General features: G+C 46.1%; 52 protein-coding genes, 1 pseudogene and 1 other annotated feature (2 of these 54 cut by a window edge). Of the genes and pseudogenes, 43 read left to right on the top strand and 10 right to left on the bottom strand.

Annotation, left to right across the window (positions count from 1 at the left end; translation table 11 throughout):
* The 10 genes and pseudogenes from AC0YNZ_RS20485 to AC0YNZ_RS20440 all read left to right on the top strand — a co-directional run.
* Positions 1-579: the end of an ATP-binding protein gene (locus tag AC0YNZ_RS20485; protein ID WP_475828355.1), read on the top strand. 1014 nt of this gene lie to the left of the window's left edge; only the last 579 of its 1593 coding nucleotides appear in the window; its start codon lies beyond the left edge, outside the window; the stop codon is at positions 577-579.
* Complete coding sequence (locus tag AC0YNZ_RS20480) at positions 576-1274, top strand: response regulator (protein WP_475828354.1); 699 nt, start codon at positions 576-578, stop codon at positions 1272-1274. The genes AC0YNZ_RS20485 and AC0YNZ_RS20480 overlap by 4 nt, the downstream gene beginning before the upstream one ends.
* 211 nt (positions 1275-1485) lie before the next feature.
* Positions 1486-2079, top strand: a complete 594-nt coding sequence (locus AC0YNZ_RS20475; protein ID WP_475828353.1) for a TerD family protein — start codon at positions 1486-1488, stop codon at positions 2077-2079.
* Between the two features lie 27 nt (positions 2080-2106).
* Positions 2107-2688 (top strand): TerD family protein, encoded by a 582-nt coding sequence (locus AC0YNZ_RS20470; protein WP_110772839.1) that lies wholly within the window; start codon positions 2107-2109, stop codon positions 2686-2688.
* A 99-nt stretch (positions 2689-2787) separates the two neighbouring features.
* Positions 2788-3366 (top strand): TerD family protein, encoded by a 579-nt coding sequence (locus AC0YNZ_RS20465; RefSeq protein ID WP_475828352.1) that lies wholly within the window; start codon positions 2788-2790, stop codon positions 3364-3366.
* 277 nt (positions 3367-3643) lie between these two features.
* Positions 3644-4849 (top strand): HpcH/HpaI aldolase/citrate lyase family protein, encoded by a 1206-nt coding sequence (locus AC0YNZ_RS20460; protein WP_475828351.1) that lies wholly within the window; start codon positions 3644-3646, stop codon positions 4847-4849.
* A pseudogene (locus AC0YNZ_RS20455) lies at positions 4791-6095 on the top strand (phosphoribosyltransferase family protein); the annotation flags it as partial. The gene AC0YNZ_RS20460 and the pseudogene AC0YNZ_RS20455, both read left to right, overlap by 59 nt.
* Before the next feature lie 24 nt (positions 6096-6119).
* On the top strand, positions 6120-7274 hold the full coding sequence (locus AC0YNZ_RS20450; protein ID WP_475828396.1) for a cysteine protease StiP family protein: 1155 nt from the start codon (positions 6120-6122) through the stop codon (positions 7272-7274).
* On the top strand, positions 7271-8068 hold the full coding sequence (locus AC0YNZ_RS20445; protein ID WP_475828350.1) for an HAD family hydrolase: 798 nt from the start codon (positions 7271-7273) through the stop codon (positions 8066-8068). Before AC0YNZ_RS20450 ends, AC0YNZ_RS20445 begins: the two co-directional genes overlap by 4 nt.
* A gap of 48 nt (positions 8069-8116) precedes the next feature.
* Positions 8117-9130 carry an ATP-grasp domain-containing protein gene (locus tag AC0YNZ_RS20440; protein WP_475828349.1) on the top strand — a complete coding sequence of 338 codons (1014 nt, stop codon included), beginning with the start codon at positions 8117-8119 and terminating at the stop codon, positions 9128-9130.
* A 95-nt stretch (positions 9131-9225) separates the two neighbouring features.
* On the opposite strand, the gene AC0YNZ_RS20435 is transcribed toward AC0YNZ_RS20440, so the two are convergent.
* A complete protein-coding gene (locus AC0YNZ_RS20435) occupies positions 9226-9450 on the bottom strand; it encodes a hypothetical protein (RefSeq protein ID WP_181426288.1) in 225 nt (74 codons plus the stop codon).
* A 190-nt stretch (positions 9451-9640) separates the two neighbouring features.
* On the opposite strand from AC0YNZ_RS20435, the gene AC0YNZ_RS20430 reads away from it, so the two are divergent.
* The 17 genes from AC0YNZ_RS20430 to AC0YNZ_RS20350 all read left to right on the top strand — a co-directional run bounded on the left by AC0YNZ_RS20430 (position 9641) and on the right by AC0YNZ_RS20350 (position 30001).
* On the top strand, positions 9641-10333 hold the full coding sequence (locus AC0YNZ_RS20430; RefSeq protein ID WP_475828348.1) for a hypothetical protein: 693 nt from the start codon (positions 9641-9643) through the stop codon (positions 10331-10333).
* Positions 10334-10350: 17 nt separating this feature from the next.
* Entirely contained in the window at positions 10351-11433 is a 1083-nt protein-coding gene (locus AC0YNZ_RS20425) for a toxic anion resistance protein (protein WP_475828347.1), read from the top strand.
* A gap of 26 nt (positions 11434-11459) precedes the next feature.
* Positions 11460-12050: a thymidine kinase gene (locus AC0YNZ_RS20420; RefSeq protein ID WP_475828346.1), complete on the top strand. Its 591-nt coding sequence runs from the start codon at positions 11460-11462 to the stop codon at positions 12048-12050.
* A 246-nt stretch (positions 12051-12296) separates the two neighbouring features.
* Positions 12297-13016: a glycosyltransferase family 2 protein gene (locus AC0YNZ_RS20415; protein WP_475828345.1), complete on the top strand. Its 720-nt coding sequence runs from the start codon at positions 12297-12299 to the stop codon at positions 13014-13016.
* A gap of 258 nt (positions 13017-13274) precedes the next feature.
* The gene (gene htpG / locus AC0YNZ_RS20410) at positions 13275-15155 is read left to right on the top strand and encodes a molecular chaperone HtpG (RefSeq protein WP_475828344.1); all 1881 of its coding nucleotides are present in this window, start codon (positions 13275-13277) and stop codon (positions 15153-15155) included.
* A 187-nt stretch (positions 15156-15342) separates the two neighbouring features.
* Positions 15343-15765: a disulfide oxidoreductase gene (locus AC0YNZ_RS20405; protein ID WP_475828343.1), complete on the top strand. Its 423-nt coding sequence runs from the start codon at positions 15343-15345 to the stop codon at positions 15763-15765.
* A 168-nt stretch (positions 15766-15933) separates the two neighbouring features.
* Positions 15934-16782, top strand: coding sequence for a DUF72 domain-containing protein (locus tag AC0YNZ_RS20400; RefSeq protein WP_475828342.1), 849 nt, complete (start codon positions 15934-15936; stop codon positions 16780-16782).
* Between the two features lie 88 nt (positions 16783-16870).
* Positions 16871-18712, top strand: coding sequence for a PrpR N-terminal domain-containing protein (locus AC0YNZ_RS20395; protein ID WP_475828341.1), 1842 nt, complete (start codon positions 16871-16873; stop codon positions 18710-18712).
* Between the two features lie 126 nt (positions 18713-18838).
* The gene (locus tag AC0YNZ_RS20390) at positions 18839-19798 is read left to right on the top strand and encodes a 2-keto-3-deoxygluconate permease (protein WP_110772852.1); all 960 of its coding nucleotides are present in this window, start codon (positions 18839-18841) and stop codon (positions 19796-19798) included.
* 18 nt (positions 19799-19816) lie between these two features.
* The gene (locus AC0YNZ_RS20385; RefSeq protein ID WP_475828340.1) at positions 19817-21133 is read left to right on the top strand and encodes a four-carbon acid sugar kinase family protein; all 1317 of its coding nucleotides are present in this window, start codon (positions 19817-19819) and stop codon (positions 21131-21133) included.
* Positions 21126-22121: a 4-hydroxythreonine-4-phosphate dehydrogenase PdxA gene (gene pdxA / locus AC0YNZ_RS20380; protein ID WP_475828339.1), complete on the top strand. Its 996-nt coding sequence runs from the start codon at positions 21126-21128 to the stop codon at positions 22119-22121. Before AC0YNZ_RS20385 ends, pdxA begins: the two co-directional genes overlap by 8 nt.
* A 264-nt stretch (positions 22122-22385) precedes the next feature.
* Positions 22386-23195: a DeoR/GlpR family DNA-binding transcription regulator gene (locus AC0YNZ_RS20375; RefSeq protein ID WP_475828338.1), complete on the top strand. Its 810-nt coding sequence runs from the start codon at positions 22386-22388 to the stop codon at positions 23193-23195.
* A 276-nt stretch (positions 23196-23471) separates the two neighbouring features.
* Positions 23472-24959 carry a sugar ABC transporter ATP-binding protein gene (locus AC0YNZ_RS20370; protein WP_475828337.1) on the top strand — a complete coding sequence of 496 codons (1488 nt, stop codon included), beginning with the start codon at positions 23472-23474 and terminating at the stop codon, positions 24957-24959.
* Positions 24960-24971: 12 nt separating this feature from the next.
* Positions 24972-25955 (top strand): ABC transporter permease, encoded by a 984-nt coding sequence (locus AC0YNZ_RS20365; protein WP_475828336.1) that lies wholly within the window; start codon positions 24972-24974, stop codon positions 25953-25955.
* 30 nt (positions 25956-25985) lie between these two features.
* Positions 25986-26759, top strand: a complete 774-nt coding sequence (locus tag AC0YNZ_RS20360) for an SDR family NAD(P)-dependent oxidoreductase (protein WP_475828335.1) — start codon at positions 25986-25988, stop codon at positions 26757-26759.
* 31 nt (positions 26760-26790) lie between these two features.
* On the top strand, positions 26791-27792 hold the full coding sequence (locus tag AC0YNZ_RS20355; protein ID WP_475828334.1) for a substrate-binding domain-containing protein: 1002 nt from the start codon (positions 26791-26793) through the stop codon (positions 27790-27792).
* A 139-nt stretch (positions 27793-27931) separates the two neighbouring features.
* Positions 27932-30001 carry a methyl-accepting chemotaxis protein gene (locus tag AC0YNZ_RS20350; RefSeq protein WP_475828333.1) on the top strand — a complete coding sequence of 690 codons (2070 nt, stop codon included), beginning with the start codon at positions 27932-27934 and terminating at the stop codon, positions 29999-30001.
* A gap of 165 nt (positions 30002-30166) precedes the next feature.
* Here the strand turns inward: AC0YNZ_RS20350 and AC0YNZ_RS20345 are convergent, their stop codons facing one another.
* Positions 30167-30454, bottom strand: a complete 288-nt coding sequence (locus AC0YNZ_RS20345; protein ID WP_475828332.1) for a hypothetical protein — start codon at positions 30452-30454, stop codon at positions 30167-30169.
* A 444-nt stretch (positions 30455-30898) separates the two neighbouring features.
* Here AC0YNZ_RS20345 and AC0YNZ_RS20340 point away from each other — a divergent pair, with 444 nt between their 5' ends.
* The 9 genes from AC0YNZ_RS20340 (at position 30899) to AC0YNZ_RS20300 (ending at position 38014) form a co-directional block, all read left to right on the top strand.
* Entirely contained in the window at positions 30899-32155 is a 1257-nt protein-coding gene (locus AC0YNZ_RS20340; RefSeq protein WP_475828395.1) for an MFS transporter, read from the top strand.
* Positions 32156-32279: 124 nt separating this feature from the next.
* Complete coding sequence (gene rpiB / locus AC0YNZ_RS20335) at positions 32280-32750, top strand: ribose 5-phosphate isomerase B (protein ID WP_475828331.1); 471 nt, start codon at positions 32280-32282, stop codon at positions 32748-32750.
* On the top strand, positions 32747-33751 hold the full coding sequence (locus AC0YNZ_RS20330; RefSeq protein WP_475828330.1) for a dihydroxyacetone kinase subunit DhaK: 1005 nt from the start codon (positions 32747-32749) through the stop codon (positions 33749-33751). The genes rpiB and AC0YNZ_RS20330 overlap by 4 nt, the downstream gene beginning before the upstream one ends.
* A 17-nt stretch (positions 33752-33768) precedes the next feature.
* Positions 33769-34419, top strand: coding sequence for a dihydroxyacetone kinase subunit DhaL (dhaL, locus tag AC0YNZ_RS20325; protein ID WP_475828394.1), 651 nt, complete (start codon positions 33769-33771; stop codon positions 34417-34419).
* A gap of 69 nt (positions 34420-34488) precedes the next feature.
* The gene (gene glpX, locus AC0YNZ_RS20320) at positions 34489-35466 is read left to right on the top strand and encodes a class II fructose-bisphosphatase (RefSeq protein ID WP_475828329.1); all 978 of its coding nucleotides are present in this window, start codon (positions 34489-34491) and stop codon (positions 35464-35466) included.
* A 196-nt stretch (positions 35467-35662) separates the two neighbouring features.
* Positions 35663-36622 (top strand): ATP-dependent 6-phosphofructokinase, encoded by a 960-nt coding sequence (locus AC0YNZ_RS20315; RefSeq protein WP_475828328.1) that lies wholly within the window; start codon positions 35663-35665, stop codon positions 36620-36622.
* Between the two features lie 127 nt (positions 36623-36749).
* Positions 36750-36977 carry a hypothetical protein gene (locus tag AC0YNZ_RS20310; protein ID WP_475828327.1) on the top strand — a complete coding sequence of 76 codons (228 nt, stop codon included), beginning with the start codon at positions 36750-36752 and terminating at the stop codon, positions 36975-36977.
* 143 nt (positions 36978-37120) lie between these two features.
* A complete protein-coding gene (locus AC0YNZ_RS20305) occupies positions 37121-37720 on the top strand; it encodes a YitT family protein (protein ID WP_475828326.1) in 600 nt (199 codons plus the stop codon).
* A gap of 99 nt (positions 37721-37819) precedes the next feature.
* Positions 37820-38014, top strand: coding sequence for a hypothetical protein (locus AC0YNZ_RS20300; RefSeq protein ID WP_475828325.1), 195 nt, complete (start codon positions 37820-37822; stop codon positions 38012-38014).
* 58 nt (positions 38015-38072) lie between these two features.
* On the opposite strand, the gene AC0YNZ_RS20295 is transcribed toward AC0YNZ_RS20300, so the two are convergent.
* Positions 38073-40586, bottom strand: coding sequence for an EAL domain-containing protein (locus tag AC0YNZ_RS20295; RefSeq protein ID WP_475828324.1), 2514 nt, complete (start codon positions 40584-40586; stop codon positions 38073-38075).
* Between the two features lie 302 nt (positions 40587-40888).
* Between AC0YNZ_RS20295 and AC0YNZ_RS20290 the strand changes: the two genes are divergently transcribed.
* Together AC0YNZ_RS20290 and AC0YNZ_RS20285 are read left to right on the top strand one after the other, a co-directional pair.
* Positions 40889-42049: a hypothetical protein gene (locus tag AC0YNZ_RS20290; RefSeq protein WP_475828323.1), complete on the top strand. Its 1161-nt coding sequence runs from the start codon at positions 40889-40891 to the stop codon at positions 42047-42049.
* Positions 42050-42266: 217 nt separating this feature from the next.
* Positions 42267-42995 carry a YheC/YheD family protein gene (locus tag AC0YNZ_RS20285; protein WP_475828322.1) on the top strand — a complete coding sequence of 243 codons (729 nt, stop codon included), beginning with the start codon at positions 42267-42269 and terminating at the stop codon, positions 42993-42995.
* Positions 42996-43071: 76 nt separating this feature from the next.
* On the opposite strand, the gene AC0YNZ_RS20280 is transcribed toward AC0YNZ_RS20285, so the two are convergent.
* On the bottom strand, positions 43072-44403 hold the full coding sequence (locus AC0YNZ_RS20280) for a DUF3895 domain-containing protein (protein WP_475828321.1): 1332 nt from the start codon (positions 44401-44403) through the stop codon (positions 43072-43074).
* 226 nt (positions 44404-44629) lie between these two features.
* Here AC0YNZ_RS20280 and AC0YNZ_RS20275 point away from each other — a divergent pair, with 226 nt between their 5' ends.
* The 3 genes from AC0YNZ_RS20275 (at position 44630) to AC0YNZ_RS20265 (ending at position 49309) form a co-directional block, all read left to right on the top strand.
* Positions 44630-45286 carry a pentapeptide repeat-containing protein gene (locus tag AC0YNZ_RS20275; RefSeq protein ID WP_475828320.1) on the top strand — a complete coding sequence of 219 codons (657 nt, stop codon included), beginning with the start codon at positions 44630-44632 and terminating at the stop codon, positions 45284-45286.
* Between the two features lie 252 nt (positions 45287-45538).
* Positions 45539-46936, top strand: coding sequence for a threonine synthase (thrC, locus tag AC0YNZ_RS20270; protein ID WP_475828319.1), 1398 nt, complete (start codon positions 45539-45541; stop codon positions 46934-46936).
* Between the two features lie 353 nt (positions 46937-47289).
* Positions 47290-47543: a binding site (T-box leader), on the top strand.
* Between the two features lie 89 nt (positions 47544-47632).
* Positions 47633-49309, top strand: a complete 1677-nt coding sequence (locus AC0YNZ_RS20265; RefSeq protein WP_475828318.1) for a glutamine--tRNA ligase/YqeY domain fusion protein — start codon at positions 47633-47635, stop codon at positions 49307-49309.
* Positions 49310-49392: 83 nt separating this feature from the next.
* Here the strand turns inward: AC0YNZ_RS20265 and AC0YNZ_RS20260 are convergent, their stop codons facing one another.
* From AC0YNZ_RS20260 to AC0YNZ_RS20240, 5 genes are read right to left on the bottom strand one after another with little or no spacing between them, the layout of a single operon-like run.
* Entirely contained in the window at positions 49393-49674 is a 282-nt protein-coding gene (locus AC0YNZ_RS20260; protein WP_475828317.1) for a hypothetical protein, read from the bottom strand.
* Positions 49675-49691: 17 nt separating this feature from the next.
* Positions 49692-50915, bottom strand: coding sequence for a hypothetical protein (locus tag AC0YNZ_RS20255; protein ID WP_475828316.1), 1224 nt, complete (start codon positions 50913-50915; stop codon positions 49692-49694).
* Positions 50916-50926: 11 nt separating this feature from the next.
* The gene (locus AC0YNZ_RS20250; protein WP_475828315.1) at positions 50927-51760 is read right to left on the bottom strand and encodes a hypothetical protein; all 834 of its coding nucleotides are present in this window, start codon (positions 51758-51760) and stop codon (positions 50927-50929) included.
* The gene (locus AC0YNZ_RS20245; RefSeq protein ID WP_475828314.1) at positions 51757-52446 is read right to left on the bottom strand and encodes an ATP-binding cassette domain-containing protein; all 690 of its coding nucleotides are present in this window, start codon (positions 52444-52446) and stop codon (positions 51757-51759) included. The genes AC0YNZ_RS20250 and AC0YNZ_RS20245 overlap by 4 nt, the downstream gene beginning before the upstream one ends.
* Positions 52439-52840: a GntR family transcriptional regulator gene (locus tag AC0YNZ_RS20240; RefSeq protein ID WP_475828313.1), complete on the bottom strand. Its 402-nt coding sequence runs from the start codon at positions 52838-52840 to the stop codon at positions 52439-52441. Before AC0YNZ_RS20240 ends, AC0YNZ_RS20245 begins: the two co-directional genes overlap by 8 nt.
* 307 nt (positions 52841-53147) lie before the next feature.
* Between AC0YNZ_RS20240 and AC0YNZ_RS20235 the strand changes: the two genes are divergently transcribed.
* The gene (locus AC0YNZ_RS20235; RefSeq protein WP_475828312.1) at positions 53148-54617 is read left to right on the top strand and encodes a sensor histidine kinase; all 1470 of its coding nucleotides are present in this window, start codon (positions 53148-53150) and stop codon (positions 54615-54617) included.
* On the opposite strand, the gene AC0YNZ_RS20230 is transcribed toward AC0YNZ_RS20235, so the two are convergent.
* Positions 54614-55201 (bottom strand): response regulator transcription factor, encoded by a 588-nt coding sequence (locus tag AC0YNZ_RS20230; protein WP_475828311.1) that lies wholly within the window; start codon positions 55199-55201, stop codon positions 54614-54616. The genes AC0YNZ_RS20235 and AC0YNZ_RS20230 overlap by 4 nt on opposite strands.
* A 249-nt stretch (positions 55202-55450) precedes the next feature.
* Here AC0YNZ_RS20230 and AC0YNZ_RS20225 point away from each other — a divergent pair, with 249 nt between their 5' ends.
* On the top strand, positions 55451-57671 hold the 5' portion of the coding sequence (locus AC0YNZ_RS20225; protein ID WP_475828310.1) for an Ig-like domain-containing protein. 437 nt of this gene lie beyond the right edge of the window; the window shows 2221 of its 2658 coding nt (coding positions 1-2221); the start codon lies at positions 55451-55453; its stop codon lies beyond the right edge, outside the window.

The following is a 57671-nucleotide window of genomic DNA, read 5'->3' as shown; positions in this document are numbered from 1 at the left end:
AAGCTGTATACGATATACGGCCTTATCCAGCTGGAATCGTATCAGGAAGCGATGGATATCATTACGCATGAAACGGATGTTCATCAAAACCTTATCCACTTTCTATTAAGGGAAATTCCAGATCCTATTATCGGCGGCATACTAATCGGTAAGTTTAACCGTGCTAACGAACTTAAGGTAAGCTTAGAAATTGATACGAAAAGTATGTTTAAAGATATTCCGGGCGCTATAAGCCGCAATCATCTCGTAACCATCATCGGTAATTTAATTGATAATGCTTTGGAGGCCGTGCTTGCCACAAGCAATGACAATAAAACAGTAAAGGTCTATTTGACCGACGCAGGCAAAGCTTTAATGATCGTGATTGAAGACAACGGGACCGGCATTGAGAAGGACGCTGAAGAACGACTGTTTGAGACGGGTTTCTCCACGAAAAATGAGGTCAACCGGGGTTACGGTCTTGCTATTGTTAAACAGGCTGTACAGCAGCTGCGGGGAAAAATCAGCTTCCATCCCCGTTCAGAGGGAGGCGTCATATTTACCGTTGTCATTCCAAAAGAAAAAGGGAGAGAGCTATGATACGAGTGGTCATTATTGAGGATGATCTTCGAATTGCCCAGATTAACCGCCGGTTTGTGGAAAAGGTGGAAGGATTCGAAGTGGTTGGCATTGCGACAGACTTGCAGCTGGCACACGAACATTTGGACATTTTAGCTCCGGACCTCGTGCTGCTCGATTTATATTTTCCCGATATGAACGGGCTTGACCTTCTTCCCTATATTCAGAAAAACAACCCGTTCACGGATGTCATCATCATTACGGCGGCAAAGGAATTTGATACGGTACGGGAAGCCATTCGCGGCGGCGTGTATGATTTTATGATCAAACCGGTTGTATTTGAACGATTTCAGGAGAAGCTGAGGTCCTATCAAAAGTATCATCATCAAATGGCGCTGCTTGGAGGAGCGAATAAGCAAGTGGATCAAGAGGGGATCGATCAGCTGCTGTGGGGAACGAGCGATAGGGCGGACAAGGATACCTACCTTCCTAAAGGCATTGATAAAATAACGAGCGAGAAGATCCTCGCCTTCATTCATGGTGGTCCAGAGGTGCTCACTGCGGAGGAGCTTGGGAAGAAGGCCGGATTCAGCCGTACGACAGCTAGGCGGTATTTGGAATATTTCGTGGCTAAGGGTGAATTGGTCGCGGATATTTCTTATGGCACCGTAGGAAGGCCGGAGAGAGTATATAAGAGAATCTCGGTTTCTAACTGATTTTTCCATTTTTTATAAAAAGCTTAGCGGATTGGCTCCTCGCCTGTGAAGAAGAGGAGCTATTCTTTTTTTGTTGAATATTGTAGTGAACCTACTTTTTTTTGGAACTTACATGTCGAATAAGCGTATTGTTGGGTAGATCGTAAGGAACAATACCTTCAATCAGTCGTTTATCTAGCAATAAGCCTCATGGAAAGGGGGTGCAAATACTATGGCAATCTCTCTTGTTAAAGGTCAAAAGGTTGATCTGACCAAAGGAAACGCTGGTCTCAGCAAAGTGATCGTCGGTCTCGGCTGGGATCCTGCTGAAGTGAAAGGCGGCTTCTTCGGAATGAAGAAAGCGGCCAACGTGGACTGCGATGCGTCTGCTTTATTGCTTGATGCTAACGGCAAGCTTAGCGGCGAGAAAAATCTCGTGTGCTTTTATAATAAGCAGAGCGGCTGCAGCTCAGTCATTCATTCTGGCGACAACCTTACAGGCGCCGGCGATGGCGACGATGAGCAAATCATCGTGCAGTTGGACCGTGTTCCAGCCAATATTCACAAAATTCTTTGCGTGGTCAACATTTATGAATGTGAATCCAGACGTCAAGATTTTGGTATGATCAAGTCCGCTTTTATTCGCATCGTCAACCCAGCCAACAATGAAGAGCTTATTCGTTTCAGTCTAACGGATAACTATTCCGGTAAAACGGCATTGATCGTTGGCGAGCTTTACAGACATAATGGTGAATGGAAATTCAACGCAATCGGCGAAGGCGCTCACGCTGCTCATGTCGATATTCTTGCTCGTCAATACCAATAATTTTACCCAGAAAAGAGGACATTCCAAATGGCGATTAGCTTATCCAAAGGCCAAAAAATCGATCTCACGAAAACAAACCCGGGTCTTACAAAAATAACGGTAGGTCTAGGCTGGGATACTAATAAATATGATGGCGGAAAAGATTTTGACCTTGATGCTTCTGTTTTTTGCTTGAACGGTCAAGGTAAAGTAATCTCCGAGTCTGATTTCATTTTCTACAACAACCCGAAAAACGGCAATGGCTCCGTCGCCCACACTGGCGATAACCGTACGGGCGCAGGCGATGGCGATGACGAGAAAGTAGCTGTTGATCTTAATGCTGTACCTGCAGCAACGGAAAAAATCGCATTCTGCATCACCATCTATGACGGACAAGAACGCAGCCAAAACTTTGGACAAGTTTCCAACGCTTTCGTTCGGATCGTTGACGATCAAAGCGGCACGGAGCTCATCCGCTACGATCTTGGAGAAGACTTCTCCATTGAAACGGCGGTTATCGTTGGCGAGCTCTACCGCCATTCCGGCGAGTGGAAATTCAGCGCAGTCGGAAGCGGCTTCCAAGACGGCCTAGGCGGTCTTGCACGCAACTTCGGACTAGCTACTAACTAATCGTACCCATATACCCGTGAAGGGTCGCCTGCGGCGGCCCTTTTTTTAAAACCAAAATGAAGTGTGATTGCTTCGTATATTCCACGAGGAGGCATTTTCATGCCAGTTAATTTATCTAAGGGGCAGAAGGTCGATCTGACTAAATCGAACCCGGGGTTGACCAAAATAGCAGTGGGCCTCGGCTGGGATGTTAATAAGTATGATGGCGGAAATCAGTTTGATTTGGATGCGACGGCATTTTGTCTGAATGCATCCGGCAAAGTGAGCAGCGAGAAGGAATTTATTTTTTACAATAACAGATCGAACACGAACGGCTCCATCGTCTCCTCCGGCGATAATCGAAGCGGAGAAGGCGCTGGCGATGATGAAAGCATAAAAATCAACTTGTCCGCTGTACCTGCGGATACACAGAAGGTTGCCTTCTGTATTACGATTCATGATGCTAAGCAAAGAAACCAAAATTTCGGTCAAGTGGCTAACGCGTACGTTCGAGTCGTAAACGAGGAAACAGGCGAGGAGCTGATCCGCTACGATTTGGGCGAGGATTTCTCTATCGAAACAGCGGTCGTAGTTGGTGAACTCTACCGTTACAGCAGCGAATGGAAGTTTAGCGCAGTAGGCAGCGGCTACCAAAGCGGTCTAGAGGGACTTTGCAATGACTTCGGCGTTCAAACCTAGCATTAGCAGTCTTCGCGCAATAGAAGAGTTGTGTAGAACATAACGATTAGGGTGACGGGGATAGATCGCAACGGTCACCCTATTTTATTACTAAGACGAATGGCGTGGAATTGATTTCGGAAAACATTTCTCTATGATACTGCAATTGTCGTAGGAGATTTATATAGATTAGAAAGCCGTCTAGACTAGCAAATACATTCGAAATATCCCTCCATGGACCGCGAGGGATATTTTTTAACTCTCTGCTTGCTTCACAACACTTTTAGGAGGGATGACTTTGAGGTACTTTAACTATCTTACCAATGAAGAAGAGCAAAATTTCTTTTACTCCCTTCCGACTCAGTTCAATAATGATGCTGACAAAGAAATGATTGCTCATGCGATTGGCGCTGCGCTTTACATGCCGGCAACCAAGAATAACATAGCAGACGATTTGGTAGCCGTAAAACACGAAGGACTCGTGTCAATGGTGATAGACCTTGAAGACGCGGTGGGCGATAATCAGCTCGAGTACGCGGAAGAGATGCTGAAAGCAACGCTGATTACGATCGGCCGTTATATTGCAATAGGCTTATTGCGTGCCGACGATATTCCTCTCATTTTTATAAGGGTACGCTCTGTCGATCAGCTGAAACGGCTGCTCTCGTTTTTCGGGGAAGAGATCGAATACGTTACGGGAATTGTATTTCCGAAATTCAACGTAGAGACCGGCGGCGAGTACTTAAGAATTTTGGCTGAATATAACAAGCGCAAAATGCAATCAAGCAGAGTGCTGTACGGCATGCCGATTTTGGAGAGCGCAGCGGTTATTTACCGCGAGAAGAGAGTCGAAACGCTGCTGGGCATTTCGTCGCTGCTGAATGAGTATAAGGAATATGTGCTGAATGTTCGGATCGGCGCAACGGATTTTTCGAGTCTCTTCGGACTTCGGAGAAGCCCGGACCATACGATTTATGATATTGGCGTCATTCGGGATTGCATAGCGGATATCGTAAACATATTTGGCAGAATGGATAATCATTTTGTCATCTCGGGTCCCGTATGGGAGTATTTCAAGAGCGACCGCGTGTTTAAGCCGCAGCTGAGGCAGACGCCGTTTGAGGAGAGCATGGGACGAAACGGACGGATTTTGCGCATGGATTATATTAACCGGTATGTGGACGGGCTTATTCGGGAAGTTGCGATGGACAAGGAAAATGGCATTATCGGAAAAACGATTATTCATCCTACCCATATTAAGCCGGTACAATCGATGTTAGTTGTTACGCATGAGGAGTATATGGACGCCCTGCACATCATAGAAAACGGCCAAGGAGATTTAGGCGTCATGAAAAGCCGTTATTCGAACAAAATGAATGAGTTTAAACCGCATATGACTTGGGCCAAACGAATTATGATCAGATCGAACATATATGGGGTGCTAAATGAAAACCAAAACTTCACCTGCTTACTCGCAGAAGAACGGGAATCAGCAATCGTTTAATATTATCGGAGATTTAGAGATTACGATTAAGGTGACGGGCAACGCCTTTCGAATTCCGCTGGAGCATCTGTTTCAGATGGCGGCCCGCATAAATACAAAACGCAGCTTTTTATTCGTAAGCAAGGTTCTTGGCAAGCATATTCCGGTACGGCCGCATGTTTCTTTGCTATCGGGAGCGGCGCTCGGTCTGTTGTATCAGCAGTTCAGGGGAGAGCCGCTTCCGATTCGGATCGAGCAGCTGCTGCATGCGTTCGAGGCGCCTGAGTCAGCCGGCGAAATCTATGACCTTATGAAGAACAGCAAGATGAAGGCGGATGAGAAAACGCTGTTCATCGGGTTCGCGGAAACCGCAACGGCGCTCGGGCACAGCATGTTCGATATGTTCGATGGCCATGCTTCCTTCCTGCATACAACAAGGGAGAGCATTGCTTCCATGACCTCCTGTATCGATTTTGAGGAAGAGCACTCACATGCGACAACGCATCGCTGCTACGCGAGCGATCCAGCCTTATTCGAGCAGGCCGATACGATTATTCTGGTCGATGACGAGATGACGACCGGCAAAACTGCGATCAACATTATTCATGACCTGCACGCTAGATACGGGAACAAAAAATATATCGTAGCCAGTTTACTGGATTGGCGCTCAGACGAGGATATTGCGCGCTTCAGCGAGCTTGAGCAGCAGCTAGGCGTTAGCGTCAATTGCCTGTCGCTGATATCGGGACAAATTGAGGTTCACGGTGCGCCCATTGAAAGTACCGGGCATTTGGAGGAGCAGCTTGAGCACGAGGCAGAGCCGGTCATCGATTTCCTTTATGTGAATAACCGTTTTACAAGCCTTCCTGCATCAACAGACGATATTGCCTACCTGAAGCATACGGGCCGCTTCGGACTAACGGCGGATGAGAGCCTTGCGCTGGACAATGAAGTCGAGCAGGCTGCAGCTTTCCTACGGGAACATAGAGCAGGCGGCAGGACGCTTTGCATGGGAACCGGAGAGTTTATGTACATTCCGATGCGGGTGGCTGCAGAACTGGGTGCGGATATCTGGTATCAATCCAGTACCCGCAGTCCGATTCATCCTTATTCAAGCCCGCAGTATGCGGTTCGATCCGCTTACCGCTTCGCATCCCCCGAGCATGCCGGCGTCGCGAACTTTATGTACAATATCCCGCGCGGTCATTATGATGAAATGTTTCTGTTTATGGAGCGCGAGGCAGCTGCTGCGCAAATGGAGGAGCTTAGGCAGGTTCTTCTTTCCCTTGGGATGCCAAAGATTCATATCGTATACTTCAGCCGCAGAAAGCTGGCTGATCCAGCGCCGATAGGCAGCTATAAGCAAGAGGACGTAACCTTTCTCCTCAAGGATCTCAGCGATCTTTCTTTAGAGCGGCGAACGGAGGAGCGGGAAGCCGCTATGCAGACGGGCGGGCATTACTCGGAGAGCCTGCCTATTGAATATCAGCCTACCGCCGAATACATTCAATTGTTTCATGACACGCTTAGCGATTCCGCTATCCGGATTGCCAGAGCGGTCGGAACCGTCTCGGAAATGATTATCCAAAAGAACGGTTTTGACGTTGTGCTTGCCTCTTTGGCAAGAGGCGGAACCCCGGTCGGTATATTAATCAAACGGTATATCAAGCATGTTTATGATGTTGATCTTCCCCACTACAGCCTTTCGATTATTAGGGGCAAAGGAATAGACGAGAACGCTTTGCTTTACATGAATCAGAAACATCCGGATAAACGCGTGCAATTTGTGGACGGCTGGACGGGAAAGGGCGCTATTAGGAAGGTGCTCATTGCCGCATGCAGCCTCATGAAGCGAATGTATGGCCTTGAGCTTAATGACGAGCTTGCCGTGCTTGCGGATCCGGGCTATTGTGCGGGAACGTTCGGAACAAGAGAAGATTTCCTCATCCCGAGCGCTTGTCTCAATTCAACCGTTTCCGGTCTTATAAGCCGTACCGTACTGCGTAACGATCTGATCGGACCGGATGATTTTCACGGCGCAAAATATTATAAGGATTGGAAAGAGTCAGATTTATCGTACGTTTTCGTGGACACGATTTCGGCTCATTTCAAGCACACGGCAGCCAGCTCGAAAGCAGAAGCGCTTCATATGAAAGCGAATCCCGCGCTAAATGAAATCACTTGGCAGGGCATGCAGGATATTGCCCGTATCCAGAACGATTTTGGCATAACCGACATTAATTTCATTAAGCCCGGCGTAGGCGAGACGACCCGCGTTCTCTTGCGGAGAGTGCCCTGGAAAATCCTTGTCGACCGGCTCGATAACCCCAGCCTGAAGCATATTCTCCTGTTAGCGAAGGACCGCGGCGTGCCGGTTCAGGAGTACCCGAATATGGCTTATTCCTGCTGCGGCATCATTAAAGCGTTGAAGGGGGATACGGAATGATCTTTGCAAGCGATTTGGACCAAACGTTAATTTATTCGGTGAGGTCGAAGGGTGAGACGGCAATCGAAGAGATGGTTCCCGTCGAGCTGCATGAGGGCAGACATATTTCATATATGACTAAGCCCGCTATGGAGAAGCTGGAGCAGCTGTCGCGCATTGCGCGATTCGTTCCCGTAACGACGCGCATACCGGAGCAGTTCAACCGTATTTTTGGAATCAGGGAGACATTCGGCCCTGAATATGTGATCGTGAGCAACGGCGGCACTATTCTCGTGAACGGGCAGGTCGATCAGGAATGGCACAGCTTCGTGCGCGATGCTGTGAAGCAGCATTGTGCCGAGCATACGGAAATTGCCGGCTTGTTCGCCCAAATTGCCTCTTCGCATTGGGTGAAATCAAATGATCTATGCGACGGGTTGTTTTATTCGATCGTTGTCGAGCGGGACCGTCTGCCGCATGAATCGCTCGAGGAGCTGAGGCTGCAGCTTGCCCCGCTCGGCTGGAGCTATTCGCTCCAAGGCCGTAAAATTTATTTGGTTCCCGAGAAAGTCAGCAAGGGAGCGGCCATCCAATATGTAAAGGAAAGGCTTGCCGCTTCCTTCGTATATGCGGCGGGTGACAGCCTGTTGGATGAAAGCCTGCTTCTTGCGGCCGATTATGCGATTTCGCCTGTACATGGCGAGTTAGGCCGGTTTTATAACGCGCATCCCCATATTCAATTTACGGAAGCGAGGGGGGCGCTTGCTTCCGAGGAGCTGCTGGACGCAATCTTAGAGCATGCCCGCAAAAGATAAACAAAGCAGCCTTATTATTTTTAATCATACGGAAGAAGGTATACAGACATGACACGCGTTTATATGAATCGTTGGTTTTCGGTAGCTTATCATTATATTAATATGATTCGGAATAATCCGGATGGCGAGCCGTTTGAGTTTTATGGCACGCATCCTGACATCAACCATATGTCTTTACTTGCGTCTGACCATATCGGAACGGAGCCTGCAGTTTTTGGCCTGGAGTATGTGGAATTTTGTGTAGATTTCTGCCGAAGAAATCAAATCGATATCTTCATTCCCCGCCTCCATATGGAGGAAATTTCGCGATATGCCCATTTGTTTGACGAGATAGGCACCAAAGTCATGGTTTGCCGTGATATTGAGCTGCTGGATTCGATGATCGAGAAGGATAAATTTTATGAAGCGCTGCAGGGAAAAGACCTTGTAGCCATTCCCGACTATCGCGTCGTGAATACGGCTGAGCAGTTTAAGCTGGCCTATGAGGAGCTTACGGCAGCCGGTCATAAGGTATGCTTCAAGCCGACGAAGTCAGAGGGGGGAATGGGCTTTCGGATCATCGATAATGAGCGTGATCCGCTCCGTGACTTATATGGCTATGTCACTTTGTCGACAACGTTTCAACAAGCTTATGAAACATTGTCTTTGTCGGACCGCTTCGATACGTTGATGGTGATGGAGCTGCTGGACGGTACGGAATACAGCATCGATTGCGTGGCTACCGCCGAGGGAGATTTAATTACGGCTATCCCGCGCCGCAAATCGACAGGAAGAACATATCTACTGGAGGAAAAGCCGGAGCTGCTGGCGATTGCAAGCCGCATTGCGGAAGCTTTGCGTATCCCCTATGCCTTTAATATTCAAGTGCGCTATAATAACGGCATTCCCAAATTGCTTGAGATCAATCCGCGCATGTCCGGCGGCCTTTACATTACTTGTCTCTCAGGCGTGAATATGCCTTATTTGGCGGTTCAAGCGCTTCAGGGCAAAACGATTGAACGCCCCGTTCCGCAGTTCAACATACAGGCCGGCTACGTGGAGCAGCCGTTAATTATGAAGTAAACAGGCGAGAATATGGAAGGTTCAAAGAACCGTTCATTTCCGGAATGATTTGCCAGTAAATCAAAGGGCTGCCAGCTAAGGCAGTCCCTTTGTTCTTAATTCAATGTCTTCAGTTCATCCATCAGCTGCCTGGAGCGTTTGGCATTCCCTTCCGCAAAGTTTTGCAGACGGGTCTTGAGTTCTTCGTTATGATGGATCTGTTCCGAAGTCGTTGTATAGGTGCGAAGCAGTTCTGTCTCTTGATCGAGCGATTGCTGTAAAATGCGTTTTAAGCTATGTTGATCGATTTCGCATTGCTGATTCGGTTGATCGCAATCCACGGTTTTCACCTCCGCATCTCATTTTAATTTTTCCTTTTTGCGTGCAGCATCAATGGATAATTTACCCGGATTCATCACTTTCCATGCCGTCTAAAAGTATTTTAAAATTGACTTACATGCACCAAAAACGAGATAATTGATTGGACAAGCACAATCATAAGCATAAGCAAGCTAAATTGGAGGTGCAGCAATGAGTGCAATGAAAAAATTTTTAGGCATCGCTATTGGAAGTTATGCAGTCGCGATAGTTGTATACTGGATCTCCTCTCCTTATATAGCAATTGCTATACCCGCGATCAGTTTGCTAGCCGCGCTTGCGTTGCGGCAGCGTGACAGGAAAGAAATCAATGAGCCGCCGCGCGAGACCGGGCTGCAGCAGAGGCCGCAAAACCCGCCCATACAGCAGCCCGTTGCAGCCTCTACAGCAAGCGTCTCACCGGCTGCACAGTCTGTTCCATCAGCAGCTGCTCCGCCGCCGGTTCTAGATCCCGAGCTTGCCTCTGCATTAGAATACATCGGAATCATCGAAGATATGATTTTACTCGAAGGCGAGAAAAATAATTTGGACGATGAAATTGTACAGAAAACACTTGCATTGCTGTCGCGTCTAAACCGGTTAATTCCGGACTTAGTCGCTTTGGGAGACTCCAGCATCAACCACAACATTGTACGGTTGGTAAGAAAGGATTTAAACTCGACCATTAATCCGTTTCTGCGGCTTAGCGGCGAAGCGAAGCGCCAAAACAGGCGGTTACTGCTTGACGGCATAAAGGATGTCGATTCCAAACTCACATTTTATACGAAAACGATTGAACAGAAGGATCTCATGGAGCTGCGTACAAAGGCTGAGTTAATTCAGCAGCGTTACCGTCTTACTGACTAATGAAGGGGGAATAAGAAATGGCACAACAGCTCGTACAATTAAAGAACGAAGACCTCCAGAAGCTGGAGCAAGAAGTGCAAAGCACGATGCAGAAGGTAGCGACGACGGATGCGATGCATCTCGATACGCTAATGGATGAGATTACGAAAAAAGGCCAAAAGACGCTGGAGAGGTCCGGTCAGACGCTTACGATGCTGGAGAGGCCGCTATCCGATCTTATGTCAGGCAAGAGGTCAGAGGTTGCCACTAATATGCTCAAGCTCCGCAGCGAGGTTGAGGATTTGAGCAGGAGCAAGCAGCTTACCCTCGTTCAGAAGCTGCTGCGGAAAGCGCCGATGAAGGCTTATATTTATAAATATCAATCTGCTAAATCGAATGTGCAGGTCATCGTCAAATCATTGCGCGACGGCCGTGACAATCTTGAAGAGAACGTCGTACACATGAGAAATTTGAAGCGCAGCAGCTTGGACAATGTTTATGACCTGCAGCTGCTTGTCGAATACGGCAACCGTCTCAAAAAAATGTTCGAAGATGAAATCGCGAAGCCGGAGAACGAGCTTCGGAAAACGTATTTGGAGCGCGGGCTTCGGAAGGTAGTAACGAAGCTTCAAACGTATACGGAAATGATCATGCTCTATCAGCAGGCTATTGCAGCAACGGATATTATTAATGACACGAATGATAAGCTGATGGACGCGCTCGACAGCTCGATTGATAAAACGCAGCATCTGATGTCGGTATCGGTCTTAATTGCCAGCGCGATTGATGACCAGATGAAAGCGATTGAAGCGGTCAATTCGACGAACGAGATGCTGGGCAATCAATTTGCCGAGAATGCCCGCCTCTTGAACGAAACGAGCGAAAAAGCGAATCAGGCGTTGACCAAACCGGCCATGAGCATGGAGCTGGTGGAGCGGGCGATGTCTGATCTCTTCTCGGCGATGGACAAATACGAGAATTCAAACCGGCAAATCATCCAAACCGTTTCGCAGCAAACGGAGAAGATGACGCAAATCAATCAAAAGGTCGGACAACGTTTAGGCATTGGGGCCAGTCAGACTGAGCTTCCGGCAGCAGCTGTCAAAGGCTTTTTAGATTAATCCATCTGTTTCTGGAGGAGATTGGATTGGCGCAGCTTTATTACAAATACGGAACGATGAACAGCGGCAAATCGTTCGAAATTATTAAGGTCGCCCACAATTACGAGGAGCAAGGCAAGCAGGTGCTCATATACTCTCCGTCGGTCAGCGCTAGAGGGAGCGTGGACCGCGTAGGCTCCCGGGTTGGCTTCGAGCGGGAGGCGATTCCGGTTCATGAGAATACGAATCTGTATGAGAGCGTGAGGGCTTGCGTAGCTTCAGTGATGCCGTCAAAAATCTATTGCGTGCTTATTGACGAAGCGCAGTTTTTGAAGAAGCATCATATTTTGGAGCTTACTGAGGTTGTGGACGAGCTTAACATACCGGTTATGGCCTTTGGCCTAAAAAACGATTTTCAAAATCAGCTGTTCGAGGGCAGCTATAATTTGCTCGTGCAAGCGGATAAAATCGAAGAAATTAAGACGATCTGCTGGTTCTGCGACCGGAAGGCGACTATGGTCATTCGCTATAATGACGGTCAGCCGATGAGCGCAGGCGAGCAAATTCAGATCGGCGGCAACGAGGATTATAAGCCGGTTTGCAGACGCTGCTACAATGAGGCGTTACGCAAGGCTTAAGGCTTTACACAAGCAAATATAAGTACAAACGCGGAGTGCTCCCGGCCTTGTTAACAGGTCAGGAGCTTTTTTTGTTATTGGCGGAAGGACGAAGCCGGCTGTTTGCGCGTGAATCTATGAAAATTTTTGCAAAATAGCCTTTTGCCGTTCACTCTCGCAATCTCTCGAATACGATGTGTCTATACATGAACAAGCTATCGGGGAACCGTTTGAACCAATGCATGCTATTCACAGGAGAAAGGGGACTTGGGAAGAGAAATGATGGAGCGGGAGCCTGGAAAAGTGAGTATCGTCATATCAAACTATAATCGCGGGGCGTATTTGATCGAGTGTCTGGACAGCTTGCAGCGGCAGACGTATTTGAATAAGGAAATTATTATCGTTGACGATGCCTCGACCGACAGGTCGGTGGATATCGTGCAAGCATGGTGCGAGGGGAACGGAGTAGGCGGCACGGATTCTGTTGTCCTCGTTCGGCTGCCAAGAAATGTCGGATTTGCCGGGGCGATCACGATGGGCTTCTTTCTCTCACGCGGGGAGTATATCGCCGTTCAGGCTGCCGATGGTTTCTCCCATCCGTTACGCTTGGAGAAGCAAGCAGTTTTTTTGCAAAGCCAACCGGATATCGCATTAGTCGGAACGAACTACGCCGCCTTTGAAGAAGAAGCGGAGAAAGAGAAGCGGCAATACGTTCCGGTGAAATGGCTCCGATACGGCGAGGAGATCAGCAGCGTTTATCAAAACGGCGGTCATTGCGTCTGCTTTGGAACGATCATGTTCCGAGGGGACTTATTCGATCGTATCGGAGGACTTAGCCGCCGGATAGCCGGAGCAGGGGAGTATGAATTTATCGTCAAGTTTTTGCATCATAAGGCCGGCGTTGCTAATATCCCTGAAATTCTCTACTACTATCGTTTGCATGCGAATCAACGTTCACTAGCTTATTATGTAAGAAAGAGTCCGTAATCGATATACTACCGTAAGCAGCGAAAAGATTGCCCGCTCAGGTCGATGACCATGGGCGGCTTTTCTTTTTTGCGGGAATTTTTCCGGGAGCAGGTTGACATTGAAAAATAGAATATGATATATAGAAATAAGGATTAGCACTCTAGGGAAATGAGTGCTAATTCCGGAGATGGCGCTTTTACCGCGAAACGGATTTTTATCGCCACACGATGGTGCTGGCCGTTTACGCTTTTTTATGAATGGAAAGGGGAACTATCGATGACCAAACAACAGTTCAAAGCAGAATCGAAACGATTGCTGGAAATGATGATTAACTCCATTTATACGCAGCGGGAAATTTTTCTGAGAGAGCTCGTTTCTAACGCGAGCGATGCGATCGACAAACTATATTACAAAGCATTGACGGACGATCAATTGGTGTTTAACAAAGAGGATTATTACATCAAAGTGACCGCAGACAAGGCAAGCAGAAAGTTAACCATTACTGATACGGGGATTGGGATGACGAAGGAGGAGCTTGAGAATAACCTTGGGGTTATCGCTAAGAGCGGCTCATTTGCATTCAAGAAGGAAAATGAGCTGAAGGATGGCCACAATATCATCGGCCAATTCGGCGTTGGGTTCTATTCCGCATTTATGGTTGCGGATGAGGTAACGGTAGTGACGAAGGCGCTCGGCAGCGACGAGGCTTTCAAATGGGAATCAACGGGTACGGATGGATATTCCATCGAGCCGTGCGAGAAGGATTCGGTAGGTACTGAGATTATTTTGACCATTAAACAGAACACCGAAGACGACCAGTATGATGAATACTTGGAAGAGTACCGCTTAAAGTCGATTATTAAAAAATACTCCGATTTTATCCGGTACCCGATCAAGATGGATGTAAAAGGACAACGTCCTAAAGCGGACAGCGAAAACGAGTTCGAGGAATATCAGGAAGAGCAAACCGTCAACAGCATGGTTCCGATTTGGCGGAAAAATAAAAACGAGCTTACGCAGGAAGATTACGATCAGTTTTATTTCGAAAAACGCTACGGCTTCGATAAGCCGATTAAGCATCTCCATATTAGTGCCGATGGCGCTGTCGTTTATAATGCGATTTTATTTATCCCCGAAAATACGCCTTTCGACTATTACACGAAGGAATATGAGAAGGGACTGGAGCTTTATTCGAATGGCGTGCTCATTATGGATAAGTGCTCGGATCTGCTTCCTGACTATTTCAGCTTCGTGAAAGGGATGGTTGATTCTGAGGATCTGTCGCTTAACATTTCGAGAGAAATGCTGCAGCATGACCGTCAGCTGAAGCTGATCGCCAAAAACATCAACAGCAAAATCAAGAGCGCTCTGTTAAGCATTTTAAAGGATGAACGGGACAAGTACGAGTCATTCTATAAAGCGTTTGGCAGACAGCTGAAATTCGGGGTTTATAACGATTACGGCGTAAACAAAGATGTGCTGCAGGACCTGCTGCTGTTCTACTCCTCCAAGGAGAAGAAGCTCGTTACGCTGGATGAGTACGTATCGAGAATGGGCGAGGATCAGAAGTACATTTATTATGCTTCAGGAGAGTCGATTGAGCGGATCGAGAGACTGCCGCAAACGGAGCTCGTATCCGACAAAGGCTATGAGATTCTATACTTTACGGATGATATTGATGAGTTTGCGATCAAGATGGTCTCGAAATATAAGGATAAAGAGTTCAAATCGGTATCGAGCGGCGACCTAGGCATTGAACCGGACGCTGCGGATAACGAATCTGCTGCAGAAGAGGCTCAGCATAAGGATCTCTTTGAGCAAATGAAAACGATACTTAACAATAAAGTGAAGGGCGTCAAAGCGTCAAAACGGCTTAAAACGCATCCGGTATGCTTGTCTACTGAAGGCGAAGTTACGATAGAAATGGAAAAAATATTGAAGGCGATGCCGGGCAGCCAAGATGTTAAAGCGGACAAGGTGCTCGAAATAAACGTTAACCATGAAATATTCCAATCCTTGAAGGCTGCCTACGAACAAGATAAAGAGAAGCTGGGCCTCTATACGAGCCTGTTATACAATCAAGCGCTTCTCATTGAAGGTCTGCCGCTGCAGGATCCCGTGGAATTCACGAACGATATTTGCAAAATAATGGTTTAACTTAGCGAAAAGAATAGCCCGTACTGGATGAGGCCAGTGCGGGCTATTTTTCGTATAAGCCGGCTGCAAGATCACCTGATCCTTTAAACTGTCGTTATCCGCACGCGATAGCCCTTTCGGGTCATGCTAAACTTCTTGTTTTTAAGCGAAAATATATATAAAGCTTAAGGAAGGCGAGGAGAAGCATTTGGAAGATTGGGATAAGAAACGATCGTTTTGGTTATTTCTTGCTTGGGCGGCTGCTGTCATGGCGACGGCGGGAAGCTTGTATTTGAGCGAAGTGATGCATTTTGAACCATGCAGTCTTTGCTGGTTCCAGCGCATATTTATGTATCCGTTAGCGATTCTGCTCGGTATAGCGTATTCGAAGAGCGACACGGGCATCATTATGTATGTTATGCCTATGGTCGTGATCGGCGGAGGATTCTCGCTCTATCATACGGTGCTGCAGAAGCTTCCGCATGACTCGCCGCTTGCGGCTTGCGGGCCGGTCTCCTGCCAGGGCGACTATTTGAATTGGTTTGGTTTCATTACGATTCCGATGCTGGCGCTTGCGGCGTTTTTGATTATTTTGACGGCGCTGCTCCGCCTTCGTGCTTGGGCCGCTTAATAACCGCGTATATCGCGGTTATTTTATTTTTAATATAACGGGATATATTTAAGAGGAATAGAGCAGAATTTAGATATAATTTAGAAAGCTATAAATGGATAGATTTTGATATGTGAAATCGTAAAATATTATTTCATAATTCAATCTTAATTAAAAGCGGTGAAAAAAATGATTTCAATCGGCCTTGCAGGATGGGGTGATCACGACCTGATATATAGTAAGGGAGTTAAGCCTCAACAAAGACTAAGGGAATATAACAAATATTTTTCTGTAGTTGAAGTGGATAGTTCATATTACGCTATCCATAAAACTGAACTTTATGAGCGATGGATATCAGACACAACAACAAATTTCACCTTTCTAATTAAGGCGTATCAAGGTTTGACAGGACATACGCGCCAGAAATATTCCGATGCAGAAATGGATATAATGTTTCAATCTTTTAGGGAATCAATAACTCCTGTTATTGAAGCCGGAAAATTAAAAGCAGTCCTATTTCAATATCCCCCGTGGTTTGAATGTAATCGTGATCATGTAGACTTATTGCGTTTGACTAAGGACCGAATGAAGAATATTCCGTTAGCGCTTGAATTTCGTCATCAGAGCTGGTTTAGACCTGAAATGCGAGAGAAAACTTTACATTTTATGCGAAAAGAAGGGTGGATTCATAGTATTTGTGATGAGCCTCAGGTTTTCCCGGGTTCGGTTCCAACTATTTTAGAAGCATCCAATGAAGACTTAACAATATTACGGTTTCATGGCAGAAATACTAAGGGTTGGATCTCAGGCGGGGCGTCTAATTGGCGAGAAGTAAGGTATCTCTATCGTTACAGCAATGAAGAATTGCTTGAATGGAGGGATAATCTTGCGTATCTTCAAAAAAAAACGAAGGAAGTTTGTGTAATTTTTAATAATAATTCTGGTGGAGACGCTGCATCAAATGCATTTCAACTGATGGAACTCTTGGGTCAGAAGACAAAGGATCTTCCGCCACAGCAAATTGACTTATTTGAGTGAACGGTACTTTCCTTTCATTTTGTGTATAATCAATTAGAGTTGTTTTATTTTGCAACAGTCCATATTGATTATAAAGCGAGGATACAAAATGAAAATCAAAGTGTTGGCGATTGCCCCATATCTCGGTTTGAAGGGTTTGCTGGAAAGTATATCGCAAGAAGAGCCGCGGATCGAGATGGACATTGAAGTAGCCGATCTCCAAAATGCGGTTCCAATCATTACCGGAGCTAAAGGACGTCCCTATGACATCATCATCAGCCGCGGGGGAACCGCCTCCGTGATTAGAGAACATATTTCCACTCCGGTTGTGGACATTCCCGTCTCAGGATACGATATTTTACGCGTGCTTACCTTAGTCAAAGACTCCAGCACCAAGGTGGCCATCATCGGCTTTCCCAATATATGCTGCGGGGCAGCGGCCGTTTCGAGCTTGCTCGATTTTGAAATTCCGATCTATTCTATCGAGCATGCAACCGAAGTTCATTCCGCGCTGCAAACGGCTTTCAATCATGGCGCAAAAATCGTTCTTGGAGACGCGATTACGGTACGTACGGCAGAGGAGATGGGATATAACGGCATCCTTATTACTTCAGGCCGCGAATCCGTGCTCGAGGCACTGTCGGAAGTCAAACGCATCTATGACGCTCTATTGAAGGCCCGGGAAAACGAACGTTTTTTTGAGCATATGCTAGAGCATCACCGTACGGGCGTACTTGCGTTAGATAACCGTGGCGTTATCCGTTATGCCAATCATGCATCCTCGTTATTATTAGGTTACGACAGTTCGGTTATGCGCGGTATGAATCTTAGAGGCATCGATCCGATTTGGGGCCATTATTTGGAGGAAGCAGCCAAAAGCGATGTTGTCTCTGAGAATCAGCAAAAAACAAAATGGTTTTATAAACGTCAAATGAAGGTTGAAATTGTTGTGCCTGCCATAGCAAAGGAACAAACCTATTTAGTCTATATGTATCCGCTGGATAACCACGTTAAAAGCCCTCTTTCAGGCACCTTTGAAGTAACCGGCCGAATAGCTGCTTTTGCTCAGGTAATCGGTTCTAGCTTAACGATTCAACAAACGGTCAAACGCGCGAAATCGCTGGCCCAAACGGACAAGCCTATCTGGATTGTAGGGGAAGCCGGAAGCGGGAAAGCGTTATTTTCTCAAGCGATCCATTCCGCCAGCGGGCAAAGCGGCGATGCATTATACGTCATTCCATGCAACACGTTAACGGAATCCGAACAAGAGTCTATTTTATTTGGCACGGAAACAGCGCCGGGGCTGCTCTACATGGAATCGGTCGGCACGGTTTGCCTCCAGCAGGTCCAGCATACCAGTCAGCATTTGCAGCAAAGGCTGCTGGCCGCCATACAAGGCGGAGCCCATCCGCGCCTTATCGTCAGTTCCCTGCTTCCGGTAAAAGCCTTGTTGAAAAAAGAAGAACTGGCCGCCGATTTTGTCCAACAATTCGCTAATACCAGCTTGCAAGTACCTCCGCTTCGTGAGCGTCTGGAGGATATCGGTGAAATAGCACGCGTCTTAATCGCCAATTACAATTCCCGTCACGGCAAGCAAATTGTCGGTATACGGCAGTCTGTATTAGAAGACGATCTCATGCAGAAGCTATGGCCGGGCAATATACAGCAATTGAAGCTGGTCTTAGAGTGCATGCTAGCGGTTACGAATGGAAATTATATTGGCAGCAAGGAAGCAGCTGAAGGATGGCTAAAAGTAAGGGAGTCCATACAAACGGAAGCTGCCAGCCACAATGTGCTTTTAAACCTGTCGGGCACCTGGGAGGAAATCGAAAAGAGAGTTTTATGGGAAATCCTGCAACACGAAGGCATGAATCAATCCAAAACGGCTAACCGTTTAGGCATCAACCGCTCTACTCTTTGGCGAAAACTAAAGAATATGTTGCAATATTAAACACAAATGATATTGAACTGCAACAAATCACTCCTTATAATAAAAGTATAAAGCGCATTCAACTAAACGTGTTGCAAATTGCAACAATTTAATATAATGTGCTAAACACAATTGGAGGGGTTCAGCATGAAGATAAAAGCAACAATCGAACGAATTCCTGGCGGTATGATGATTGTTCCGCTAGTATTCGGGGCGATAGTCACCACTTTATTCCCCACTATGGGCACCACTTTCGGCTCATTTACAGGCGCTCTTATGACAGGAGCGTTACCGCTTCTGGCAGCGTTTTACGTATGTATGGGAGCAACCATTAATTTCAAGTCAACCCCATATATTCTGAAAAAAGGGGGAACCTTGCTAGCCACTAAAATCGCTACTGCTATGGCAGTCGGATTCATCGCTGCGCAGTTTCTGGGAAACGGGATGGTTAGCGGCGGTTTTTTTGCAGGGCTTTCCGTTCTGGCCATTGTCGCATCTATGAATGATACGAATGGCGGATTGTACATGGCATTGATGGGGCAATTCGGCAAAAAAGAAGATGTCGGCGCGTATTCCGTCATGTCCCTTGAATCCGGACCGTTCTTTACAATGCTTACATTAGGCATCGCAGGATTGGCCGCCTTCCCTTGGCAAACCTTTGTTGGTGCGATTTTACCGCTTATTATCGGAATGATTCTAGGAAACTTGGATAAAGAAATGCGTGAGTTTCTGGCCAAAGCCGTACCTGTTCTGGTTCCCTTCTTCTCCTTTGCGCTTGGCGCGGGCCTTAATCTTCATACGGTCTGGAAAGCAGGCTTCTTAGGCGTAGTACTCGGCCTCACCGTCGTTCTAATTACGGGTGTAACCTTGGTATTTACGGACCGTTTAATCGGCGGAAACGGAATTGCCGGATTGTCCGCATCTTCAACAGCCGGTAATGCAGCCGGGGTTCCCGCCGCGGTGGCTGCAGCCAATGCGGCTTATGCTCCACTTGTTCCATCGGCAACTGCCCTAGTCGCTTCCTGCGTTATCGTAACCGCCATCGTTACGCCGCTTGTAACCGCTTGGTACGCCAAAAAAATCGGAGCCAATAAACAAACCGTATAGCAAGGAGATACCATATTCATGAGGCAAATCGCAATTATTGCAGATGATTTAACCGGAGCGTCCGATTCGGGCGTTCAGTTCGCTAGAAAAGGCTTTGAGACCCAGGTCATTTTTAATACAGATCATTTTTCTACGGGCCTGGAGGAAATTGAAGTCATCGTTCTCGATACGGATAGCCGGTCGGTTTCCGGGAAAGCGGCCTATCAGAAGGCAGCGGCTGCTGCGGTTCAAGTCAATCAACTAGGCTTTAAGCATGTATATAAAAAAATGGATTCTACGCTGAGAGGCAACTTAGGCGCAGAAATAGACGCCGTCGCAGACACCATTCCAGTGGATTTTACGGTTGTTGCGCCCGCATTCCCGAAAATCGGCAGAACAACAAGAAACGGCGTCCATTATCTGAATGAAGTACCGATCGATCAGACTGAAATTGCACGGGATCCCAAGTGTCCCGTCACGGAATCAAACTTAGTAAAGCTGTTCGCTTCCCAATCGAAACGGAAAACGGGATTAATCCCGTTAGAAACCCTTCGTGCAGGAAAGGAAGCCGTTTTGTCCAGCATAAAAGTTTTGCTTCAGGAACAAATTGAAATGATTGTGTTTGATTCCGTTTCGGAAGAGGATATGCAGCAAATCGCTGAAATCATGGCGGCAAGCGAATATCGGATTCTATGGGTAGGATCGGCAGGTCTAGCAGACTACCTTCCAAAGGCGCTGGCTTTGTCGAACAGCAGCAATAAAGTCTTAAATCCGGTTATACCCGTCACCAATAAGCCCGTACTTTTAGTTGCCGGCAGCATATCTAAGGTAACCCGTAGCCAGGTTGCCGCGTTTAATCTAAGTTCGCAGGTGACAGCCGTGGAATTTAACACGGTTCCGGCCATTACGTCCGACGTGGGCTGTTCACAGGAAATCGAGCGATGCCGGACGGAGCTCCTGACGGCCATAGCTGCAGGCTCGGATGTGTCCCTTTATGCAAGCTCCTCACCCGAGCAGGTCCAATTATCCAAAGCGGCAGGCGCCGAAAGAGGTTTTGATTCTACGGAGGTTTCCAACCGGATCGCAGCTATTTTGGGCAGGATCGCTTCCGGTATTATTGGAGAGATTGAACTGCAAGGCGTTATTCTGACCGGCGGGGATACGGCTAAGGCCGTATGCAAGCATCTGAACGTATCCGGCATTCAGCTCGCCAGTGAGATTGAACCGGGGATTCCGCTGGGGCAACTCGTTGGGAACACGCCGTTGTGGGTAGTCACGAAAGCCGGCGCTTTCGGCAATGAAAATAGTTTGGTGCATGCCAAAGAAGCTCTGAAGGGAGAACAATCAAATGAATAGACCAATTATCGGAATTACTATGGGGGACGCTGCAGGCGTCGGCCCTGAAATCATTATGAAATCCTTGCATGATCCCCTTGTATATGAATCTTGCAGACCTTTCGTCATCGGCGATTCGAAAATCATGGAAAGAGCCGAAGGCATCGTCCAAACAGGACTGAAAATCCGTAACATTCATACCGTCTCGGAGGCGCAATTTCAATTCGGCACGGTAGACTGTCTGGATTTGGATTTAGTTCCGGCCGATCTTCTCATCGGACAAGTGTCTGCCGAGGCTGGACATGCTTCCTTCAGCTTTTTGAAGAAAGCGATCGAGCTTGCCAATGCCGGCGAGATCGATGCAATCTGCACAGCGCCATTGAACAAAGAAGCCCTTCACAAAGGAGGACATATTTATCCGGGTCATACCGAAATTTTGGCCGACTTGACCGGTACAAAGGATTTTTCGATGATGCTGTCCGCTCCAAAGCTGAAGGTTATTCACGTCACGACTCACGTTGGCATTATCGATGCCGTTAAGATGATCAATCCGGAACGCGTTTATAAGGTCATTCGCATGGCGCATGAAACGCTGCAAAAGGCAGGCTATGCCTCACCGAAAATCGCTGTCTGCGGCATTAATCCGCATGCCGGAGAAAATGGGCTGTTTGGTTATGGCGAAGAAGAAGAAAAAATCATTCCCGGCGTTAAACAGGCCCAAGAAGAGGGCATTCAAGCGGTTGGGCCCCTTCCGGCCGATACCTTGTTCTTCCGTGCGACGCGCGGCGATTTCGATATCGTCGTAGCGATGTACCACGATCAGGGACATGGCCCTATTAAAGTGCTTGGACTCGAGGCAGGCGTTAACATTACCGTCGGTCTGCCTATCATTCGGACCAGCGTAGACCACGGCACCGCGTTTGACATCGCCGGCAAAGGAATCGCTGACGAGCAGAGCATGAAGGAAGCTATCCGCCAAGCGATTGAGTTAGCTCCTAAACGCGTATAATTACTGATAAATTTCATATTATAAATAGGCAGGTTGAGGGGATTTCCCTTGATCTGCCGTTTTTTTATTAGAGAAATTTCTGAAAGCTCCGAACTTGTGATTAGCAGTAGAAATTCGCCTGAAATCATTTTAGTTCCTTATTCCTTAGCGAAAGCAACTCGCCCGCGTTAATATTTTCGTTTTAGTATCGATTTTTATTGTTTTTATATAATTTCTTGTTATAATAAATGTAATAATGTACGGTTTCTGATAAAGGGTGATCAAATGAAAATGTTCATTGAAGAACGAAGGAGCTCCATATTGGAGTATATCACGAAGAATACACGAGCAACCGTCAAGGAACTTGCCGAATATTTGAACGTATCAGAAGCTACGCTCAGAACCGACTTGAAAGAGATGGAAATGGACGGGCAGTTGACGAGAACCCATGGCGGCGCTACGCTGCCGGAGCAGCACAAACCTACTATGTTCGAATCCGGTTCGAGCTTTTCCGTTCGAGAGAAAAAAAACCATGAAGAAAAAATGCAGATCTGCAAACGTGCGGCGGAATATATTCAATCCGGCCAGTGCATACTTCTTGATGCGAGCTCTACTTCTCTTGAGCTAGCGCGCATTTTGAAGAAGCTGCCATTGCGTCTCACTGTTTTGACGAATGGCATGTATACCGCTATGGAACTGCAGGAAAACCCCAATTTCACGGTTATCATAGTTGGAGGTGTTCTTAGGCTTGGGGCTGTCGGCACGGAAGGCAACCTGGGCAGTGCGGTATTTAATCAGATTAATGTGGATACGATGTTTACATCGGCCAGCGGCTTTACGCTGGAGGATGGCTTAACGGATTTCAACGTATATGAAGTCGAACTGAAAAAGTCGATGGTCAAGGCTTCATCCAAGCTGATCTCCCTTCTTGACTACTCCAAATTGGGCAAATCCTCAATCGCATCATTCGCTCAGTTGGATCAGATTGATGTCATCATCACCAACGACAATGCAAATCCGGTTATTGTTGAAGAATTGAAAAAGAAAGGCGTGGACATCGTTTTGGTGCCTTCCGGTACTGAAAAGTCCGTCTGAACTGAGATTTCCGTTAATACTTCCAATACTCCCTTAGGGGAGTATTTTTTTTTGTCCAGCATGAGAGTCATCTTAAAACGAAAGGCAAGCTGAAAGCATTTTGGATAAAGACATCATTCAAAAAAAGAAAAGATTATAACAAGAGACGAATAGACAATGTCTATTAATTAATAAAATAAAATAGTAAAAAAAATAAAAAGAAAGAAATCAATTGACAAAGTGATAAAAAAGAATAAAATAAAGCTATAACAAAAAGAAGGAAGTGGGGGGGATTAGGTGACAACGTTATTGGAATTAAAACGGATAACGAAACAATTCTCCGGTGTGAAAGCGCTTAAGGGAGTGTCGTTATCATTAAAAAAAGGCACGGTACATGCATTGATGGGGGAAAATGGAGCAGGAAAGTCGACATTAATGAAAATTATTTCCGGTATATATTCGCCAGATGAAGGAGAGATCCACATTCGTGGAGAGAAGGTGGTGATATCATCTCCTGTAAAAGCACTTGAGTATGGTATAACGATGATCCATCAAGAGCTTACACCTGTTCCGGAGATGACGGTTGCGGAAAATATTTTTTTAGGGCGTGAACCATCACGGTTTGGCTTAGTAGATTTCAAAGAGATGCATAATAGAGCTTTGGAGTTGTTTAAAAGCATTGGCATTCAAGTCGATCCTAAAACGAAGATGAAGGATCTTAAAGTATCGGATATCCAATTAGTCGAAATCGCGAAAGCGTTATCATTTGATGCTGACGTTATTATTATGGACGAGCCTACATCTGCAATTACCGATCGCGAAGTTGAACAACTTTTCAAAGTTATCGCTGATTTGAAGGAAAAAGGGAAGGGAATTATATATATTTCTCATAAAATGAACGAAATATTTAAAATTTCCGATGAAATAACGGTTATGCGTGACGGGGAATATATATCAACAAAAGCCGCAAAGGATACAAGCAATAAGGAGCTCATCTCCATGATGGTGGGCCGGGAGCTGACCGATATTTTTCCGAAACTAAATCTCGAGCCTGGGGAAGTCATATTGGAAGTCTCGAATTTAGCTAAAGAAGGTGAATTTCACGACATCAATTTTCAAATCAAACGAGGCGAAATTATTGGTGTTGCCGGATTGATGGGCTCTGGTCGGACCGAAGTGATGCAAACAATTTTTGGTATGACAAAGCCTGATTCAGGTGAAATTAAATTTGACGGTCAAAAGGTGAATATTCAAAATCCTATGCATGCTATCCGACTTGGAATCGCGTTCGTTACGGAGGATAGAAAAAAGCAAGGTTTAAATTTACCTTCTTCAATCAGTCATAATATTACCATTTCATCCCTGGATGAGGTTTCAACTTCTGGTTTTATAAATGCTAATAAGGAAAAGCAGATCGTTGATGAGTATATCGAAAAACTGCGAATCAAAACCAGCAATCGTGATAAATGGGTTCAGTTCTTAAGTGGAGGTAATCAACAGAAGGTAGTCCTTGCTAAATGGCTCATGACAAAGCCGAAAATTCTTATTTTGGATGAGCCAACCCGTGGCATTGATGTGGGAGCGAAATTTGAAATCTATAAGTTGATGCATCAATTAGCGACTGACGGCTATACGATTATTATGGTCTCATCCGAATTGCCTGAAATACTCGGCATGAGCCACCGCATTCTAGTATTCCATGAACGGAAATTGGCCGGAGAATTAATGGGCAAGGAAGCTACGCAAGAATTAATTATGGAATTGGCTACGGGCCAAAGAACTTAAGGAGGGGAAAGTATGTCATCTGTTTCGGATCAAGCGGAACTAAACTTAAAGAAAAATCCAAGAAAATTTTCAGGGAAAGAAATCCTTTCAGAATATGGGGTATTGCTGGCTTTAGCGGTTATTTTTATTGGGTTATCTGTGATTAGTCCGGTCTTTCTAAGCGTTGATAATATTCTAAATGTACTGCGACAAACTTCGATTAATGGATTACTGGCTATTGGAGTCACTTTTGTCATTCTTACGAAAGGGATTGATCTCTCTGTTGGATCGATCGTTGCTTTTTCCGGTGTTATAGCTGCTTCCGTAGCTCAGACAGATACCTATCCATTAGCGTTAGTTATACTCATTGGACTCCTCTCCGGTATTTTCCTCGGTCTGATTAATGGATTTGTCGTTGCCCGTTGGAAGGTTGCGCCTTTTATTGTCACTTTAGGAATGATGAGCGTGGCGAGAGGATTAACCTTTGTATATAGCAATGGACGTCCCATTCCAGGGCTTTCGGAGCAATTTCAGTTTATCGGAAATGGTGCAATATTAGGGATTCCTGTTCCTGTTATCATTTTGATCTTGGTATTTATCTGTTGTTCGATTGTATTAAATAAGACCAAAATCGGAAGATATGTATATGCAGTGGGCGGAAACGAGGAATCGGCCGTTATCTCAGGCGTCAATGTAAAAAGAGTGAAGGTTTTCGTTTATACCATTAGCGGTTTGTTAGCTGGCTTAGCTGGAGTAATATTGACCTCCAGGGTTACATCCGGCCTTCCTCAAGCAGGCCAATCTTATGAATTAGATGCAATCGCTGCTGTTGTAATCGGGGGTACAAGTTTAGCCGGCGGCAAAGGAAGACTGTGGGGGACGTTGGTAGGAGCACTCTTCATGGGGGTTCTGAATAACGGTCTTGACCTTCTCAATGTGTCTTCCTACTATCAATTGATCATTAAGGGATTAATTATCGTAATTGCTGTTATGGCTGATACGAAATCCAATAAATAATAGACTATACATTCTGGAGGGTATAAACTGATGGATTACAAAAAATTATTCGATTTATCCGGTAAAGTTTCAATTGTTACAGGCGCAGCAACAGGGTTGGGACAATCAATGGCTGAGGCATTGGCATCGTTTGGATCTGATATCGTTATTGTAGACATGAATTTGGATTTGGCGAAAGAAACTGCCCAAAAAATCGCCTCCGTCTATCAAGTGAAGACACTAGCTATTCAAGTAGATGTCTCCAATGAAGAACAGGTGCAGAATATGGTCAGCGAGACTGTCGCACAGTTAGGCAGTGTGAATGTATTAATCAACAATGCGGGTATTTGTCAAAAAATTAAAGTGGAAGAACAGACGCTATCGCAATGGAAAAAAACGATGGATGTCAATGTGAACGGCGTCTATCTTTGCGCCAAATATGTCGGTTTACAAATGATGAAACAAGGCGGAGGTTCCATCATTAATATCGCATCCATTTCCAGTTACATTGCGAATACAGAGGCGCAATGCGCTTACAATGCTTCGAAAGCGGCTGTCGAGATGATTACCAAATGCTTGGCATCGGAGTGGGTAAAGCATAACATTCGTGTCAATGCAATTGCTCCCGGTTATATGAAGACGGCAATGACGAAACCGATATTTGCTGAAGGAGGTGAACTTGCACATGTCCTTGAGTATGTCCCGATGAAACGTTTGGGAAATCCGGAAGAATTAGGTGGGGTTGCGGTTTTGCTTGCGTCTGATGCTTCGAGCTTTACAACAGGATCAACATATTTGGTAGACGGTGGGTACACGATTCATTAGACATATGATTAATAAAAATGGGGGATTGTCTATGAAAAAATTTTTAGTAATCAAGAGTGTAGTGTTTACGATGATGGCTCTTTTGCTTGTCCTGTCAGGATGCAGTACTGGAAGCGGCGGAAATGGCTCGGAAGAGAAAAACGAACCTGCTAGTTCAACAACAACGGACAATACAAATAAAAGGTTAAAAATCGGTGTTACTCACTATGGTTTGAAAAATGAATTTACAGTATTGATCAGTGATGCCCAAAAAGAAAAGGCGAAAGAACTTGGCGTAGATATTGAGGTTTTCGACGGCAACTATGATGTTAACACGCAAATGAGCCAGTTCGAGAATATGATTACCCAAAAATATGATGCCATTATTTTCTCTCCAGTAGATGTTGATGCTATGGCTGTTGCTGTAGATAAAGCGGTAAAAGCGGGGATTCCGGTTTTCGGCGTAAACACAAAAGTGAACAGCGATAAGTTGACATCCTATATCGGTTCTAATGATGTCACTGCAGGCGAGATTGAAATGAATTGGATGGCAGAGAAGCTTGGCGGAAAAGGAAATATCGTCATTTTGGAGGGTCCGATCGGAAGTTCCGCTCAGGTTCAAAGAAAAGAAGGCATTCATAATGTTCTAGCAAAATATCCGGATATTAAAGTGTTGGCTGAAAAGACAGCTAACTGGTCCCGTTCGGAGGGTCTTACTTTGACGGAAAACTGGTTGCAGGCTTTTAACGGTAAAATTGACGGTGTAGTTGGTCAAAATGATGAGATGGCTCTTGGAGCGACTCAAGCACTTGAAGGTAAAGGGCTTAATGATCGGAACAAGCTCCCTGTAGTAGGTGTGGATGCGATTTCTGACGCACTGAAAGCAGTCAAAGATGGACGTCAAAATGCTACAGTGTTTCAAGATGGAAAAGGTCAAGGCGCACAATCTGTAGAGGTTGCCGTAAAGTATCTCAAAGGGGAAAAAGTTGAGAAAGAATATATGATTCCTTTCCAGCTTGTTACTCCGGACAATTTAAGTGAATTTGTGAAGTAATTAACGGATCTATTTTCGAATATGAAATCATTATTGAAGGAGCAGATGAATATTTATTCATGCTGCTTCTTCAATTTTTTTATGCGTCTAGACCGGTAGACCAATAAGTCAAAAACATTAAAAAGTGTGGTGTTATCAGTTGAAACAAACTAAACGCGGAATCATTTTTTTTCAGTCAGTCGGTACAAAATTGTTTTTTATTATTTTTTGCAGCATCTTAGTTTGCGTACTCTCACAAGGGATATTTTCGTATTACAAATCAGAAGAAATGATTGAAAAGAAAGTTTCTGCTGTGGGCTCACAGACTATTGAACAGACGGCTGCTAAACTGGATTTACTATTCCAAAATTATTTAAATATAACCACACAAATTTCTTACGACGAAGAAATCCAGGGCATATTCTCTAAACTCGAGCAAAAAACATTACCTGAATCTGATGAATTCGAATTAACACAACTTTTGAATATGAAGTTTCGAAGTACTTTCATGAAAAACACACTTGTTAAAGGAGCGGCCTTGATCCCAGTTAAAGAAGGATTACCGAGCTTATTCGGAGGGTTAACTCATATTGATGAAAAGGCTGTAATGTCGGCTTCTTGGTTTCAAAAAACGCGGGAGCTGGATGGACAGGTTCTTTGGATTCCTACGCAGATTAGAGGGTTTAACAGTACAGATAGCAAAATAGCACCTAGTTTCGCTATTGCAAAGTTGTTAAAAAGCAGCACTTTACATGAAAATTTATATGTTTTGTTTGTAGAAATTGATGCTGAAATTTTGAGACAGCAACTTAAAAGTATAGATCTAGGAAAAGATAGTGAGATAAAAATTATAGATAATAAAAATACGATTATTTATTCCGATAGTTGGGACGAGATAGGGAAGTCTGCGAAGGCTGTTCCTGCAATAGAGGGTGAAGATGCTGTATCCAGCGCTTTCCGGGCTTACAATGACGATGGTGATGCTATCCTTAACATTTACCAGAAATTTAATTTGGTGGATTGGCGACTCGTAGGTATGGTTCCTGTAGTTTCGTTGACAGAGGATGCCAAACAAATTCGTAATTTGGCATGGATCACGGCTGTAATCGGAGGGTTAATTGCGATTTGTATCGGTTTTCTGGTGATTCGGATGATTGCTGCTCCGCTTAGTCAACTTAGCTACTTAATGAACCAAGGAGAAAAAGGGAATCTCAATGTACGTTCAAATATAAAAAAGCAGGATGAGATTGGTCAATTGGCGAACAGCTTTAACCAAATGATGACCCAGATAAATGGTTTGGTGAATCAAACGAACTATTCGGCTCAAGAGGTTTTAAAAACGGCAGGTTATTTGACGAATGATTCAAGGAGGACGATGTTTTCAGCCAAAGAAATTGCTGTTTCTACAGAGGAAATCGCTAGCGGTGCGAAGAAACTTGCCATGGAGGTAGAGAGTGGCAGCGGTTTGGCAAGGGATGTGGGTGTTCGTATGGAGAGTATGAAGAATGCCAGTATACAAATCGGGATTTCAGCATCAGAAGTAGAAAAAGCAAGCAAGACGGGGATTAATCATATGGCAATTCTCATACAAAAGACCGAATTGACAGAAGAAACAGCTGGCAATATGGTAAAGAAAATAGATCGTTTAAAGGACAGCACACGATCCGTACATAAAATCCTTACAGTACTAAACAATCTTACCAAGCAGACTAAAATATTGTCACTTAATGCCTCAATCGAAGCGTCTAGAGCTGGAGCAACAGGAAAAGGATTTATTGTTATTGCCGAGGAAATACGAAAGTTATCGGATCAGTCGCGTGAATCCATTGATATTGTCGCCCAAATTACAAATTCGATTCAGGAGGAAATCGAAGAAACGGTTGGTCTTTTGTCCAAAACGTATCCTATCATTCAAGAGCAAATTGAATCAGTGAAAGATGCCAATCAAATGTTTTTAACTGTTCAAGGCCAAATGGATGGTTTTATCAAGCATTTGTACGCTGTTACCGATTGCGTTGGCCATCTGGATCAGGCGTATGTAAATTTATCAGAAGTTATGATCAATGTCAGCGCAGTAGCTGAAGAAGCCTCCGTCAATTCCGAAGAAGTTGCTTTACTAAGTAATCAGCAATTAAGCGTTAGTGATCATTTGGTAGAGATCTCTGTTAATTTAGAGATGCTGTCGAATCTATTAAAAGAATCATTGTCCCGCTTTCAAATTCAAAGCTAAATAAAGCAGGGTCCCTTTGTGCAGACAGTGAGAAGTAAGCTTCTTACTGTCTACACAAAGGGATTTTTTTATGTTTCTGAGCTTGCTCAGGTATCATCAAGCGGGGTTACAACAAATGGCTTCGCCGGCCACGTACATTGTACGCGGCGGCAAAGCCACAATGCCTTAATTAAATTCAAATAAGGATGCCATGCAATCAACAAACATTTTGTTGTATTCATTCCGTGTTAAGTTCTTATTACAGTGGATATCTCTTCCTAAATATTGATACCAGCTAATTTCTGTTTGATCTTTTTTATAAATAAAGAGTTCGTTTTTGATTAAAAATTTATCATTTTCATAAAAAGGAACGTTTTCAAAATCCACTACTACATTTTTGTGTTCAGCAATTAATTTTGTCAAAATGAGGAGCATCTTAAATGGATCTTCAAATAATTCATATTGTTCATTCAATTTCCTTCACCTCTTTTATAAATTTGAGGATATGATATCACAAACAAAAAGAATTTTGAAGATATATTTTATAAAATGATAAAAAAGATTAAAAAATGAAAAGTAAATGTGAAGTAATTGAAAATCAATTTCGATGAACATTATTTGATGGCAACAACATTTTTTGCAGAACACGAAATTTTCGGAATTTCTTAGGCATCCAATGAACAAAATAAAACAAAAACTTTGCAACTTGCAAAAATGAAAACAATTGAAAGTAAAATTGACAAAATGATAATAAATAAATATAATTCAATAATAAATAATAGATTTTGAGAGTTCTTTGCACGTAGGAAATATCATTGTGCTATCTGTAAGCGATAACATTATGAGATGGAGGCTGTCTGATTTTTTGCAAGAAATGAAGGAGGAATTAAGGTGAACAATTTGTTAGGTAAACTCGGAATGGACTCTAAAATGGCGCTTGGGTATGTGGGCGTAATGTTTTTTATGATGGGAGACGGTCTTGAATTAGGATGGCTATCCTCTTATTTGACGGATCATGGTTTGAGCATGCAGCAATCCGCTCTTCTATTCAGCGTGTATGGTTTCGCCGTTGCAATCGCAGCATGGCTTTCTGGTGTTCTGGCTGAAATTCTCGGGCCAAGAAAAGCGATGAGTCTTGGCGTCGGTATGTTCGTGGCTGGAACCTTGGTTTTTCTTACTGTAGGGATTCCAACCATGAATCTGGCCGTAATGATTCCTACGTATTCTCTCCGCGGTTTGGGGTATCCGCTATTTGCCTACTCTTTCCTCGTGTGGATTACGTATTACGCTCCGAAAGAAAAATTGGGAACGGCTGTCGGCTGGTTCTGGGTTGCTTTTGCAGGCGGACTGAATGTCCTTGGAGCTTACTATTCCAGCTTTGCGCTTCCACTGCTGGGAGAGTTGAATACTTTGTGGAGCGCTTTAGTCTTCGTTGGTTTAGGCAGCGCGGTTGCAATTCTGTTAAATAAGAAAGAAACCGCAACACGGAAATTTAAAACCCGTGCCGACGCGTGGCGTTATATCTCAAAAGGAATAACGATTGCATTTGAAAAACCGAAGGTCGGCTTGGGCGGCATCGTAAGGACAATCAATACAGCGGGTGCTTATGGATTTGTCGTATTTCTGCCTGCTTTCATGATGGATATCGGATTTTCGAGAACGGAGTGGCTGCAAATTTATGGAGCGCTGTGGTCCAGCAACGTTATTTTTAATCTCATTTGGGGAATCGTCGGAGATAAGGTCGGATGGCGGAATACAGTCATGTGGTTCGGGGGCGTAGGGTGCGCAGTATTTACCCTTTGTCTTTATTATGTTCCGTTAGCAGTGGGCGATAATTATTTTGCCGTGATGCTGGCGGCAGCAGGTTTTGGTGCTTGTTTGGCGGCTTACGTTCCATTGTCTGCGTTGATTCCTTCCCTTGCTCCGGATAATAGAGGGGCCGCGATGTCAATTCTGAATCTCGGGGCCGGCTTAAGCACATTTGTGGGACCGGCAATCGTCGGCCTATTTATCGGTAGTGTAGGAACGGTTGGTATCATTTGGATTTATACTTCCTTGTACGTAACTAGTGCGTTTCTGATGAAGTTCATTACCCTTGAGCAGTCGAAAACAAAAAAGCAGGAAAATGTTGAGACGAAAAAACAGATGAAGTTGGCAGCAGAATTGAAAAGATAAAAAACGATAAGAAACAATAATAAAAAAATAAAAAAGTTCGACAAAAAAGATTATAAGTGATAAAATAAAATCATAAATAAAAGCAACAAAACAAAAAGTCTTTTCAGAAAGGAAGATGGGCATAATGAAAATTGGGGTAGGATCAGACCACAATGCATTCGAGATGAAAGAGGAGATTAGTCGGCTCATTCAAAATATGGGTCATGAAGTCGTTGATTATGGCTGTCAGGATTCATGCAATGAAATCGATTATCCCGAGGTTGCTTTTCAGGTTGCCGGCGACATTATAGATAACAAGCTGGACCGTGGCATTCTGGTATGCGGCACGGGCATCGGAATGGCGATTGCGGCCGGCAAAGTGCCCGGTATCCGCGCAGCAACTTGCCACGATACGTATTCGGCCGAAAGAGCGCAAAAAAGCAATAATGCCCAGGTTATAACGATGGGAGCAAAAGTAATTGGCGTAGAATTGGCCAAACAAATTGTAACTGCATATTTGGAATCGGAGTTTACCGGCGGCAATTCGGAAAGAAAGGTTAGGCAGATTATGGATAAAGAGAAGGCGTTTTTGGGAGGGGAAAGTGCTATCTCATGAAAAAACTTATCAATGATCCGAATCATGTAGTAGATGAAATGATCGAAGGGTATGTAAAAGCTTTTTCCCGCTATGTCAAACAGCTGCCGGAAAACAAGCGTTCCCTGGTTACGGCCAAGCAGACTCGCGAAGGGAAAGTCGGCATACTGATCGGGGGAGGCTCGGGACATGAGCCAGCCTTCATGGGTTATGTAGGCGAAGGGATGGCGGACGGCGTCGCGGTCGGAAATATATTTGCATCACCTCCACCGGATCCGATATTGGAAGCGACAAAAGCGATCGATAAAGAAGCGGGCGTCCTTTACATTTACGGCAATTATGCGGGGGATGTCATGAATTTCGGAATGGCGGCGGAGCTTGCCGATCTCGAGAGCGGAATTCAAATTGGAACCGTATTGGTAACGGATGATGTAGCTTCAGCTCCTAAAGAAGAAAAAGAAAAAAGAAGAGGCATTGCCGGCGAATTTTTTGTAACAAAGGTAGCAGGAGCTTCCGCCGATAAAGGCTATAATCTGGACGAGGTTGTTCGTGTGGCTGCCAAAGCAAATGACAACATGCGGACAATGGGTGTCGGTTTGACACCATGCTCGCTTCCGCAAACAGGCAAACCAAGCTTTGAACTTGAAGAAGATGAGATGGAGATCGGGCTTGGGCACCATGGGGAGCCGGGCATCGAGAAGGGGCCGCTTGAATCGGCGGATCAGGTAACGCAGCGCCTCATCCATGATATTTTGGAAGATATGCCGCTGGAACAGGGCGAGAAAGTTGCCGTACTAGTTAATGGGCTCGGGTCGACTACGCGCATGGAGCTGCTTATTATGTACCGGAGCGTCGAGAGCATTTTAAATAAAAAAGGCATCGTCATTCATCGTTCTTATGTAGGGGACTACAGCACCTCACTGGAAATGGGAGGCTGCTCTGTTACTCTGATCAAGCTGGACGAAGAGCTGCAAGAACTTATCGATTATCCTGCAGATTGCCCAATGTTTGTTCAAAAATAAGGAGGTTTTTTGGCATGATTACTTTTAGTGCGGATGATTTCAAAGCCTATTTGATAAGTGTTGCTGAGGTAATGGAAGAGAACAAGGAATACCTCTGTGAGCTCGATAGAAAACTGGGAGACGGGGACCATGGAGTAACGATGTCGATCGGCTGGCAAGCTATCCTGGAAACACTGCAGAATGAACTGAATGACGAGCAGGATTGTGGAAAGATCTTCGTAACCGTGGGACGGACTTTCTTAAGCGCTGTAGGATCTTCGGTCGGACCGCTGTATGCTACCGGATTTTTGCGAGGTGCCAAAGTGCTTCAAAATAAAACGGAAGTGACCGATGCCGAGCTGGCGGACTTTTGGATCGCCTTTATCGAAGGGATCAAAGAACGTGGTAAGGCTGAAGTTGGAGACAAAACGATGATCGATACGCTGCAGCCGGCCCTCATTAGCCTTAAGGAGAACTTCGAGCAAGACGGAAACTTTATCGCGGCGTTTTCGAAAGCGGTTTCTTCGGGCGTGCAAGGCATGGAATCGACAAAAGATTTACTTTCTAAGAGGGGAAGATCCAGCCGGCTCGGCGAGCGGTCGCTGGGTAATCAGGATCCGGGAGCGACATCGGCTTGTCTTATTTTGTCCACTTTCTTGACCAGTATCCAGTCTCGGCAAACCGTTTAATGATGCTGAATTTACCCGTTTGAATGAAAGAAGCGGAACAAAAAATGGCTTATGCAGGAGTGAAAAGGCATGCAAATAAAAACCAGTTTACAGGATCAATGGATCATCCAAGGCCTGACTTTGGATTTTCTACATGTTGCCCAGCAAGCTGCACTTGCCTCGTATCCCTGGATCGGCAAAGGGAATAAGCATGAAGCCGATGATGCAGGTACGACGGCGATGAGAAAACATATGAATCAAATCGGTATGCGAGGCCGCATCGTTATCGGAGAAGGCGAAATGGATGAAGCGCCTATGCTGTATATTGGCGAAGAGCTTGGAACCGGAGTTGGGCCGCAGGTAGATATCGCGGTGGATCCGGTGGAAGGCACAAGCCTAATGGCTAAAGGACAGGATAACGCGATCGCCGTCATCGCGGTATCCGCCGAAGGTGGTTTGCTGAATGCGCCGGATATGTATATGGAAAAAATTGCGGTAGGTCCCAAAGCGAAAGGGGTCATTTCTATAGAAGCTTCGCTGGCTGACAATATGGATGCCATTGCGAAAGCGCTTGGAAAAGAGAAGCATGAGCTGACCGTCATGATCCAGGAGCGAGGCCGGCACGATCATCTTATCAAGCAGGTGCTGGATGCCGGAGCCCGGGTTAAGCTATTTTCTGACGGTGACGTGACAGGGGTTATCGCTACCGCGCTCGACGAAATAGAAGTGGACATTTTAGTCGGTACCGGCGGTGCACCAGAAGGTGTGCTCGCGGCCACGGCTTTAAAATGCCTCGGTGGTGACTTTCAAGCCCGGCTTGTCCCGCAAAATCAGGAGGAACGAGACCGCTGCATCGCGATGGGACTCGAAGATCCGGAAAAAATTCTTACGCTTGATGACATAATTAAAACCGAAGATTGTTTCTTTGTGGCTACCGGCATAACGGACGGATTTCTACTTCGGGGAGTCCGGAAAAAAACAGGCGACGCTATGGTGACACATTCTTTTGTCGCTGCCGCAAGCAAAAACAAAAACAGAACTTATCAGTTTATTGAATCCAGGCATTGAATGAAAGAACAGGGAAAAGGCTCATCAAGTATTGCGGTCATCGGACGGAACATGCGAATGCCGTTAGAGTACCGGTAACCCTTTCCCGTGGAAAAAAAGGGCAGGATCGCCAACAGGCGAATCCACCCTTTTTTTCTTATGACCGGTATCTTTGTTGAAATTAGCTTTAACGATAATGATCGGAGGAACCTCAACGATGAAAACATTAGCTGTTTTAACAAGCGGACGTGAAGTCGCGGGGATGAATGCGACAATACGCGCGATAGTCCGGAGAGGCATCTTCAAGGCAACCGAAATTTATGGCGTACGCAGCGGATTCGAGGGTCTTATAAATGACGACTTTGTACCTATGAGCATCGGGACGGTCGGAGACATTATTCATCGCGGAGGTACTATACTTCAAAGTTCGCTTTCCGATGGTATGTTGACCGATGACATGATGCAGAAAGCTCTTGACCGATTATGCGATACGGGGATTGAAGGGCTCGTCGTTATCGGAGATAACGGATCGTTAAAAGCTGCATCGCAATTGTCCCGAAAAGGCTTTCCGATAATCGGGATACCCGCTTCGGCAGAAAATGATATTGCCGGAACTGACTATTCGATCGGTTTTGATACGGCCGTCAACACGGCGGTCGAAGCGATCGATAGAATCCGGGACACCGCTTCCTCCCATGAAAGGACATACGTTATCGAAGTATTGGGGCAAAGCTCGGCGCAAATTGCGTTATTGGCGGGTTTATGCGTGGGTGCCGAATCCATTCTAATGCCGGGATCCGACAGCGATATGGAAGACATCATTCAAAGGATTGAACAAGGATATAAACGGGGGAAAACCCACAGCATTATTATCGTTTCCGAAGGATTCTCCCAAAAGAACGAGGTTGCAAATATAATTCAGGAAAGAACAGGCTTCGAAACAAAGTTTACCAGTCTCGGTCATTTGCAGCGCGGCGGATCGCCAAGCGCTTATGACCGGATGATCGGCAGCCAGATGGGGGCGATGTCTGTAGATCTGCTGTTGGAGCTGGAAAAAGGCCTGATGATCGGCATGAAAAAGCGTGAATTGACAGTCGCTTCGTTCGAACAGGCCGCCGTGACAAGGGAAAGCCGGGATATGTCCATTTACCGCTTGGCGCGAAGCCTTTCTATTTAGAACGTTCATTCAAAATTCGAAAGGCAGAGATGCAATGGAGAAACAATATAACGGAAGCAATACACACCCGGAAACTGATTCGATATATAGGAGGAAACGAAAGCTTATTATACAAGGAGGCTGATAGATGACAAAAATATATGTGAATTTCGATCTTATTTCATACAGCGGAACGATGCATATCGATTGTTTTCATGTACAGCACTTTTTGCAACTGGAGCTGCAGGAACGAACTTCGCAGAGTTGGAGAGAGTTCCGCAGCGAGAAGGAAGCGGAGGAGCATATCAACAAGGTAATGCTGAAAATACTCAGATGCAATTATTGCTTTAAAATAGAGAATACGGTTTGGACTTAAAAGTCTTTGCTATAAGCTGGAGTCGGTGCACAACTGGCGTCAGCTTCTTTATTTTTCTAAGTACCGGTATTCATATTAATGGAACAAAATGGCTCCCATCTGCATATACTTCAGACAGGCTTTATCTGGGGGCTGGTTAAATTATGCCGTTGCGTAAATTCGCTGCGATTATGATTGGAAGTATTCTAATTGCGGTTGGTATTAACTTCTTTCTCATTCCACTTGGTGTGCTGGATGGTGGAATCATCGGTATCGCGCTCATCATTAACTATTTATTTCACATAAAAGTTGGACTGGTTATGTTATTATGCAGTACCCCCATCTTCGTATTGGTCTGGTATTATAGCCGTGACATGCTCTATTACAGTATTATCGGGCTGCTATTTTCCAGCTATGTGATTGATCTATTGGAGCCTTATCAATATTATTTCCTTTATTACATAGAATGGACACCGTTTACAAGGTCGGTTATCGGCGGCTTTATTATAGGTACCGGAATCGGCACGATGATACGGTATGAAAGCAGTACGGGAGGCACGGATTTGCTGGCTCATTTTTTTGCGAAATTTGTGCCAATCAATGTCGGTATAATCATATTAATTATGGACTTAATGATCATAAGCGTAGGCGAGCTGCTGCTTCCGGGAGATACCTTTTTCTTATCGTTAATGACGATTACCGCTGGCGGGGTAGCCACAAGCTTTTGCACGCTAAACCGTTCGAAAGCGATACATCGGGCATGACAGCAGCTTTTTCCAATAAAAGCTGCTGAAGAATGCATATTATGTGATGATTTCATCCAAAATACACATGCATGAAAACAGAATGGAGGCCGAATCCTTGTGAAACCCGATCAGCTGAACAATGCCAATAACGAGAAACTGCCGGCTGCTTTTAACAATTTAAATCACTCGGGGACAAGCTATGCACAGCATGCGATAGAACATGTAACGAAAGAGAATTCAATTAACGAAGAAGCAGCAGAAAATTTGGTGAAACAGGTTATGCAAAATAAAGACAGTGAGTCCGAAAAGTGAAATAAAGAACTAATGAAACCGATTATTAGTGGTGGTAGCCGTACGAAATAAGCTGGCTTTACGAAGCCGGCTTATTTTGCCCGCTCCCGCTTGTTTCGAAATGCTCTTTAAGAAATAAGGACAGTTCTTCGCCTGATACGGGGCGGCTGAAAAAGTATCCTTGCGCTTCGTTGCACTGCTTATGCTGAAGGAAATGCAGCTGCTCCTCCGTTTCAACGCCTTCCGCAATCACTTTTAAATCCAGATTATGTGCCATATCGATTATCGTATGAACAAGCGCTGCATCCTTAGAATCCGCAAAAATATTGCTTGTAAAGGAGCGGTCAATTTTTAAACTGTCGATGGGGAACAGCTTCAAATAGCTCAAAGAAGAATATCCTGTTCCAAAATCGTCGATGGATAGATGTATTCCCATTGCTTTTAGTTTTTGCATGGTAGAAATAGCATATCTCGAATCCTGGATGATGCTTTCCGTAAGCTCAAGCTCAAGATGCTGAGGGTCAAGATCTGTTTCTTTTAAAGTTTTACTGATCATTTCCACTAAATTATTTTGCTGAAATTGACGGGAAGAAATATTGACAGCGATGCGTAAAGGAGGAAATCCTGCGTTTTGCCAAGTTTTATTTTGGCGGCACGCCTCGTGAAGCACCCACTCGCCAATTGGGATGATTAGTCCGGTTTCCTCCGCTAACGGGATAAAATCAACGGGAGAAATATTCCCCCACTCCGGGTGCTGCCAACGGATAAGTGCCTCTACGCCAGTCACTTTACCGGTAATGACCTCAATTTGCGGCTGATAATAAACTTTAAGCTCGCCGCGATCCAATCCTTTGCGGAGTCCCATCTCTAATTTCATTTTTTGGGAAACCAATTCATTCATATCAGGTGTGTAAAACTGAAAATTATTTTTCCCTTGCTCCTTAACACGGTACATGGCTGTATCCGCATTTTTGATCAAGGTCTCAATATCCCTGCCGTCGGCCGGATACAAGCTAATCCCAATCGATGGGGTTACAAACATCTCGTGCTCGCCTAGTACAACCGATTGTATGAATAAATCAATTATTTTTTGTGCTTTTTTCGTAATCTCATCAGAAGTCGTATTGGGCAGAAGCACAATAAACTCATCTCCGCCTTGGCGTGAAAGGGTATCCGTTTTACCTATGCTGGCTTGAATCCGCTTCGCAATCTCAATTAATAAACGATCTCCCATCGCATGCCCTAACGTGTCGTTAATATATTTGAACCGATCCAAGTCGATAAACAAAATGCCTATGATCTGTTTATTTTCACCTGCCTGATCCAAGGCTTGGGTGAGGCGATCATTTAGTAAAAGTCGATTTGGCAACCCTGTTAAAGGGTCAAGATAGACCATTTGATTAATTTTTTGTTCGGTTTTTTTGCGCTCGGTAATATCTCGAATGATGCTGCTGAAGTAGGTATTTCCTTCCTCTACCCAAGCGGCAAGAGAAAGCTCGATCGGAAATTCGCTTCCGTCTTCTCTTAGACCTTGCAATTCAACCGTTTTCCCCATCACGTGGGGTTGTCCTGTGTTCAGATATCGCTCCATTCCTTTTATATGAGCTTCTCTGTACCTGGCAGGTATTATAATTTGCAGTTTTTTGCCTAAGGCGTCTTTTTCTTGATAGCCAAAAATAAGCTGTGCTCCGGTGTTCCATGAAATGATAGTGCCCTTGCTGTCGGCCAAAATAATGGCGTCGCTTGCGGACTCGATCACGGAACGGAATTTTCTTTCTGAGCCTAAAGATTGTGATTCAAATCGGTTTTCAATAAAGGTGCTGATAAACACTAATCCAAAAATGATCAGCATGCCAATGCCAATCGAATACGCTAGAAGCGTATTATCGATCGATGATCCCGCCAAACTGATTTGCCCATGATCGTGTTTGAACGTCGCAGCAGACATCCCGGTGAAGTGCATACCCGTTATAGCTATCCCCATAATTAGGGCGCTACCTGCTTTTCTCCATCCAAAGCCCGGTTTATTCGAATTTTGCTGCACGAAAAACAGCAGAAGCAGAGCTACTAATGAAACGACAAAAGCGATGACGGCAGAAAGAGCGAGTAGATTACGGTTATATACAATCGTTGCTTCCATCACCATAGCTTTCATTCCGGTATAGTGCATAGAAACAATTCCGCTTCCAATGAAAAAGGCTCCCGTTATAATTTGGAATTTGCTCAAAGAAGGTTGACTTACCAGATGTAACGCTAACATGGATGAAAAAAGAGCAGGAATAATCGAAAAAATGACCAGTGTTAAATTGTACGTGACGGGAATAGATAAATGGAAAGCAAGCATAGCTATAAAATGCATGGACCATATGCCCATCCCCATAGCAAATGCCCCGCAAGCTAACCATATGTAGCGTATGGAACCTTTTGCCTTACGTATACGAATGGTCAGATCTAATGCGGCAAATGAAGCAATAATCGCGATAATGATAGAAAGAAGGACAAGGGGAAAGTCGTAGATGGTTGAGAGTGTCTCCATAATGAATATTTCAATTCTCCTTATTTGGTCAAGAATTTGAATGATCCAATCATCCAATCATCCAATCATCCAATCGTTCAACTCGGAAAACGACATTGTTCCATTACATTCGACTAACTGGCTTAATTTACCTGCTTTAGTAGTAAAAGATTCCTACACGATTAGAGCGGAACTTACAGCTTTCGAATACTTTTATGGTTCTTTTGTCGCAGCAGTATTGAAGCACTTGAGCTATTTTCGCCTACTCCATGTCTGGCTGACCAGTCTTGTCTTCGGATGTTTAGATATCTATCTATGTCGGGCAGTTCACGACCGTCATAGTATAGTTATGAGTTTAGAGGAGAAGGAGGAGGGATGTTATGGAAAGAAAAAATCTGAAATTATCATTATCTGGTTTAAGACCATGTCGAAATCCTAACTGCATATGGAATGAATTCCCGGGAGATCCCATTTATAGTCCTTCTACACCTGCCTACTATCAGACCGTTCGATTTAATAAGAGAGGATTTTCCCCATTTAATCGGGTGGGTGATCAACCAGCCTTTTATAAAATGTGGTACGACAATTTTAGTGATTTTCAAAATGGCGGTGGAATAAGCTTAGCTACCTCGCCGGATGGTATTAATTGGAGCCTTCTTGCAAATATGAATGGATTGTCCCAAAGTACATTTGGAGGATCTACTCCATTGATAGATTCCTCCCGTCACTCCAGGGTTTTGTTTGATCGCTCACAATTTGGTATAGGGTCACCATATCGAATATGGTATTGGGATTCTGCTTTTTTAAGTGTGAATCCTATAACGCCGAACACACTTCCTATGCTGAGAACGGCTAACTCAGCAGATGGAATAAATTGGGTAGCGGATACTCCCCTGCAACAGGACCCCACTTCACCGCTTCTTCCTGTTATGGCCAATTCTATAACTTATACGCAATGTTACGGACCGGCAGACATTTTATTTTTCCCGGATAATCCTCCAGTTCTCGATACGACAACTCCTTTTAATAACCGATATGTGATGTACTACAACATTAGTGACGGAAATATTGAGGAACTGGCGCTGGCTGTCTCGGCTGACGGTGTCACTTGGCGAAGGGAAGGTCCATTACCGGTGCTTTCAAGAGGCGGTCCTGGTACATGGGATGAAGTTCACGCCACCGAAGGCGCAGTAGTACTGCGTTTGGGCCCTAACAACTTCAAGATGTGGTACAGCGGCGGAGTCAGTACGAGCCATGAAGGAATCGGCTGCGCTTCTTCAACGGATGGGCTGAATTGGGTGAAATTCCCGGGTAATCCGATTTTCAGTGTCTTTTCCGGCCCGAGTTGGAGAACGGGAGGGACACCCCCAAATGTTGCGCGTACTCATAATCCATGGGTATTGACTGATTCAATGAGGTTTAACGGTCACGGCGACATGGTCTGCTCCAAGTTTTGGATGACGGGTGGACCGCCAGTTAATAACACTACTGGTGCAGGGGATGATCCTCAAATTGGATATGCCACAAATCCTAATGGGTAAGGTTTAATACGTTTACATGCTTCGAGATTCAGGGCTCCCTTTTTTGGTCATGTTGTTCTGAACAAACGCCATACGACCATAAATTCGGAGCCCGTTTCATGTCTTTTTGCAGCCTTTCTTTCGAAGCGGAGTGCAGAGTCTATTACCTTTTATAAAAGAATGAAGGTGCTTCTGGCAGTGAAAATAATTTTTTTTACTATGAAAATGGTGACTTGCAATGCCGGTTTCTAAATGGGAACAATACCGTATAATGAAAGGTAATAAAATAATATCGGCTCATGTGCCAGAAACCTATATATTGACGAAGAAGTCATTTCGGAAAGCATTCAATAAACATACCCAATTCATTGTTAAACCTGATTTAGGCAGATTTGGCAATAATATAATTCAAGTATCCAAAGTTGGTGAGAACCTTTTTGAGATACATCATGAATGCGATAAACTCACAATAGAAGGACGAGAGAAAACATTTCAATACATTAAAAAAAATTTTCATTCTAAACCATATCTTCTCCAACAGAAAATAAACTTAGCTTCTATTGATGACTGTTTATTCGATCTGCGTGTTATGGTACAACGGAGAAAGGGATCATCAAAATGGAAGGTTACAGGAAAGCTGGTCAAGATCGCAAAAAAAGGGTACATCATCACAAACGAAATTAAGGATATAGTGATAGTCGAAGAAGCTATTCAAAACTCCTCCCTGAAGGATACGCCGCTTCTGGGTTTAATAGCTGAAATTGATCGCGTGGCTCTATTAGCAGCTAATCGATTTGGGACCATTTTTACTAGATCCCGTATGATAGGTTTTGATATAGGAGTGGATGAAAAAGGGGAAATATGGGTGATAGAAGCGAACTTTTATCCTATAATATCTTTTTTTCAATTTCTGGAAGATAAATCGATGTATCAAGAAATAATAAAATTTTCGTCATCCCATTCTTAGCTTGTTTCACAACCGAAGGGGCGCCATGGGCGCCACTTGTTGAAAATACACTAACCGCAGGCTCGTCCTTAGAAGATTAAGGGTGAGCCTGCGTGCTCGAGTAGATGCGATCCTCAGCGTTGCCAGTCACGAGTTCGCATAAGTCCGACGATGCAAGCTTGTCGAGGTAAGCAGCAACGGCAATGTAGATGCCGGGCTTGCCGGTAGACATCCGCACATCCGCAACGAGCTTCTGCTCGATAAGGAAGTTCGATATCGCCAGCGTGCTGATGCGTCCATATTTGAGGGCATCATCTATAACACGCTGAGCAGGAGGAGGCAGGTAAAAGGGGCTTGAGCTCTTGGCCGTCGAGCTGCTGTTCATTTCGGCTTCCCGCATAGCGGCGCCGAGCTTCCGACCGGCTTCCTCGAACGCTTTAGCGTCTTGATTAACCGGAGGCTCATCAAACAGAAACGCGCCTTGGCTCGCTTCCGTATCATCGAAGACGAATGCGCCTTGGCTCGCTTCCGTATCATCGAAAACGAACGCGGCTTGGCCGCCGTCTGTTTCTTTGAAGCTGAACGCGGCTTGGCCGCCGTCTGTTTCTTTGAAGCTGAACGCGGCTTGGTTACCGTTAGTTTCTTCAAAGCTGAACGCGATTGGAACTGCGTCTTCCTTGCTGGAGCTGAAGGCAGCTGGAGACCCGCTACCGTCGTCTTTCTCTGCCGGGAAAAAATTTTGGCTGCCGTTGGTCAGAGCGTCTGCGTAAGGCTGCTTTATGCCGGCTGCTTGGTCTGACGGCTCATTGTAATAGGTGAGCGCCGCTGCAATCCTCTTTTGTCTGCTTGCTTGATCGAGTTCGCGCAGTCTGCCGCGCAGCCGCGCCAGCTGCCTGTCGAGCAGCGGAAGCTTCGCATCCAAATGAGCCTGAATATCAGGCGGCACATCCAGCTCATCCGGCAGCGGCAAGAAGAGATGCTGATCAAGCTGCCAGCCATCCCGGTATTTGCAAAGCATCTCGTTCATCTCGCCGTCGAGCACGTCGAAGCCTTTCATAATATCCGATATGGCCTTCGCATCGATCCCGGTGTGCAGCTGTAAATGCTCGATGCCGAAGTAACGAATCGTATTTGTAGGCAGATGCAGCACCTGATGCTGATAGCGCAAGGAACGGCCGCACTCGCATTTCGTATGCGGCGACACCTCGCCGCTATCGGTAAATCCTATATAGTCCCATTCCTCAATAAACGACTCAATATCCTCAAACTGTGCGTCCTCGGGAATGAATTGACATTTTTTCCGGGCTAGCTGACGTGCGAACAACGTTCTTCTGCCTCTGACAAGCTCATGATGTATGAAGTGACGTTGCTCCTCCGACAGTTCCCCCATTATGCTATCGCGCTGCTCCAGCGTCATCCCGTACTTCATCTCGCACCCCCGTATCTATATCATTGACTTAAAATAAAATTAAATTTTGCTAAATCATTTACTCACATTATAGTTGGGGTAGATGAATAAGTCATTAAAGACCTTTACTTACAGCGGTTAGATGAAATAGGCTGGTCGGTGAATGAGGCTGCATAATCATTTATAATGAAGGTTAGATTCAGCGTTCTGAGAGGAGCTGCTGCAGGAGGAGGAGGAGATTTTACATATGTCCAGCAAGAAAGAGAAGCTCGAGGCTCCGAAAATACCGGAGGGGCTGACGGCGTTTGTCGTATCCGATTACGAATGGGCTGATGAGCATGAGATTAGCGATAGCATTATTCAAGACTGCAGCATTCATAATCAATCGGCTTATAAGGCTTGCTTCGACAGAGTGGTGTTTGCTAATGTTGTGTTCCGGGGTACGAGCTTGAGAAAAGCGGAATTTACCGATGTCCGTTTCGAGAATTGCGATTTATCGAATATCGATCTGAGCGAAAGTATTTTGCATCGGGTTTCTTTTCACAACTGCAAGCTGCTGGGGATGGATATTACAGGCTCCACGCTGCGCAACGTATTGTTCGAGCAATGCTATGCCGATTACGCTGTATTGCGCTTCACGAATGTGAAGGGCGTTAAGTTCGAGAAAAGCTCGCTAGCGAAAGCGGATATGTCTAATATGTCATTATCCAACTTTTATTTAAACGAAGTAAATATCGATCAGGCGCAGCTGTCGCAAACAAAGCTTGGCGGCATCGATCTAAGCAGCTGCGAATTCGGCAGCTTGGGCGTTGCGCTTGACGATTTGCGGCGCTGCATCATATCGCCGGCGCAGGCGATTACGTTCGCGACGAATTTTGGACTTGTCGTGAACGACGGCTTGTGATGAAGGCGTGACCGATAGAGAAGTGAAAGCCCCGGAAGGCCCCATGGCCTGAAGGGGAATTGTTGCCAGCTTCGTATAATAATGATAATAACGCAAGGCATCTGTGAATAAGGGATGTCTTGCGTTTATTTTTGTGCGATAAAAATGATATACTGTACTGAAAAGAATCGATTATTATGGAAAACGATGATATGATTTAACTAACGATATTCGACGACGATTAATTGTTCGCATGTAGGAGGCTATTTACAGATGGAGTACATCAGTACAAGAGGCAATGTTGGCAAAATAGGATTTATCGACGCGTTTATGATGGGTCTGGGCGACGATGGAGGCCTGCTCGTTCCAAACGAGATCCCGGTTATTTCCCCGGAAACGTTGAAGGAATGGCAGGAGCTTAGCTATCAGGAGCTGGTGCTTGCTATTTTCTCGTATTATACGAACGGTGAAATTCCAGAGCAAGATTTGAAGGACATGGTATATGCAAGCTATTCAACCTTCCGCGATCCGGAAGTGACGCCGGTGCGCAAATTGAAGGACGATCTTTATTTGCTGGAGCTGTTCCATGGCCCGACCTTCGCTTTTAAAGATATCGCCCTGCAATTTATGGGCCAGCTGTATACGTATGTAGCCGCTAAGCAAAATAAAAAGATCCACATTCTCGGAGCAACCTCCGGCGATACGGGAGCCTCGGCAATTGAGGGCGTCAAAGGCAAGGAAGGCATCAAAATTTGTATCCTTCATCCTCATGGCAAGGTAAGTAAAGTGCAGGAGCTCCAAATGACGACCGTTCAGGACGATAACGTGCTGAATCTGTCGGTAGACGGCAACTTCGACGATTGCCAGCGCATGATCAAGGATTTGTTCGCGGACCTCGACTTTAAGGCGAGCAATCATCTGGCTGCGATCAACTCGATCAACTTCGTCCGTATCATGGCACAGACGGTTTATTACTTCTACGCTTACTTCCAGGTTGTGAAGCAGACGGATGCGAAGCAGGTGAATTTCAGCGTACCGACGGGCAACTTCGGCGATATTTTCGCGGGCTACCTGGCGAAGCGCATGGGACTTCCGGTTGGCAAGCTCATCTTGGCTACGAACGAGAACAATATTTTGGAGCGCTTTATTCTTGAGGGCGTGTACAAGCCGGGAGACTTCCGCAGCACGTACAGCCCGTCGATGGATATTCAAGTGGCGAGCAACTTCGAGCGTTATTTGTATTACGTTCTTGGCGAGGATGCCGCACAAATCCGCCAGCTAATGGATCAGTTCAAAGCGGAAGGACAAATCGTCATTTCCGGCGAAGCACTGAGCAAAGTACAAGCGGAATTTGGCGCGCATGGCGTACAAGGTCAGGAATGTCTTGCTACGATTAAGAAGTATGAAGCGGAAAACGGCTACCTCCTCGATCCGCATTCGGCTTGCGGCGTAGCTGCGGCTGACAAGTACAGCGGCGGTCAAGAGATTACCGTATCGCTTGCAACAGCTCATCCGGCCAAGTTCAATGAGGCGATTGAGCTTTGCGGCATCGAGCAGCAATTCCCCGAGCCAATTGCGTCGCTATTCAACAAAGAGCAGCGTCAAACCCGCGTAGACGGATCGCTTGCTGCGGTAGTGCGTGAGCTCGAAGCATTCTACAACGCAAAATAATAGTTAAAATGACATGTAAGGCTGTAGCAAAAAGGATCATTCCTTTCGCTGCAGCCTTTTTTTGCATGGATGATTGATTAGAAAGGAGCCGGGGGAATAAAACACATAGGGATGGCTAGCTGAGCAGTCCGCGTTAAAAGGAGAGTAGATTACCTATAATTGATCTTTACCAGCTGGGAGCGAAAAGGTTTGTTATCATGTTAGATACCGGGATATTGCAGAATATAATTATTTTAAACTGTATAAAAGGAAAAACTGTTCATCATCCCCAAGGTAATCGGTTTAGGAATAGGGGTTGTAGGTAATTAATAATTTACACTTAAGGTAAAATTTATTACTATAGATGAAATAAGCAAAAGGCGATGACGAGAAGAGTAAATAAAAACATTCTTTCGCAGAGAGCTCCGGCAGCTGAAAAGGAGCAAGGAATGCTTTATTGAAACAAGTCTCTGAGCATCACACCGGAACCTGAGCAAGGGGATGCTGTGACGGGAGCTCCTGTTAAAGAGCTAGAGTATAAGCATCCAAAGGTGCCGTACTTGAAGAGGTTGATATGGCGGCATATTAACGAATCTGGGGTGGTACCGCGAAAAATTTCGCCCCCAAGACGGTAAGTCTTGGGGGTGGAATTTTTTTTATTTTCCGGACGTGAAAAACAGAAAGAACCGCTGCTAACTCTAATAGGGAGGTTTTACGATGAGTAATGAAATGGAACCGTCCGTTGATCATTTTTTATACAAAATCATTAATGAAGACCTTGCGGCAGGAGCCTTCAGCCGGGAAATGTGCACACGGTTTCCTCCGGAACCGAACGGATACCTTCATATCGGAAGCGCCTATGCTATTCATACGAACCATACGGTGGCCCAAAAGTATAACGGGAAGTTTCATTTGCGCTTTGACGATACGAATCCGTTGAAGGAGGATATCGAATATGTTCATGCGATAATAGAAGATATGAATTGGCTGGGCTACAGTCCAGGCCGCCATATTTATTACGGCTCAGATTATTCGGATGACATTTTTAATGCTGCCGTCGCGTTGATCAAGAAAGGAAAAGCCTACGTATGCGATCTGTCGCCAGAAGAGGTTACGGCATATCGGGGGACGCTCACGGGACCCGGCAAGGACAGCCCATACCGAAATCGCTCGATAGATGATAACCTGGCATTATTCGCAAAAATGAAGAGCGGCAGCTTTCCTTCGTCTTCAAAGGTGCTGCGGGCCAAAATCGATATGAGCGCGCCTAACATCAATTTAAGAGATCCCGTCATCTACCGGATTATCCATGCGGATCATTACCGGACGGGGAATAAGTGGTGCATTTATCCGATGTACGATTTTGCTCACCCCATTCAAGATGCGATCGAGGGCGTCACCTATTCCTTATGCTCCATCGAGTTTAAAGACCATCGTCCTTTATATGAATGGGTGCTGCATGAACTGAATGTGGCAGAAGCTCCCAAGCAAAGAGAATTCGGAAGGCTGAATCTGACAGGAGTCGTTACGAGCAAACGTTATTTACGGCAGTTGGTAGAGGGGAAGTTTGTGGACGGATGGGATGATCCGAGGCTTCCGACGATCCGAGGATTTAGGAGAAGAGGTTTTACGCCGGAGAGCATTAGAAGCTTTATTGACGGAATCGGCATGATTAGAGCACAGAATTCAGTTGATATCGGTATGCTTGAGCATGCTGTAAGGCAGGATTTGAAAGCGAAGGTTAATGGCGTGATGGCCGTTATCCATCCGTTGAAGGTGATTATCACCAATTATCCAGAGGATCAAACGGAGCTGTTATCCATCGGTAATAATAGCGAGAATGAAGCGCTGGGCCAAAGAAAGGTACCCTTTTCCCGAACCTTATATATTGAACGGGATGATTTCATGGAGCGGTCCTCCAAAGGCTTTCACAGGCTGACGCCAGAAACGGAGGTCCGGCTAATCGGCGCCTATTTCATTAAGTGCAATGAAGTGGTGAAGGATGAAGAGAGCGGGGAAGTGATCGAGCTTCGCTGCACGTATGACCCGCAAACGAAAAGCGGAACGGGCTTTACCGGGCGGAAGGTAAAGGGGACGATTCATTGGGTGTCGGCGGATCACGGCATAAAGGCAGACGTTCACCTGTACGAGAGCCTGCTGCCAGGTAATGAAGCGCCGAAGGATAGCAATATTGCGTGGGACAGCGTTATTAACCCTAACTCATTGGTCATCGTTAAGGATTGTATCATCGAACCGTTCGCGAAAGCCCCTCAGCCCGAGGATAAATTTCAATTCGTCCGGCATGGTTATTTTTGCGTAGACAATAGGTATACGACGGACAAGAAACTGGTGTTCAACCGCATCGTACCGTTAAAGGATACTTGGAAAAAATAATCGGTTTGCACCGCTCCTCAGCAAAGGAAGTTTGCCGTTTACAGCAGACTTCCTTTTTTTGCGGTCAGTGGATTGCGGTAAAATCACTGCATGGAGGGGCGTGCTCTTTGAGGTTTAGAAGCCGAGCGGGCTATGGCTATTGTAATCGAAGAGCTGATTATTATCCTTTTGGCCCGGATCCGAAGCTCTTCCGCCGAGCCTTCTAACGGGTTGTCAGCCCGGCTTATCTCCAGCAATGCAGCTTTTGCCGCCTCTGCTGCGAGACCCTCGTCCTGCAATATAAAATGGGCAACCTGATAGGCGTAATGCTCAAGCCCTCTTAGACGTTGAAGCTTTTGTTCCAGTATAGTTGTTGTTGCTCTCATAAATTGTCCTTGTCCAATCAGTCTTTAATCTTGCTGAAGATTTCTAAATTTAACAAATGGAGATTTTCCATCATATCCTCATCTGTTTCTTGTTCGTCGCCTATTTCGACTGTACGTCCGGTAAACAATACGTTTCCATTCGCAAGATCAAGCACAGCGGCTCCAGGAACTCCTGCTTGATTGAAGAGAACGTACACCCGGTCTGAACCAATCTGTACGGATTTAATTTCGTCCACACCCAGCTGCTTGGCGGATACCGATACATAAGCGCGCTCCTGCTCATTAGTCATTACGTTATACCGCGATAAGATGATGTGGTCAGGGCCGTATTCCGTAAAATAGAAATAATCGTTTTGCAGGCTTATCGTCTTGCTTGTGTCAGAAGCCGATTGCCAGAAGGTATCAGGCAATTCGGTTAACAACCCTGTACGATAGGAATAGGAATAATATTTCTCGCTGAGCTTATCGGAATTGTTGATGTTCACTTCGCTTACGTTAAAAAGGATATTTTCGCTTGGAGCACTAGGTCTATCTGTTAATATGATGCCGGCTTGCATTTGCATGTCTTCTGTGTGGCTGCTCCAATTCTCGAGCTTCTCGTTCCGCAGCAGCATCCCGCTGGCGAAGTCCATTACAACGATTTCATATTCTACCGGATTCGGAATAAAGTAGTTATTAAATTTTTTGACAAGTATAAAAATCTCATCGTCTATACGCTGGACATCTTCAACATAGATGTCGCTGGGCTCTTTAGGCAGCTCGTAGGTTTGTTCAATTGTAGATACTTTGTCTGTTGCTTCATGAAGAAGAGTGAGCTTCAATGCGGCTAATGGCGTTTCTGAACCCTTATTTTTTATAGATGCATCGGAATAGATGACCCACTCCTCATCACGGTAAAAGCCGTTCATATTCCCTTTTCCACGCATAAAGGTCTTATGATCCATTAGCAGCTGCTGGATGTCAGGCTGTCTGTAGAACCATGGGGATCCAGTCAATTTTATGCGCAAGTTCGTATTCAAGCCGCCATATTCACTTCCATCAATATTTACCTTTAAGGGCTCTGAGCGCATGTCTCCGTAATAATCGCCTGAAAGCGTGACAGCTGAGCCTTCCTTAGGATCTCCCTGCATGATTTCAAGTTTGTAATCAGGCAAATAGTTTTGTCTGGCGAACGCGTAATAGGACCCTATTCCGCTCACAGCGAGCACAGCTATAATAATGGATAACCAATAACGCCTCATAAACATTCTCCTTATACCGTAATCTTTTTGGCAAGCAGCCTTATGCCAAGCCACACCGATATGCAAAGCACGAGAATGAACATGATCAGCACTTGGGCATAAATTTCATTTGGATATAAATACGGGTGCCGTGAATCAAAAAGTAAGGCAGGGGACATAACGGCCAACACGCAGCCGGACAAATAGAGCACGCCATATAAAATCCCCAAACGGCGATAGCTTCTTTCCAGCAATATAGCGGCAAAAATGGCGACTACCGCAATCGTGCCGATTCCGTAATAGTACAGAAACTGTTCAAGCTGCCGCGGGATAAGCTCCACTAGCGCCTGATTGCGGCTTATAGCGTCCACGATATGGGAGCCTGCCCGTTGATCAGCAGGAACAATGAGCTTAAAGATGACATTATGTATCGGCAGCAGGATCAATTGAAACGAAATAAATCCGAAGACGAACAGGAGAAACGCAGATATTTTGGCCAAATAAATGTTGTGTCTTGCGGTTGGCAGCACGAGCAAGCGATAAATAAAGGTATGGCGTCCCATCCAATCGCGGTACCAGATGAAAAAGACATATAAAGCAAGCACGCTTATACACATGAGGATGGGCAAAATAAACCACAGCTGCGTATTAAACATCGCCCACTCGAAAGTAAGCTGTTCCTGAGCGGGAGCTTGAAAGCTGTTTCCTATTTCTAGCGGCAGCTGCTCTCTCCGGCGGGATAATTCTTGCGTAACCGTCCAGATTAGAGCGCTAATCTGGCATACCGCTGTGATTCCCATTAATATGGCGATCACCCATCGAAAACGATGAACCTCCATATGGACGAGCTTTAAATAACGGTTCATGCCCGGTACACCTCTCTCATAATATCAATGACAGATTTTCCTTCCTCGTAACGCATTTCTTCGCAGTTGAACGCCCGGCTTACTTTGCCGTCCTGCAACAAAACGGCTTTATCGATGAGATGCTCCATCTCTCCGATTTCATGCGTCGTGAGCAGCACGCCCCGGCCCTCAATTAAATCGCTCGTAAACACATTCGTAATCGCTTCCCGGCTGAACAAGTCGATGCCGGAAAACGGCTCGTCCATTAATAAATAATCCGAATCTTGGCCAAGACCGAGCAAGAGGTTAAATTTGGCGGCGGTTCCTTTCGATAAGCTCCCGATTTTATCGGAAGGCTCGAGCCGGAAAAACTGCATGAGCTCGCTCGCGCGCTCATTGTTCCAGCTTTCATAGAAGTCTGCCATAAACCTCATTGCTTCTGACAGCTTCATAACGGCAGGCATCGTCAAATGATCAGGGACGAAGGCGATCTTTTCATAGAGGCTAGGTTTTAAAGCTTGTTCGTCAATAAGGATTGAGCCTCCCGATATAGGGGTCAGACCCATGATCGCCTTCAGGATCGTCGACTTACCGGCGCCATTTACACCGATGAGACAAGTGATTTCTCCTTTAACCGCAGTGAAGGATACGCCGTTCAGCACGTCGCGGCGGCGGTAACGCTTGCGGATATCTTTTACCTCAATCATGCTCCGGGCCTCCTTCCTCGTATTTGCTTCTGACCAGCTGCAGCAGCTCATCGACCGGAACATCGATTTTTCGTACGGACGCCACAAAGGCGCTGACCGCTTCGCCAAGCAGCTCCGACCTTATTTGATTAAGCAGCTTTGTGTCATTCGTGATTCTGCTGGGTGAGTTACCTTCCGTAATAATCAATTGCTGCTCCTCCATTTCCTTATATGCTTTCTGTACCGTGTTCGGATTAATCTTCATTAGAGCGCCCAGTTCCCGCCGGGAGGGAATAACCTGACCGGCAGCGAGCCGGCCCGTTGCAATCTGTTCTTTAAAATGCCGGACTACCTGCAGGTAGACGGGATCTCTATTATTGAACGCAACTTCCGCCCACCCTTCGCTTGTGTTCATCGCGATACCTCACATTCATAGCAAGTGTGTGTACTACGTGGTTCATACACTTTGTAGGTGTATTATGCATGTAATACAGGTAGAAGTCAATAGTTTCCAAAATTATGAGAAGGCAGGATGGTGGAATAACTCTACAAATGAAATTGCACTCGAAATGATGGGAAAATATGCGCAATCAATTGGTAAATTCCATGCGGCTTAACTGGAATGAAATTCAAATCTCAAAATATGCCAGTTTTAGAATTTGTGATAAAATGGAAGTATCCTGCAGCGGCGGCATCGGGCTGATGAAGTTAGGGGGTTGTTCGTGGGCTTATTGTATATTCTCATGTTCCTCTCGCTTTGGACCATGGGTATCGTCTTTCTGGTTTACAGCTATAAGAGCAACTTCTGGATCGGCATGACGCTGATCATTGGAGGGATGTCGAGCTTTGCCTTCTCTGTCCATCTGGTCATCATTCCCTTCCTCCAGCCTTACGGATGGCTGTCGCCTTTCATGAGCACCGCGATCTTCCGGCTCAGCGCAGCGGCCATGAACGTTTACTTTTACTTTTTTCCATTTGCGGCATGCATGGGCGGGCTGTGGATCGGGGCTGTCCCATCGGACAAAAAACGGCTTCTGCTAACGCTTCTGCTTGCGATTCCCGCGTCAACGCTGTTTACGGTTCATCTTCTACGCGAGCCGTGGAGCACCTTCGATGTCAGCACCTTCCGCTGGTGGAGCGGCTTCTATTTCCTGTCGGGATACGCCTTCTACCATATCGCTTTCGCGCGCGAGAAGGAATATTACGAGAGAAGGAACAAGAAACGGGCGGCCATTCTGTTCTCCTTCGGCACGCTGTGGGCATTCGTGTCCGATTATCTTGGCTTTGTCTCGCTGACGATGGAGGAGTGGAAGTTCGATCTGGTGAGCAACGGGACGTGGAAGCTTAACGCGGTTATTATTTTGGGCCTCGTTGCGGTCATTATCTTTTACACGGTCAAGTACGGCTTCCTGGGCATTAAGCTCAGAATCGAGCGCGAGCGGCTGGATTATTCGATGCGGGCGTTGACGATGGGCGTATCCATTTTGAACCATTCCATCAAGAACGAAATCCAGAAAATCAATTATTTGACGGAGAAGACGCAGGGCTTCATTCATTCCGGTCAGTCCGAAAAGTCGCTCCAGTCGATCGATCAGATTCATTCGGTGACGGCGCATCTGCTCGATATGGTGGGGAGAATCAAGGAGAAAGCGGACGATATCGTGATTAGCGAAGGATGCATCCGCGTGAAGGAGCTGTTCGACGCCGTCCTGCTTCCGATGCAGCCGCTGCTGGATAGACGCTCGGTCGAGGTCGTGCAGATCGAGGATGAAGGCGGCGAGTTGACCTGCGATTTGCTGCATCTGAAGGAGACGCTGTCCAATCTGGTCCATAATGCGGTAGACGCCATGGAAGAGACGGGCGGCACGATTACGCTCCGGGCGATGAGGTCCAAGCGGCATTTCATCGTAGAGGTAAAAGACAGCGGCTGCGGCATTCCGAAGGAGCAGCTGGGCAAAATTTTCGAACCGTTCTATACGACCAAGAAAAACTCGAGCAATCACGGCCTCGGCTTGCCTTATTGCGTATTGGTCATGAGAAAGCACGGAGGCAGCCTGGTCATCGCGGATACCGAGACGGGGAAAGGGACGTCAATCTTGCTTCACTTCCCGATTTGGCGCTACATACAGACAGGCAGCGCCGCTTCTGTCATGGCTTCGCCGGCAGCCGCCGTCCAAGAACAGCCGACTTAATCGCCCTTGAAATGCATCAGCTTGTTTTTTATGCTTTTCAGCTGCGATTTGATCGTATTCGTAGACTTATGCAGCTTTTCAGAAATTTGCTGCTTGCTCAGCCCCTCCTTGCGCAGCTCGAATACTTCCCGTTCCATGGGTGAAAGTTCCATGAGCTGTATTTCGCTGCGCATGATGCGGGCCGCGTCCGCGTGAATCGTCGAGCGGTCTTCGTAAGCCTCCCTGATCGCGCGGACGATGTCTTTGTAGCTTTGCTTCGTAATGTAATTGAGCGCGCCCAGCCTGAACGACTTCATAATAACCTCCCTTTCGGTGAGGGAAGTAAGCATAATGATTTTAATACCGTCCCCGTCAAGCTCCGACAAAATTTCCTTCATCGCTTCCAGCCCGTCGAGGTTGTTGCCGGTCAGATTAATGTCCATCAGGATAATGTCTATCGGATGGCGCGAAGCCGCAAGTAATGCTTCCTCCTTCGTGCCGGCTACGGCAACAACTTCAATATCCGGTTCTTCCGCCAAATCCGCGCTTAAGTTCTGCTGCCAGAACGGATCGTCCTCCACCAGCATGACGCGTATGCTGCCCATCTGTCTTCCCCCCATCCGCATATACCGGTAAGTCAGTATTCTTATTAGTTAAAGATAGTATAGCAAGCACGCATCCTGTCCGGTAGGGTGAAATTTTATCACCCGGCCTAACGGCAGGGGTGAAAAAAATTCATCCTCCTCAGCCAAGCCGGCGCCAATGTATACTCCGAATTGTGAACGGCGGGCCGGATAGCGGAATGCTGAAGGCGCCGTCAACGAATCGAGTTGAAACCAAAGGAGACGGTGAACATGGTTCAGAAAAAAACGAACGATTCAGCGGTAAAAATGGCATCGGAGCATACGGCGCCCGTACTTAATTATAATGTGCCGGAGCCGACAACCTACAGCGGCCGTACGTATATCGAGCTCGACATTGCGGATAACTGCTTCCTGCCGCCGCAAGCGGGCATTCAGGCGAAGGCCGCTTTCGGGGCGGCGTCGCTGAGCTTCGGGGCGGCAAGTTCCCCGCAGCTGCCGGTAGAGGAACTGCGTAAGGTGAAGCGCTCCGGCGACCGGATGACGGCGCGCCTCTCCGAGCTGACGGAGGAGGAGGTGGAGCTTCAGGCGAGGGAAGGGAAGAAGCTCAGCCTGTTCCGTACGATGACGGGAGCATGGTCGCACCGGTTCGTCGCCGACAAGGCGCTTGCCGCGCCTGAGTTTTCCGAGCCGCAAGCGCTTAGGGCAGCTCTCGCCCCGCTGCCGACGACGGACGGCGGAGATCCGTACCAAACGCCTCCTATTGACGGCCAGATGCGTGACGATGACGATAACTGGCCGCCGGAGGAGGATCCGGTCGAAGAATCCGTGTCGGCTTCCTTCACCGCTCCTGCAGCAGGCACGAATATCACGGGTCCGTATACAGGCGCAGCGATCGATATTAAAGGAACGGCAACGGCCGTGCTTGGGACGGTTTCAAAAGTAATGGTCAAGGCAGGCTCGGGCGCATGGAAGCAAGCCCAGCTTTCCGGAGATAATTGGGTGCTTTCGGGCGTCGTGATAACGGATCAGGGCCAGGTTACTTTACAGGCGGACGCGTACCACTCGAACGGGCTGCTCTCTTACATCACCACGAGAAAAATCAACGTGACGCTGGCGCAGGCGCCGGACGTGACGCCGCCGACGATTGCGATCACTTCGCCTGCAGCCGGCGCGGTTCTTTCGACCAACAACGGCCCGGCCGCGAATATTACCGTTCAAGGAACGGCGGGGGATAACCGGGGAGTTACAAAGGTCGAGCTGCTTCTTGACGGGCAGAATCCGATTGCGGTCGATACCCCGAACAACTATGCCACTTGGAGCAAAGGGCTGTCGATTCCGGCAGGCAACCATGCGATTATTGCGCGCTGCTACGATGCGGCAGGCTTGAAAGGAGAAACGAGCCTGAACGTGAGCGTGGATACGACCGCGCCTACGATCAGCATTACGTCACCGGCGCTGAACGCGGCGATCGCCGGCACCTATACGAAAGGCGCCGTCATTGAAGTGTTCGGCACCGCGGCCGACAGCGGCGGCGTGAAGGTCGTGGAGATTTCGATCAACAACAGTCCGGTTTATGTGCGTGCGGTCGAGAAGGCACCGGGCAACTGGTCGCAGTGGAAGGCGACGGTGAAGGTTGACCTGCCGGGGCTGTGCGTCATCAAAGCCCGCGCTACCGATTTGTCAGGGAATACGATGGAAGCGGCCACTCAGGTGAACGTGACGATTTTGCCGGAAGTCAGCTCGCGGAAAAACCGCATCATTCTGATCGAGTCGTACCGCTTATCTTCCTTTCTGGCCAATTACGGAGCGGGGCGCACGCTGAAAACTTTCTCCCTGCTGCCAGGTGAGAAAAGCAAGATCAGCATTCGCACCTATGCCCAGAAGGAAGAGACAATGAAGAGCACATCGACTATCCTCGATTCCGTGACCGATGATATCGCAAGCGAATTCGAGCTGTCGATCGGAGATGAGACCTCGAACAAAACCGGGTATGAATCCAGCAACGATTACAAGCTGGAAGCAAGCGTCGGAGTAAGCTGGGGCGGCTGGCTGAACGCGTCGGCGAGCGCTTCGACGAGCGGCGCGACGAATGCGGCGAGGGAGCAGCTGACGAAGAACATCGTCAATTCGACGCAGAAGCATGTGTCCAAGGCGTCCGCCCGCCGCGACATGCAGATCGATACGACCTACGAGGTGAAGACGACGACGACCGACGAGACTTCGATCGTCCGCGAGATCGAGAATATCAATATGAGCAGAACGCTGAATTTTGTTTTCCGCCAAATGAACCAGGAATTTATTACGCTGCTCCATCTGGTCGACGTGAGGATCGGCTTCTACCGCGACGAGAAAATTGAAGGGGCAGGCAACAGCTATTACCAAGAGGTTACGCTGCCTGAGCTGGGTAAGCTGCTTGCGGAAATTATCGTGCCGGAGAAACGAGATGAAATACGAAATACGATTATGTACCAGCTCATGAACATTTTCGATT

The sequence above is a fragment of the Paenibacillus sp. J2L1-98 genome (assembly GCF_056269405.1).
Note: the sequence above shows the minus strand (reverse complement) of the source record. Positions and strands in the feature narration are given on the sequence as shown.

Bases quoted from the DNA above. Each gene is read 5' to 3' on its own strand.
- AC0YNZ_RS20480 (WP_475828354.1), top strand. From the start codon at position 576: ATGATACGAGTGGTCATTATTGAGGATGATCTTCGAATTGCCCAGATT.
- AC0YNZ_RS20475 (WP_475828353.1), top strand. From the start codon at position 1,486: ATGGCAATCTCTCTTGTTAAAGGTCAAAAGGTTGATCTGACCAAAGGA.
- AC0YNZ_RS20470 (WP_110772839.1), top strand. From the start codon at position 2,107: ATGGCGATTAGCTTATCCAAAGGCCAAAAAATCGATCTCACGAAAACA.
- AC0YNZ_RS20465 (WP_475828352.1), top strand. From the start codon at position 2,788: ATGCCAGTTAATTTATCTAAGGGGCAGAAGGTCGATCTGACTAAATCG.
- AC0YNZ_RS20450 (WP_475828396.1), top strand. From the start codon at position 6,120: ATGCCAAAGATTCATATCGTATACTTCAGCCGCAGAAAGCTGGCTGAT.
- AC0YNZ_RS20445 (WP_475828350.1), top strand. From the start codon at position 7,271: ATGATCTTTGCAAGCGATTTGGACCAAACGTTAATTTATTCGGTGAGG.
- AC0YNZ_RS20440 (WP_475828349.1), top strand. From the start codon at position 8,117: ATGACACGCGTTTATATGAATCGTTGGTTTTCGGTAGCTTATCATTAT.
- AC0YNZ_RS20430 (WP_475828348.1), top strand. From the start codon at position 9,641: ATGAGTGCAATGAAAAAATTTTTAGGCATCGCTATTGGAAGTTATGCA.
- AC0YNZ_RS20425 (WP_475828347.1), top strand. From the start codon at position 10,351: ATGGCACAACAGCTCGTACAATTAAAGAACGAAGACCTCCAGAAGCTG.
- htpG (WP_475828344.1), top strand. From the start codon at position 13,275: ATGACCAAACAACAGTTCAAAGCAGAATCGAAACGATTGCTGGAAATG.
- AC0YNZ_RS20400 (WP_475828342.1), top strand. From the start codon at position 15,934: ATGATTTCAATCGGCCTTGCAGGATGGGGTGATCACGACCTGATATAT.
- AC0YNZ_RS20395 (WP_475828341.1), top strand. From the start codon at position 16,871: ATGAAAATCAAAGTGTTGGCGATTGCCCCATATCTCGGTTTGAAGGGT.
- AC0YNZ_RS20390 (WP_110772852.1), top strand. From the start codon at position 18,839: ATGAAGATAAAAGCAACAATCGAACGAATTCCTGGCGGTATGATGATT.
- AC0YNZ_RS20385 (WP_475828340.1), top strand. From the start codon at position 19,817: ATGAGGCAAATCGCAATTATTGCAGATGATTTAACCGGAGCGTCCGAT.
- pdxA (WP_475828339.1), top strand. From the start codon at position 21,126: ATGAATAGACCAATTATCGGAATTACTATGGGGGACGCTGCAGGCGTC.
- AC0YNZ_RS20375 (WP_475828338.1), top strand. From the start codon at position 22,386: ATGAAAATGTTCATTGAAGAACGAAGGAGCTCCATATTGGAGTATATC.
- AC0YNZ_RS20365 (WP_475828336.1), top strand. From the start codon at position 24,972: ATGTCATCTGTTTCGGATCAAGCGGAACTAAACTTAAAGAAAAATCCA.
- AC0YNZ_RS20360 (WP_475828335.1), top strand. From the start codon at position 25,986: ATGGATTACAAAAAATTATTCGATTTATCCGGTAAAGTTTCAATTGTT.
- AC0YNZ_RS20355 (WP_475828334.1), top strand. From the start codon at position 26,791: ATGAAAAAATTTTTAGTAATCAAGAGTGTAGTGTTTACGATGATGGCT.
- AC0YNZ_RS20340 (WP_475828395.1), top strand. From the start codon at position 30,899: ATGGACTCTAAAATGGCGCTTGGGTATGTGGGCGTAATGTTTTTTATG.
- rpiB (WP_475828331.1), top strand. From the start codon at position 32,280: ATGAAAATTGGGGTAGGATCAGACCACAATGCATTCGAGATGAAAGAG.
- AC0YNZ_RS20330 (WP_475828330.1), top strand. From the start codon at position 32,747: ATGAAAAAACTTATCAATGATCCGAATCATGTAGTAGATGAAATGATC.
- glpX (WP_475828329.1), top strand. From the start codon at position 34,489: ATGCAAATAAAAACCAGTTTACAGGATCAATGGATCATCCAAGGCCTG.
- AC0YNZ_RS20315 (WP_475828328.1), top strand. From the start codon at position 35,663: ATGAAAACATTAGCTGTTTTAACAAGCGGACGTGAAGTCGCGGGGATG.
- AC0YNZ_RS20310 (WP_475828327.1), top strand. From the start codon at position 36,750: ATGACAAAAATATATGTGAATTTCGATCTTATTTCATACAGCGGAACG.
- AC0YNZ_RS20305 (WP_475828326.1), top strand. From the start codon at position 37,121: ATGCCGTTGCGTAAATTCGCTGCGATTATGATTGGAAGTATTCTAATT.
- AC0YNZ_RS20290 (WP_475828323.1), top strand. From the start codon at position 40,889: ATGGAAAGAAAAAATCTGAAATTATCATTATCTGGTTTAAGACCATGT.
- AC0YNZ_RS20285 (WP_475828322.1), top strand. From the start codon at position 42,267: ATGCCGGTTTCTAAATGGGAACAATACCGTATAATGAAAGGTAATAAA.
- AC0YNZ_RS20280 (WP_475828321.1), bottom strand. From the start codon at position 44,403: ATGAAGTACGGGATGACGCTGGAGCAGCGCGATAGCATAATGGGGGAA.
- AC0YNZ_RS20275 (WP_475828320.1), top strand. From the start codon at position 44,630: ATGTCCAGCAAGAAAGAGAAGCTCGAGGCTCCGAAAATACCGGAGGGG.
- thrC (WP_475828319.1), top strand. From the start codon at position 45,539: ATGGAGTACATCAGTACAAGAGGCAATGTTGGCAAAATAGGATTTATC.
- AC0YNZ_RS20265 (WP_475828318.1), top strand. From the start codon at position 47,633: ATGAGTAATGAAATGGAACCGTCCGTTGATCATTTTTTATACAAAATC.
- AC0YNZ_RS20260 (WP_475828317.1), bottom strand. From the start codon at position 49,674: ATGAGAGCAACAACAACTATACTGGAACAAAAGCTTCAACGTCTAAGA.
- AC0YNZ_RS20255 (WP_475828316.1), bottom strand. From the start codon at position 50,915: ATGAGGCGTTATTGGTTATCCATTATTATAGCTGTGCTCGCTGTGAGC.
- AC0YNZ_RS20250 (WP_475828315.1), bottom strand. From the start codon at position 51,760: ATGAACCGTTATTTAAAGCTCGTCCATATGGAGGTTCATCGTTTTCGA.
- AC0YNZ_RS20245 (WP_475828314.1), bottom strand. From the start codon at position 52,446: ATGATTGAGGTAAAAGATATCCGCAAGCGTTACCGCCGCCGCGACGTG.
- AC0YNZ_RS20240 (WP_475828313.1), bottom strand. From the start codon at position 52,840: ATGAACACAAGCGAAGGGTGGGCGGAAGTTGCGTTCAATAATAGAGAT.
- AC0YNZ_RS20230 (WP_475828311.1), bottom strand. From the start codon at position 55,201: ATGGGCAGCATACGCGTCATGCTGGTGGAGGACGATCCGTTCTGGCAG.